Genomic DNA, 57481 nt, shown 5'->3' on the forward strand with positions numbered 1-57481 from the left:
CGGACAACGCTCGCACCCTCTGTATTACCGCGGCTGCTGGCACAGAGTTAGCCGGTGCTTCCTCACTCGGTACCGTCAGTCTCCTCGAAAGGAGGTTTCGTCCCGAGCAACAGGAGTTTACACCCCGAAGGGCGTCATCCTCCACGCGGCGTCGCTGCGTCAGTCTTTCGACCATTGCGCAATATTCCCCACTGCTGCCTCCCGTAGGAGTCTGGGCCGTTTCTCAGTCCCAATGTGGCTGGCCATCCTCTCAGACCAGCTACCCGTCATCGCCTTGGTGGGCCATTACCCCGCCAACTAGCTGATAGGCCGCGAGCCCCTCTAGAGACGCGAAAGCTTTCCTCACCAGGCCAGGAAGCCCGATGAGCGTATGCGGTATTACCCGGCCGTTGGGCCGGCTATCCCCCATCTCAAGGTAGGTCGCTCACGTGTTACGCACCCGTTCGCCGGTGACCCTTGCGGGCCCCCTAGACTTGCATGTGTTAAGCACGCCGCCAGCGTTCGTCCTGAGCCAGGATCAAACTCTCCAAAAGTTTGAAAAGGCTCTGTGTTCGATCCACCAGACCGAAGCCCGGTCGATCCGAATCACTTGTTGTACAGTCAGACTTGTTCTCTCCCCGAGACCGTCTAAGTCCCGGATCGACGAGTCCGCCTCGCACATCCATGAACGCTCGAATTTCGATTTTCAATCAGCTTGTGCCCCGCGTCTGCGGGAGCCTTCAATTATATCCGGGTCAGCTGCCCCCGTCAACCCCTCCGTCGCCTCGCCTCCAGAACCACAAGACGTCCGACGGAGAACGCCAATCCTACTCGCTTGCTCCGACACACGCAAGGCCGCGCCCCACGCCCCCCGGCCCCTCCCCCACCTCGCCCCACGCCTGCCTAACGACCCCCTCCCAACGCAAACGAGGGCAGCCAACCGGGCCGCCCTCGCTCACGTCATGCTCCCTGTAGGAATCGAACCTACAACCTAGCGATTAAGAGTCGCTTGCTCTGCCAGTTGAGCTAAGGGAGCGCTGTTGCACTCGGTTTGCCATGGTGCGCCAGGAGGGAATCGAACCCCCGACCCACAGCTTAGAAGGCTGTTGCTCTATCCAACTGAGCTACTGGCGCTTCAACCCAGGGCCACCCTCGCTGCCCAAGGACCATCATTGCGAGTCGGGGCGGCCGGATTCGAACCGGCGACCTCCTGCTCCCAAAGCAGGCGCGATACCGGGCTACGCTACGCCCCGCGAGGGAGACGGAAACGTAGTTTCGCCCCGTCGGATGTCAACGTCCGTGGCCAAGGCGCGTGAGCAGCGCGCGAATCGCCCGACCCCGATGGCTCACGGTCGCCTTTGCCTCACGCGATACCTCGGCAAACGTCCCCTGCACCTCGTCCGACCAGAAGTACGGATCGTAACCGAAGCCTCCACTTCCGCGTGGCGCTTCGAGGACGCGTCCCGGCGCTTCCCCGCGCGCGCAGGCCTCAGCCGCCCCATCGAGCCACGCCGCCACGCACACGTAGCGCGCCGAGCGATCGGACTTCCCGCGAAGCGCTTGCTGGAGCCTGGCGTTGTTCGCCGCATCGAGCGCGTCGCCCTCGAGACCCTCGCGCCAACCCCATCGCCGGGAGTGCACGCCAGGCTGGCCGCTCAGCGCCGTCACCTCGATGCCCGAGTCATCAGCGACCACGGCACGACCACCTGCACGCGCAAAGAAGTAGCGCGCCTTGGCAAGTGCATTGGCCTCGAAGGTCTCAAAGACCTCGATCGCGTCCTCTTCCGGAGCAACCGCCACACCGACGTCATGCAGGCCCAACGTGCGGATCCCGAACTCCTCGAACAGGGGACCGAGTTCGCGCACCTTGCCCACGCTGCGCGTCGCGAGCACCACCTCCTTCATGCGCCCAGGACCGCGGCCTGGCGTGCGAGCAGCTCGTGCACGCCGACGCCGGCGAGGTCCAGGAGCCGATCGAGTTCCGCGCGATCAAAGGACCCATGCTCTCCGGTTCCCTGCACTTCGATGTAACGCCCTTCACTCGTCATCACGACGTTCATGTCGACGTCCGCGGCAACGTCCTCCTCGTACTCCAGATCGAGGCGCGGCTCTCCACCCACGACGCCAACGCTCACGGCGGCCACGCGCCGCCGCACGGGAGACGAGGCGAGCTTGCCCTGGCGCACCATCCAGTCGAACGCGTCCACCACGGCGACGCAGGCGCCGGTGATTGCCGCCGTGCGCGTGCCGCCGTCAGCCTCCAGCGCGTCGCAATCGATGCGGATGGTGTGCTCCCCAAACGCGAAGTCATCGAGCATCGCCCGAATGCTGCGCCCGATGAGTCGCTGGATCTCCTGCGTTCGCCCTCCCACCTGGGATCGCTCCCGCGACGTTCGGGTGCGCGTCGAGCGCGGCAGCATGGAATACTCCGCCGTCAGCCAGCCCTGCCCGCTTCCCTTGCGCCAACCGGGCACCCCGGTCTCGACCGACGCGGCGCAGAGAATTCGCGTGTTGCCGAAACTCACGAGGCACGAACCCTCGGCATTGCGGACCGCGCCGCGTTCGAGAATCACGGGGCGGAGCGCGTCGGAGCGCCTATGCTGTCTTGGACTGGCCTGGGTCACGGAGCCTGGCAATGGTGGAAGTGGTCGAGTGTCCCGGCGTCAGTGGCACGATGACCACTTCCCCGCCACGCGCGCGCACCTCGGCGGCACCGACGACGGTGTCGGGAGTGTAATCACCACCCTTGACGATGACATCGGGCTGCAGGGCGAGAATCAGCTCGCGTGGCGTGTCTTCGTCGAACAGGGACACGGCATCGACCATCTCGAGGGCAGCGAGGACGATGGCGCGCTCGGCCTCGCTGCGGACTGGCCGATCGGGGCCCTTGAGCCGGCGGACCGAAGCATCGGCATTGAGTCCGACCACCAAGGCATCGCCGCACGCGCGCGCGTGCCGCAACACGTCGAGGTGGCCCGGGTGCAGGAGGTCAAAGACGCCGTTGGTAAAGGCGATCCGTCCGGGCTGCGCGGCGCGCCATGCGACCAGCGCATCCCGGGTGAAGAGCTTGCGGGCGGGATCAAAGAGCGTGTGCGTCACAGGCCTTCGCTCACCGATGGCGCGAAGCGGAGGGTTCGCACGAACATCGGGAACTCGACGGTCTCGTGATACTCGGCGGAGATGGTGATGCGGTTGGCGCTGCGACGCACACGCACCTGACTGGCATCCTCCGGAAGGTCCAACGAGTCTGCGAGCGCTCGCAGGTGCTTGCGAATGTCGTCGTCGGAGTTCTGCCGGGCGAAGCGCGCTTCCTGCGCCATGGCGTCGCGGAACCGGTAGAAGCGGACGTAGACCTCCGCGACATTGGCGCCGAAGTAGGCCACCGCAGCGCCGATGAGCAGGGTGACGAGGCACCCGAGCTTGCTGGCGCCACCGCGCGGCGCTACCACTGCGACTGCGCTCCTTCGATGATGTCACCGACGAGTCGCTGGATGGCCTGTTTGCGGCCCGCCGCCTCCTCACGCTCGGCATATTCCGCCTCGGTGCTCACCCCCGTCTTTTCGAAGAGCGCCTTGCCGGTGGTCTGGTCGACGATGGCGACATCAACGACCAACTGCAGCTTGCGCCTCGCCGAAGTGGCGCGGGACGGGTCCGAGGAGAACGTCACGGGGACATCCACTTCGTAGCGCACGATCTTTCCGCGGACGATCGCCGAGGCGCGAGATTCCGGGGCCGCACGGAGGCCCAGGCGCGACGCGAGGCCCTTGCGCAGCTCGTCAGTGAACTCCTGCGACAGCTCAGCGCTCGGCGTGTCGTTGTCGAAGGGCAGGACAGCCACGCTCCGCACATGCGAAGGAAAGCCGCCGCCGCTCGACATGGAGTAGAGGCAACCCGTCAGCAGGAGCGCGAGGAGACTACGGGCGCCAGATGTCCTGCGCATACGGAGGGTCCTGGAATCGGCGCAGAGCCGAGAGGGTGAGACTGCGACGACCGGAAAAGTGGCGGTAGACGATGCTTGTCGCATCGCGGCGCACCTGCTCGCGCAGTCGGCCGCCTTCGATGCGGCCGAGGCTGACGAGCGCCGTGTCGCCAAAGGACGCACGAAACACGATTCCCTGTCCGATCTCCACCCGAAGGGTATCGCCATCCATCCTCGCGACGGTGTCGGATCCGGTCACGCGAAGCACCCCGAGCGCCGCCCACAGCAGCGGCACGGGAGGAAGATAGCGTCGTCCGTCGTCTCCCGCCGTACGGAGTGAGTCCGCGATGAGGATCGCGCCCCCGGATCCGACGCCCCCATCCACGAAGAAGTCGAGACGGACGCTGTCGGGTGGCGCCAGTCGCGCCACCCCTTCGCCCCTGGCACCGAAGATCGGATCATCGTAGACCCATCGGAACACCAGCCTTGCGTGGCCCGCGGGGAGCGCGGTGCGCGGCAAGGGGCCGCTGAACGGCACACCCGCCATGGGTCGCACGCGAGGGGCGACACACGCCATGAGCAGCGTGGCGACTGCGGGCCACACCAGCCTAACGAATCGAATCGAGACCCATGGCAAGGCGTTCACGCAGGGCGGGCGGGATAGCGGTGAGGCGGTTGCCGGGGTCGATGGCCACCAGATCGGTGCGCGCCGAGACGAGCCTGGCTCCGGTGGCCGCGTTACGGATCAGGTACTCGAAGCTAACGCCCCGGGAGCGCACGTCCGTGAGCCGGGTCTCGATATCCAGAAGGTCGTCGTAGCGCGCCGGTGCGTGAAACCGCAGCGACGCGTCCGCCACGGCGAGGAGCACGCCCTGCCGCTCCATCTCAGCGTAGGGTAGCCCGAGGGTCCGAATCAGCTCGGTTCGCCCGATCTCACAGTAGGCGAGGTACTCGGCGTGATACACGACGCCCATCTGATCGGTTTCACCGTAGCGTACACGGACCTGGGTCACGTGCATGGCTCAGTCGCACGCCAGGCCGAGCGCCCTGGCGCGATCACGCGCCCCGGGCGTGAGCAGCGCCCCGCGCGGAATGGCCTCGCCGCGCGAGGCGAGCGCGAGCACATCGCGCTCAGTCACCAGCGGTCGTCGCGGCCTGGCGCCCGTTGCGCGATTCAGCACGACCGCCGAGTCGCCCTGCCTCACGCCCACAGCACGCGCCTCATCCACGTCGAGGTGCAGCTCGGTGGCGTGCGAGCTTCCGCAGCGCACGAGCACCCCTTCCAGCACAGCGGCTCGCGCGCCGCTCCCGCACCGAACGGAGATGACATCGCCATCGGCCAGGTGCCACCGGCGACCGTCGTCGAGCGAAAGGTGAAGGTGCCGTGCCGGGACGATCACGCCACCGTGCAGCGCGATGGTCGTCAGGGCGCCCTCGAGCGTGACGCCGCCGACGGAGGCGTCGAGGCGGCCCGAGTTGGCAACCGGCGCCGCGACACCAATTCGCGCCGCATCGCCCGGCGAGAGTTCCACCTGGGTCGCAGCGCGCGCGGGCCCGACCACACGAACGCCGTCGATGCGACCCGTGGGACCGATCACGTTCACGCGCTGATCGGCGGCGAACTCGCCGGGTTGAGAAAGCGGCCGATGCACGGTGAGGGAGCCGAACAAACGCTCGGCATCGCCGGCCGAAAGGTGGACGTGCCGGTTGGAGACGCCGATGGGCACCTTGATGGAGCCACCTCGCTGGCGCGAGGTCGTGATGTGTGCGCGCGAACCTTGTGGGACTCGCACCGGACCCTTGCCGGCTGCGGCGGCGCGAATGGAGGCGGCCGCAGAGCCGGGATCATCGCGGTGCGTGGACGGGCGCGCCGACTGGCCCGGCGCGACGTCATCGAGGGTGAGCGCGGCCGCCGACCAGACCGGTGCTTCCCTCGGACCTCGAGGCGGCGCCGGTCGCACGGGGATCGGGAGCCATGGGCCGCTTGCTGGCGATGGCGACGACGTGACGCGCTCGATCTCGGCGGCGATCAGTGCGGCGAGGCGATCGAGTTCGTCCGATGTCATTGACGAGCGGCGCGAAATGTGGCGAGGAAGTCGTCGACGATTCGACCAACATCCAGCGAGTCCGCGGTCGGGCGTGCGGGTGGCGCATCGGGCCCCGTGGCGCGCGTCGAGATCGCGCTGCCACGCAGAGGATCGCGATAGGGCCGGATCTCCTCGCCCATGCGCTTGATGTTCATGAGGTGGAGCGGCGTGATGTTGTCGGAGGTGATGCTGCCACCCCACGATCCTGGGCCGAGCGTCATGGCCGGGGCGAAGCCGGTCGTGTAGCCGACCGCGCCGATCGCGGTGTTGGTGTTGACCACGATGCGAAACGCGGGCTTCTCTTCGAAGAACCGTTCGATGACCGCGCGGTCGCGGGAGTGGATCCCCAGCGTATGTCCGACGCCACCGTGGTGCAGGAGTTCGATGGCGCGTTCGCAGCAGGCCTCCCACCCATGTTCGACATAGTAGCCGAGGACCGGGCAGAGCTTCTCGCGACTGAGCGGATCGGAGCGCCCAACGGTAGACAGCTCAACGATCATAAGGCGCGCCGATGCCGGGATCGCGAATCCGGCGGCGGCGGCGATGGCCTGCGGTTGAACTCCGACGACATCCGGGTTGATGCCCTTCCCCGATGGCGGAATCATGTATCGCTCGAGCAGCGCCTTCTCGCCTGACGAGCAGAACCAGGCGCCTTCTCTCACGAACAGATCGCGCACCGCCGCGGCGACCGGCGCATCGACGATCACCGAGTTCTCCGACGAGCAGAGGACGCCCGCATCGAACGTTTTGCCATCGACGACATCGGATACCGCCTTGGCGAGGTTGGCGGTGCGTTCGATGATCGCGGGGACGTTGCCCGGCCCGACGCCGTAGGCAGGTTTGCCCGCGGTGTACACGGCACGGACCATGTCGGAGCCACCGGTAGCGAGCAACACGGCGGTATCGCGGTGACGCATGAGCGCATTGGTGCTCTCGAGCGTCGGTCGCGTGAGCACGTTCACGAGCCCCGGGGGCGCTCCCGCCTCGACCGCGGCCGCCTCGAGGAGGCGTCCCGCCTCGACCGTGCAGCGCACGGCACGCGGATGCGGCGACATCACGATGGCGTTGCGCGCCTTGAGCGAGATGAGGGCCTTGTAGATCGCCGTGGACGTCGGGTTGGTGGTCGGGATGATGGCACCGACGACCCCCATGGGCACGGCCAGTTCGCGCACCTTTCGCGCGCGATCCTCGCGCAGGACTCCAACGGTCTGCAGCGGGAGGATGTATTCGAGGAGCACGTCGGACGCGAAGCGGTTCTTGACGATCTTGTGTTCGTAGACGCCCATCCGGGTCTCGTCGACGGCGGCCCGCGCCAGCGCTTCGGCCGCGCGGCTGGCGGCATGGCCCATCGCCGCGACGATCGCGTCGACCTGCACCTGCGAGGCCCGGGCGAAGCGGCGCTGCGCGGCGGCCGCACGCGCGACGAGATCCCGCGCCTCCTGGATGCTGAGCAGGTCGGCGTCCACGGACCCGAGGGCTCAGCCCTTGAGCGACCGGAAGGCGCTCAGCAGTTCGTCGCGCCCGGCGCGGGCGACGTCGCGGCCCTTGAGAGGGAAGTTCACGGTGCGTCGCGCGAGGGAACGCAGCTCGACGACCTTCAGTGATTCGAGGCGGGCGAAATCGATCCGGTCGCGCGACACGAGTGCGTCGGGAACCTCGTCGTCTTCAGCAACGGAGGCGATGTCGTCGTGGGGCCGAGGAATGACGTGGACCGCCACGAGCTGACCGACGCGCTGTGCGGCGGCCGCACCGGCGTCGCACGCCGCTTTGACGGCCGCGACGTCCCCGAGGAACTTGACCGTCACGAGGCCTGCGTCCGCGCGCTCAGTCCCCAGCAGCCGGACGTTCGCCGCCTTGGCGCCGGCGTCAGCGGCCTCGATCGCCCCGATGAGCCCGCGTGTTTCGATCAACCCGAGCGCGTCCTGGGACCAGCCTCGATCAGGCGCTGTCACCGAGGGCGCCCTGCGGCAGGATCAGTTCGAGTTCGGCGTGCGGCCGCGGGATGACGTGCACCGAAACGAGTTCACCGACGCGTTCTGCGGCGGCGGCGCCCGCGTCCGTGGCCGCCTTGACGGCACCGACGTCACCGCGCACGAACACGGTCACGTAGCCACCGCCGACCTTTTCCTTGCCGATGAGCCGCACGTTGGCCGCCTTCACCATCGCGTCCGCGGCCTCGATGGCCCCGACCAGTCCTTTCGTCTCGATCAGGCCGAGCGCGCTCTGAGCCATAGTTGTGCGTCGCAGGTTGCAGGGAACCTCGGCATCGCGCCGAGTGATGACGCCGCGCACGGGTAGGCGGAGTCGTGGCGAAGATGTGTGCTCCACCGGCCTTTGTAAAGCCTGCGGGAGCGCGTATACTCGGCCCGTGCTCCCGGCCCCGTGCTACATCGTCTCCGATGCGCACCTTGGCGTTGCTCCGCGTGCTTCGGAGCACGGCCTCGTGTCATTTCTCCGGCACGCCCGACAGGACGCGAGGTCGCTGGTGATCAACGGCGACCTGTTCGACTTCTGGTTCGAGTGGCGCAGCGTCATCCCGCGGATCGGATATCGGGTGCTGGCCGAAGTGGCTGCGTTCGCCGACGCAGGCATCCCCGTCCTGTGGGTGGCCGGAAACCATGACTGCTGGGGTGGCCAGTTCCTGCGCGACGATGCCGGGATCGACTACCGGTTTGGCCCATGGCGCGGGACGATCGGGGGCTGGCAGGTGCGGATCGACCATGGCGACGGTCTCCGTGGTGCCGAGGACCGCCGGTACCGATTCGTCCGACCGCTGCTCCGCAATCGGGCGGCGATCTGGGCGTACCGGCATCTCCTTCACCCGGACTGGGCCAGCCGGATCGCGTTAGGCACTTCGGCGACGAGCCGCACCTACAGCGCCGCGGACAACGGGGAGGGTCTCAAGCGGGTGGCGTTCCGCGACCTTGCCGCCGACCGCGCACTGGACCTGATCGTGTTCGGGCACTCGCATGTGCCGGCGCTGGTCGCGTCGCCGACGGGTGGACTCTACGGCAATGCCGGCACCTGGCTCGGCGACAGCACCTACCTACGGCTTGCCGACGAGCACGTCACGCTGCTGCGCTGGAAGGGGTCACACGGGGAGCCGATCGCGCATCATTCCCGCCCGGCACCAGCCGAAGCCTGAGGCCGGGCTGGGTGCCGCCTATCGAAAGGTGACGCGGGCGCCGACCCCGGTGGCACCGGACGGCAGCCGCCGGAACTCGAGCTGGCCCGGCAGGTCCCAGAGGTGGGCGGAAACAAACGCGTCGGCGCCGGAGAACAGGTGTGTGAACGCGAGCATGGCCACCCAATCCTCATAGTGCAGCCGGCGCGCCTTGAGACGACTGCGCAGCTCGTTCCGGTCGTCGGTCGCGTAGCGATTGGGCACGAGCGATTTCACCTTGGGCCGTCCCTCGGCATCGAAGACCGGAAGGCCGGTGTTGGCGTCGATCTCGTACACGTCGACGATCCGTTCGCGCACCCGGCGCTTGGCGATGGCGAGGTCGTAGCGCGACTTGACCAGCATCGTGATCGCGCTCATCTCGAACGCGACGTACACGGCACCGGCCGTCGGGCGCTGCAGTCGCGACTGGCCGAGTCCCGGAACGGCGAGTGAATAGAGAAACGCGCGCCTGGGCGAGATGGGTGGAGCCAGGCTGTCACGCACCGACGGCCGCGGGGCGACCCGATCCGGTCGCACCGGTACGACCCGAGCCGTGTCGCGAACCTGCGCGCCGGTGGGCCGCGCGACACCGACCAGCCACAACGCAACCGCGAGGTGCTGCGCGGCTCTGGCGAAGCTCGGAAAGGGCGTCACAGGCAGTGTCGCGTGTCGAGTCCCGGAGGTCGGTGGCGGGAGCGTGCGGGAATCGAACCCACCCGACCCGGCGATGCCGGGTCACGGCCGTTTTGAAGACGACGGAAGCCACCAGGCCCCATCCGCTCCCATACCCTGTTGGCATCCACGGCACGTGAGCCCAAAGCCTCGGCCATCGCCTCGGCGTCGTCCCGCCTTCGCGGGCGACGGACTCTCTTACTCCAGGACCAGCAGGTGTTCCCCGCGCTCGGTCACCTCACCAATCACGACCGACCCCGGGACGCGCGAAAGATAGTCGGCCACGCGTTCGCGGGGACAGGCAACGAGCAGACCACCCGACGTCTGCGGATCGATGGTGAGCGCGCGCTGTTCGACCGATGCCGCCCCCCAGTCCACGAGCGGCTCAAGATACGAGAGGTTGCGCTCGGCTCCCCCGGTGCGCACGCCGGCGCGGAGCGCTTCGCGAGTGCCGGGCAGCGTCGGGAGGCTCGTCAGGCGGATGCGCAAGGTGACACGACTGGCCCTGGCGATGTGCGACCCATGCCCGAGGAGTCCAAAACCAGTGACGTCAGTGGCGCAACGCAGCGCGAGGTCGACCGCCGCCGCTGCCGCAATGTCGTTCAGGCGTACCATGCTGTCGAGCATGGCCTGCTCGTCGCCCAGGCGCGCAGTGTCACGCTTGACGGCCGTGGCCACGATCCCCGTGCCCAGCGGCTTCGTGAGGATGAGCACGTCTCCAGCGGTCGCGCCAGCATTGGTGAGCATCCGGTCGGGGTGCACGCGTCCGGTCACCGAGAGACCGAACTTGAGCTCCTCGTCGTTGATGGTGTGACCTCCGATGAGCACCGCACCGGCTTCGTGCACCTTGTCCTGCCCACCGCGGACAATGTCGGTGAGCACCTCCAGCGGCAGCGCGCCGGTGGGGAATCCGACGATGGACAACGCCGTCATGGGAACGCCGCCCATGGCGTAGACGTCGGAGAGTGCGTTGGCCGCCGCGACCTGACCAAAGACGTACGGGTCATCGACGATGGGCGCAAAGAAATCCACCGTCTGGACGAGTGCGAGCTCGCTCGTCAGGCGGTAGACGCCGGCGTCGTCGAACGACTCACGCCCCACGAGAATGGCAGGATCATCGCGCACGGGCAGCGGCGCGAGCGCTTTCGTCAGGTCTCCCGGACCCATCTTGGCGGCTCAACCCGCACAGCGCGCAAACTGTGTGAGCCGGAAGATCCTGGCGCGTTCGTCGGTCATGGTGCGTGGTGTCGAACCGGCCGATGCAGGTATCGGCCGTGCACCGAACCTTAGCGGGGCCGGCGAGGTTGCGTCTACCGGGGTGCGTCGATCAGGGAACGCGGGCCACCGCTTCGATCTCGACCAGCACGCCGCGCGGCAGCGCGGACACCTGCACGGTGGACCGGGCGGGTCGCGCATCACCGAGCGCACGGGCGTAGACCTCGTTCACGCGCGGGAAGTCCGCCAGATCGTGAAGAAACACCGTGGTCTTCACGACATCGCGCCAGCCGCAGCCCGCCTGGGCGAGCACCGCTTCGAGATTGGCGAGCACGCGCTCGGTCTGCGCCACGACGTCGCCGCTGACGACGCTCATCGTGACCGGGTCGAGGGCGATCTGGCCGGCAGTGAACAGGAAGCCACCTGCAACGATGCCCTGGGAGTAGGGACCGATCGCAGCGGGCGCGTTTTCGGTGTGAATGTGACTGAGCACGGTCAGGCGGATGACGGGTGGATGCTGCTGAGGTATGATCGCTGCCGGCTCCTAGGACAACCCCGAGATGGTCCCATCCGCGGTCACGTGCATCCGCTGCGCCGCCGGATCCTTTGGCAGTCCGGGCATCGTCATGATATCGCCGCATTGCGCCACCACGAATCCGGCGCCTGCGGACGGGTAGACCTCGTTGACCGTGATGGTGAATCCGGTCGGCCGTCCAAGCCTGGTGGCGTCGTCCGTGAGCGAGTACTGGGTCTTCGCCATGCACACGGGTGTGTCATGGAGCCCGATGGACTCGAGGTAGTCGATGGTTCGCTCGGCTTTCGGCGAGAAGTCGACGCCATCGGCACCGTAGACCTTGCGCGCGATGGTCGTGACTTTCTCCCGGATCGGCCGGCCCGCGTCGTAGATCGGCGCGAACCTGGAGCCGCCCTCGGCGAGCATCGCGATCACTTCGTGGGCGAGTTCCAGCCCGCCTTCCCCGCCCTTCGCGAACACTTCATTCATGGCAACGCGTACGCCGGCCTTCTTCGCGGCGTCGATCACCATCTTCAATTCCGCATCGGTATCGGAGGCAAATCGGTTCACGGCCACGACGATTGGCGTGCCAAACTGCTTCACGTTGTCAATGTGGTGCTGAAGGTTCGGCAAACCACGTTCCAGGGCGCCGAGGTCTTCGCGCGCGAGGTCCTTTTTGCTGGCGCCACCGTTCATCTTGAGCGCGCGCACCGTGGCGACGAGTACCGAGGCTTCGGGGACGAGTCCCCCGGCGCGGCACTTGATGTCGAAGAACTTCTCGGCGCCCAGGTCGGAGCCAAAGCCCGCTTCGGTCACCACGATGTCGGCCAGCGCGAGACCCGCGCGCGTTGCGAGGATCGAGTTGCAGCCGTGGGCGATATTGCCGAACGGGCCCGCGTGCACGAAGGCCGGGCCTCCTTCGAGCGTCTGCACCAGGTTGGGGCGGATCGCGTCCTTGAGCAGCATCGCCATCGCGCCGGCCACGCCGATGTCGCCCGCTCGGACGGGGGTGCGTGCGGCGCCGTACGTGGAGCCGACGATGATGCGAGCGAGTCGCGCCTCGAGGTCGGCAAACGAAGTGGAGAGCGCGACGATCGCCATGACCTCCGACGCCGGGATGATGACCCAGCGCTCCTCGCGCACCACGCCTTCGGCGGGCCCTCCGAGGCCGATCACGGCGCGGCGAAGGGCGCGATCGTTCATGTCGATCGTGCGCGGCCACGTGATGCGCCGCGGATCGATGTTGAGGACATTCCCCTGTTGCAGGTGGTTGTCCGTCATCGCGGCCAGCAGCGCGTGTGCCGTCGAGATGGCGTGGAAATCACCGGTGAAATGGAGGTTGATGTCCTCCATCGGCAGCACCTGCGAATATCCGCCTCCGGCCGCACCGCCCTTCATGCCAAAGACAGGGCCGAGGCTGGGCTCCCGGATGCAAAGGGCCGTCCGCTTGCCGATACGTCGCAGCGCCTGGGCGAGGCCGACGGACGTGGTCGTCTTGCCTTCACCCGCCGCGGTGGGATTGATCGCGGTGACGAGGACGAGGCGCCCGCGCGCGGGACGCTGCGTGACCTCGAGCGGGATCTTCGCCTTGTACTTGCCGTACAGGTCGAGATCATCGGGCGTGAGGTCCAGTTCGGCGGCGACGTCAGCGATGGGACGGAGCTTTGCCTGCTGGGCGATCTCGATGTCGGTTGGAAAGGTCATGGCGTGGACGGCGGGTCAGTTGAGGCAGGGGTCGGCGGCGCGGATTGTAGCGATCAGGACATGGCGACCGCCAGACCGAAACAGGCGATCGCATTGCGCGAGACGGAGCGGCCGAGGGCGTCGGTGGTAACACCACGGGCGCGGGCCAGGTGCGCGAGCGTGTTGGGAATCAGCGACGGTTCGTTGCGGGTGCCGCGCACGGGCTCCGGTGCGAGGTACGGGGCGTCCGTTTCAACGAGGATGCGGTCCTCGGGTACGAGGCGAACCAGATCATCGTCGCGCCATCGCTTGAAGGTCACGACGCCGCTGAAGGAGACGTACCAGCCGGCCTCGACGGCGGTGTGCGCCAGTTCGACCGGCCCCGTGAAGCAATGCAGGATGCCGCGCACGCCGGCCTGGCCGGCCTCGCGCACCATCGCGACGGTCTCCGGCACGGCGTTGCGCGTGTGGACCACGATCGGTCGATTGACCTCGCGAGCGAGGGCCAACTGCTCCGCAAAGGCCCGGCGCTGCTGCGAAGGCGTCGAGTTGTCGTAGGTGCCATCGAGTCCACACTCACCGACCGCCACCGCGCCGCGATCGACGTGCGCCCGGATGAGTTCCACATCCCTCGCCGCGTCCCATGCGGCGGCATCGAACGGATGCACGCCCGCGGTCCACACGACGAATCCGGGGTACGCTCGGGCAATGGCTTCGGCGCGATCGGCCTGAGGGATGGATTCTCCGATGCACACGAGAGCGAGCGCGCCGGCCTCGCGCGCCCGGATGACTACCGCGTCGCGATCATGGTCGAACTTTGGATCCGCGAGGTGCGAATGGCTGTCGATGAACGACGGCACGGGACGAAACACGGACCGCCGCGCGAGGCGGCGGTCCGGCTGGCTCAGCGGGTCGTTGCGCGCCGCGGAGCCGCACCCGAGGGTGCGGGCCGGGCCGGGCGTTCCTTTGCCGACTCCGCGAGCGCGGCCTGTCGCGAGACCTGCGCCTTGTCGCTGACCGCGCGCGGGAACTTGCGCTCGATCCAGAGGAGCACCGGCGACGCCACGTAGATCGACGAGAAGGTGGCGACGAAGATGCCAAAGGTCATGACGACGGCAAACGGCCGAAGGACTTCACCCGCAAACAGCAGCAACGCGAGCGTTGCCGCCATCGTGGTCGTGTGTGTCAGCACCGACCGCGGCAAAGTCTCGTTGATGGACTCGTTGAGCGTGTCGTACAACGGCTGCTTGCGTCCTTTGCGCAGGTTCTCGCGCACACGATCGAAGATGATGATCGTATCGTTGCCCGAGTAACCGAGGAGCGTCAGGATCGCGCCGACGACGACCAGCGAGACTTCGATGTGGAACAGCTTGATGAACGCGAGCGTGATGAGCACGTCGTGCGCCGTGGAGATCACGGCGGCGAGCCCGAATCGCCACTCGAATCGGAAGGCGAGATACACGAGGGTGACAAACGACGCGAGGACCATGGCGATCGCGGCGCCCGTGCGGAGTTCGGCACCAACCCTGGGGCCGACGACCTCCGTGCGTTCCGCCGTGTAGCTGCCAGCCCCGTACTTCGCGTCGAGCGCGGCCCGGATGGCCGTGGCCACGGCGCTCGTGGATGCGGAATCCGAGACCGCCGCGCCCTCCGCGCGGTTCTGGGCGCGGATCGTGTATTCGGTGGCGTCGCCAAACCGCTGGATCTCGGCGCCGTCCACGCCGCCGGCATCGAGGGCGGCGCGCAATTCGCCATCATCCACAGGTTTCGTAAACCGCACCTGCATCAGCGTCCCGCTGGTGAACTCGATGCTGTAGTTCACGCCACCGCGGAACACGTAACTGCCCACGCCGAGCATGATGAAGACGACCGTGGCGACGGCTGCGTGTCGCCACCACTTGATGAAGTCGTAGCTGGTGTTGTGGAAGATGCGGATCATCAGATGCTCAGGGTCTGGGCGTTCCTGGTACGCGACAGCCAGACCAGGTAGAAGGTGCGGGTGACAAACACCGCGCAGAAGAGCGAGGCCGCGATGCCGGCAATGAGGGTCACGGCAAAGCCACGCACGGGGCCCGTACCGTACTGGTACAGCACCGCGGCGGTGAGGATCGTGGCGACGGAGGTGTCGAGAATCGCCGACCACGCGTGCTTGAAGCCCTCGTCGATCGAGGTCCGCACGGTCTTCCCGCGATCGAGTTCCTCACGAATGCGCTCGAAGATCAGCACGTTCGCGTCGACCGCGATACCCACCGACAGCACGAGACCGGCAAGCCCCGGGAGCGTGAGTACCGCGTTGAACCCGGCGAGGACGGCCATCGTGAACAGCACGTAGAGCACCAGCGCGGCAACGGCGAGCGTGCCCGAGAAGCGGTAGTAGCCGATCATGATGACGATCACCGCGAGGACCGCGATCACCATCGCGGTGGTACCCTTGGAGATGGAATCCTGTCCGAGGGACGCGCCGATGGAACGCACTTCGGAGACCTTGAGCGGCACCGGGAGCGAACCCGCGCGCAACACGAGCGCAAGATCCTGCGCTTCCTGGAGGCTCCGGCCCTGGCCCATCGTGATCTGGCCGCGCGCGCCGATCGCCTGGATGATGACGGGCGGGCGGCCCATCACCTTGTCGTCGAGCACGATCGCCATGTAGTCCTGCACATGCTTGCCCGTCTCCGACCGGAAGCGCCGCCCGCCTTCGTTGTTGAAGCGGAACTCGACGATGGTGCCTTCGATCGGCGACTGGTTCGGCTTGGCGTCTTCGAGATACTCGCCGGTGATGATCGGGCGGGCATCGACGACATAGAGCGTCCGGTACGGTGCACCGCCGACGGAGAGCGTATCACTCCCCCACAGCAGCTCGCGGCCAGGTGGCAGCGCCGCCTGGATCTCCGGCATCGCGAGATACGTCTCGAGCGCGGGTGCGTTGGACTGCGCCACGTAGTACTCGCCGTTGATGCTTCCGCGCTCCAGCAACCGGGAGAACGGTCCGGCGCTCGCATTCAGTCCGGGGACGGCTGCGGTGTCGCGCCTGGTCGTGTCTCCGGGCGCCGCGGAATCCTTCTTCGTGAACAGATCGAGGCCCTTCTGTACCGGCTGGTCGCCCGTGGTGCTCGTGGTCGCGACCGCAGCGCTCCCCTTGTCTCGCACGATCTGGTCGAGTCGCGAAAGCGCCTTGTCGAGCGAGCCCGTCTCGTCGGTGATCTGGAACTGCAGGAAGGCCTGCGCCTTCACGACGTCTTCAGCGCGCTTGGGATCGTCGATGCCCGGAAGCTCCACGATGATGCGGTCCGTGCCCACCTTCTGGACGACGGGTTCCGAGACACCAAACTGGTCGATGCGGCTCCGCACGACCTTGAGGGCCCGATCGAGCGCATCGCTCTTGTCGGCGACGGCCTGCTTGCTGTCGTCGACTTCGAGGGACAGGTGCATGCCACCCTGCAGGTCGAGCCCACGCTTGAGCGGCACACGGCGGACGGTGTCGTAGACGAAGGCGCCATCGCGCTTCACGCGCTCGACCACAGTCCGCGGGAACAGGGCCCAGACGGACGCGATCACGAGCGCCGCGATCAAACCCAGTCGGTACTTCAGGTTGGACATGCGGTGAAACTCGACCTGAGGGGTGGTTGGGGAAGCTTTGAAGGTTAGGGGTGCGTGTCAGGGGAGTCAACCAACGCGCACGGTCCGTCGGGTCGATCTGCAACCCGTTCGGGTGACAGCATTTCCCACGGTGCAGCGCCCGTCACCACCGCCCGCCCTCACGATTCCCGGGACCTGCAGCCCCTGCCCCTTTCTCCCCGGCTGCGCCCTCGGGCGTTTACGTCCGGCCCGCGAGAGCGCGGCGGGCGTTCACCTCGTCCTGGCGCAGCTGCGCCACGAGCGCGTCCACGCCGTCGAACCGGGCCGTGTCTCGAAGGTGCGCCACGAAATCGACCCGGACGCGGAGGCCATAGAAGTCGGCCGACACATCGAAGAGATGGACCTCCAGGGACGTGGCCGCGTCGCCAAACGTGGGGCGCGGCCCCAGGTTCATCATGCCGCCAAAGGTGCCCCGCGCGGATTGCACCCGAACCGCGTATACCCCCTGCGGCGGTATGAGCTTGCGCGAGGACTCGATCGGCACATTGATCGTGGGAAACCCGAGCAAGCGCCCGCGCGCCTCGCCGTGGCTGACGCGACCACCGATCGCGTAAGGACGCCCGAGGCCTTCCTCGGCGCGAAGCAGGTCGCCCCCGGCGACCGCACGTCGAATGAAGGTCGACGAGACCGGCTGTCCGCTCAGCGCGGTGACGGGCGCCAGGACCTCGACCGAGAAGCCTCGCGACCTGCCGAGCGCTCTGAGCACGTCCGGGTTTCCGGAGCGATTCTTTCCGAACGCGTGGTCGTGCCCCATGAGCAAGTGCGCCACGCGGAACCGGCCAACCAGCACCTGGTCGACGAACTGCGCCGCGTCGAGAGCGGCCAGGGACCGCGTGAAGGGAAGCAGCGCGACGTAGTCGACTCCGCTCTCCGCGATCACCTCCAGCTTCTCGTCACCCACGGTGAGCAGGTGCGGCGCGACGCTCGGATTCACGACTTCGAGCGGATGAGGATCGAACGTCACCAGTACCGAACGCGTGTGTCGCTCCGCGGCCCGCTGCACGAGCTGGCCGAGCACGAGCTGATGTCCACGGTGAACGCCGTCGAAGGATCCGACGGTGATCACGGTGTCGCGGACGTCAGGCGGAAGCCCGCTCGCGTCGAGGAGGTCACGCATGGGAAAGCACCACCTCGGGCTGCCAGCGGTCTGCCTCGCGCCGCGCGATGGCGAGCAGCTGTCCCTCGGCGTCCACGAGGACGGCTCGAGGTCCGTCCGTCCGCGCGAGCACGGTCATGCCGTGACCCACCCGTGCGACATCGTCTGATTCCAGCTGTTCACGGATGGTGTCGCCAAGCGCGTCGCCAAGCGGCCGAGGACGTGCGTCACCGGCCTTGAGGGCCTCCCACGGGACGGCGTCCTCCACATGGAAGGCTCCGCAGCGTTCCCGACGCAGCGACTCCAGGTACGCGGCGCTACCAACGGCGCGACCGAGGTCACGCGCCAGGGCGCGAATGTAGGTGCCACCGCCACAGGTGATCCGCGCGACCAGTGTGTCCGCCTGCACGTGCAGCGGTTCCCACCGGTCGACGCGAACGTCGACCGGTGGCAAGGTGGGTGCATCACCCCGGCGGGCGAGGGCGTAGGCGCGGCGGCCATCGATCTTCTTGGCTGAATACGCCGGCGGCACCTGGGCGATGATTCCCTCGAAACGAGGGAGCGTCTCCAGGACGTCCTGCGTCGACGGGAGGGCCGCCTGACGCGTCACGTCGCCGGTGCGATCGTCGGTGTCGCGCTCCTCGCCGAACCGGATGGTCGCGAGGTAGACCTTGGGCTCGCCATTCACGAAGCGCAGGAGTCGCGTACCGCGGCCAGTCAGGATGATGAGGAGACCGGTCGCAAACGGGTCGAGCGTGCCGGCGTGGCCAGCCTTGCGAGTCCCGATGGCCCGTGTGACTGCGCGGACCGCATCGAACGAAGTGATCCCGACCGGCTTGTCGACGAGGACGAGCGCGTCAGTCGAGATCGTCGGCATCACGCGTGTCCACGTTGCCCTCGCGGATCTGCGCCAGCAGCGATTCAATGCGCGCGGCGTGGGCGACGGAATGGTCGAGGCGGAACTCGATCTCCGGAGCGGCGTGGATACGCAGCGAGCGCCCGAGTTTGCTGCGCAGGTGTCCGGCGAGCGAGGTCAGTCCCTCGACGGTCGATGCGCGCTGGGTGTCGTCGCCCATGATGCTGACGAAGACCTTGGCGTGCCGGAGGTCGCGCGTGACTTCGACCGCCGTCACGGTGACGATCCCGGTGATGCGCGGATCCTTGACGCCCTCAGCGAGAAAGCGGGCGACCTGCTCGCGGATGGCCTCCGCGACGCGGTCCGGGCGTCGGCGGTCAACGGGCATGTGACGCGAGGCGATGGGTGGATGCGTGGAGTGACGCGGCCCGTAGCGACCGGCGCCGCGGCGTCAGTTGGCCGCGGCCTCCGGCTGCAGGGTACGCGCGACTTCTTCCTTGCGGTAGCACTCGATCACGTCGCCGACCTTGATGTCGTTGAAGTTCTCGATGCCGATGCCGCACTCGTACCCTTCCTTCACTTCCTTCACATCGTCCTTGAAGCGACGGAGCGAGGCGATCCCGCCCTCGAAGATCTCGGAGCCATCGCGCACGAGACGCACGCGGCCGGCGCGATTGATGACGCCGCTCCGGACGGAGCACCCGGCGATGGTGCCGATGCGGGAGACCTTGAAGACCTCGCGTACCTCGGCTTCGCCGAGCACCACCTCGCGCTCTTCGGGTCGCAGCATGCCTTCGAGGGCGGCGCGGACGTCGGCGACGGCCTCGTAGATGATGCGATAGAGCTTGATCTCGACGCCTTCCTTTTCCGCGGCGGCACGAGCGTTGTTGTCTGGCCGCACGTGGAAGCCGATGATGACCGCCCTCGAGGCGCGCGCCAGGAGAATGTCGCCCTCGGTGATGGCGCCGACGCCGCGATGGACCACCTCGACCTGCACTTCGTTGTTGGACAACTGCTGCAGCGCGTCGGCGAGCGCTTCGGCCGGTCCACCCTGGTCGGCCTTGATCACGATGCGCAGGTTCCGCTTCTGGCCCGCGGACGCCTGCGACATGAAGTCCTGGAGCGAGACGGCGCTCTTGCTGGTGCGACGGCTCTTGGCCTCGCGATCGAGGCGCTCGCGTCGCTGCGCAATCTCGCGCGCCTGCGTGGCGTCCTCGACGACGAGGAACTGATCGCCGGCCATCGGGACGCCTGCGAGGCCGAGCACCTGCACCGGAATGGCCGGCCCGGCCTGCTTGACCTGCTTGCCGCGTTCGTCGAGCAGCGCACGCACACGGCCCGAGAACAGGCCGCAGATGAAATTGTCGCCCACACGCAGCGTACCGCCCTGCACCAGCACGGTCGCGACCGGTCCCTTCCCTGCGTCGAGCTGCGCTTCGACGACGGAGCCGGTGGCGGCCTTGTCGGGGTTCGACTTGAGATCGAGGACCTCGGCCTGCAGGAGGATCTGGTCGAGCAACTCGGCGACACCGGTGCCCTTCTTTGCGGAGATGGGCGTGGAAAGCGTCTGGCCACCGAACTGCTCGAGCACGACCCCGTGTTGCAGGAGGTCTTGCGACACCCGCATCGGGTTGGCTTCGGGCAGGTCGACCTTGTTGATGGCGACGATGAGCGGCACGCCCGCGTTCTTTGCGTGCGAGATGGCCTCGATCGTTTGCGGCATCACGGAGTCGTTCGCCGCAACGACCAGCACGACGATGTCCGTGACCTGGGCACCACGCGCACGCATCGCGGTGAAGGCCTGGTGGCCCGGCGTGTCGAGGAACGTGATCGCGCGATCGCCCGGCAGCGACACGTGGTACGCGCCGATGTGCTGCGTGATGCCGCCGGCTTCGCCCGCCACCACGTTTGCCTTGCGGATGTAGTCGAGCAGCGACGTCTTGCCGTGGTCGACGTGACCCATGATGGTGACGACCGGCGGACGCGCCCTGAGATCCTCGGCCTTGTCCTTTTCCACCGCGCCGATGTCGGCCTTGTACTCCTCCTCGCGCGCCGCTTCGAAGCCGAACTCCGTCGCGATCAGTTCGATCTGGTCAAAATCCAGGCGCTGATTGATCGTGACCATCAGGCCGAGGTTCTTGAACGCAAAGCCAACGATCTGCGTCGCGGGCACCTTCAGAATGTCCGCGAGCTCGGCGACCGTGATGAACTCGTTGACGCGGACGGTCTTTCTCTCGCGTTCCACTTCTTCGCGGCGCTGGGCTTCGAGATCGGCCCGCGACTCATCCGGCCGACGCGTGCCGCGCTTGGCGACACCGCCGCGCATGTTCTGCATGACGCGCGTGATGTTTGCCGACACTTCTTCCTGGTCGACGCGGTCGCGTTTGCCCTTCTTCTTGCCCCGGGTGCCAGCGCTCGATGAGTCCGCGGGCTTGCGATCATCCCGCGCCGGAATGCTGACGCCACCACTCGGCGTCCCTGACGCAACGGGCCGAGGCGGCGGGTACGCCCCACCGGCCGCACCTGGCCGCTGCGCGCGCGGCGGAGCCGGCACGATCGGGCGCGGGCGCTGGCGGTTGAGCGCCGGAGGGGAAGCGCTCGCGACGGGGACGGAACGCGGCGGCACACTGGCCACGGGTACCGGAGTCGGCGCGGGAACAGGCGCGCGCTCGGGGGGCGCGTCTGCCTGGACCGGCTCAGCGTGAGGCTCCGGCGTTGCTACGGGTGCCGTGACGACTTCGGCCGGCGGCGGTGCGACGGCCTCCACGGTGACGCGCTCAGGCGCTTCCTCCGTCGGGGCGTCAAACGGTGCGGGCACGTCATCATCGGCGACGACGACTTCCGCTTCTGCCGGCGGGAGGTCGGCGGCCTTTCGGCGCCTCACACTCCCGCGCGCCGCGGCGGGCGCTTCGGCAGCCGCAGCCGGCTCGACAGCAGGCGTACCGCGCCGGCGACCGGTGCGCGTGGGCGGCGCGCTCGCCGGCTTCTCCTGGCGCGCGCGCTTTTCCCGCTCCCATCGCGCGCGAACCCGCGCGACCTGGTCGTCGGTCAGCAGACTCAAATGACTGCGAACCGGCACATCCATCGCCTTGAGGAGTTGCATCACATCCTCGGCGGAGATGCCGAACTCACCAGCCATGTCGTGTACGCGCAGCTTGCTCAAACGAAGCCTCCTAACGAGTCCTTCGCGGACCCGGTGTCCGTCCTGCCCGTGCGGTAGGGTCCACCAACCTGCGGACCCCGGCCGCCAGCGATGCGTCGGTGATCCCGACGACCGCGGTCGACGCCTTGCCCACCGCCCCACCCAGCGCGTCTGCGGTCGACCCTTCGACCGTCCGAACCCGCCGCGCCTGCAGGAGCGGCAGCACCTTCTCCCGGCTGTGTCGCGATGCGTCTGGTGCAACGATCGCGAGGATCACCTTGTTGCGCCGCACCGCGTCCCGCACGCGATCGACGCCCACCACCACGTTCCGCGCCCTCGCCCCGAGTCCCAGGAGGCCGAGCACCTGACGCTCGACCGCGGGGTCGAGCGCAATCGGTGCGCGCTCAGCCCTCTCCACCACCCTCGTCGCCATCCTCCGTAGTCAGCTCCGAGAGCATGACCATGATGCGATCGGCCTCTTCCGGCGCAATGCCCGGGAGCTTGAGGAAGTCCTCGCGCTCCAGGTCGATGATGTCGTTGAGCGTGCGATAGCCAGCGTCCTCGAGTACCGCCACAGTGGCGGGCGAGAGCCCCTGGATTTCGGAAAGCTTCACGTCGGCACCGCCATCCTGTTCCTCGGGCAGCGGAGCGAAGTTCGGCCCGTCGGCCCGCTCCATCCACTCGCGGCTGGAGTACAGGTCGATCTTCCAGCCCGTGAGCTCCGAGGCAAGCCGCACGTTCTGGCCATTGCGGCCGATCGCCAGCGACAACTGGTCCTCGTCGACGACGGCCTGGATCGTCCGGTTCTCCGGATCCGAAAAGACGCGGGCCACGCGGGCCGGCGCCAGCGCCAGGCGGGCGAACCGCTCCGGATCGTTGGACCAGGGCACGATGTCGATGCGCTCGCCATTCAGCTCGTTGACCACCGCCTGCACACGGGCGCCCTTGAGTCCCACGCAGGCGCCCACGGGATCGATCGATTCGTCGCGCGACCACACAGCGATCTTGGTGCGACTGCCAACCTCCCGGGCCGAGGCACGAATCTCGACGATGCCCTGCTGGATCTCGGGCACCTCGAGCTTGAACAGGGCCTGCACAAAGACCGGATCCCCACGGGTGAGGATCAGGCGCGGGCCCTTGGGCGTCTCCTCGACGCGCTTGAGCACGGCCCGGATCGGATCGCCCTGGTGGAAATGCTCGCGGTGGTTCTGCTCGCGGTAGGGCATGATCGCCTCCGCCTCGCGGAACTTGCTGAGCATGAGCACGAGCTTCCCGCGCTCGATCTGCTGGACCTCGCCGGACAGCAACTCGCCCACGCGCGAGGAGAACTCGTCGCGAATGCGCGTGCGTTCACCCTCGCGCACGCGCTGGATGATGCGCTGCTTGGCCGCCTGCACCGCGCTGCGCCCGAACTCCGAGTAGTCGACGGGAATCTCCATCACGTCGCCCGGCTGGAACTCGGGATCCTCGTATTGCGCCTCCTCCACGGAGACCTCGGCGCCCGGGTCCACGACCTCGGCCACCACGGTCTTGAGGAGCACGATCCGGATCTCGCCGCGGACTTCGTCGATCTCGATCTCGGCCTTGACGTTGGGGCCGTGCTTCTTTGCCAGGGCGGCATGAATGCCGTCCTGGAGGAGTCCGTGCAGTTCCGTGCGGTCGAGCTGCTTGAGGTGCGACAGCTCGCGAATGGCACTCAGGATTTCAGCGGTACCGGTCATGCCAGCATCCTCATGTATTCCACACGAACACGAGCCGCGCCTCCTTGATGTCGGAGAGCGCCACCCGGTGTTCTGTCCCTTTGAGATCGCGAACCACCGCGACCTCGGAGCCTTCTGAACTCTCGATCCCCACCACTTCGACGTCGATCCGTCCGCCCAGCGCAGGACTCAGCACCCGCGCCCGTCGACCTGCGAACCGCCGCCAGTCCGCCGCGTGGCGCAACGGACGCTCCACGCCCGGCGATGACACTTCGAGCACATACGACTCACCCACGAGCCTCGAGCTCTCGAGCCGGGGTTCGAGGGCACGCGACACGTGGGCGCAATCGTCCACCGTGACCTTGGTTCCGTCCCGGCGGTCGATCCGGACGTCGAGCACCGGCCGCCGTGACGTGCCCCCGCGCCTCAGCTCCACGAGATCGAATCCCATCGCGTCAAGCTCTTGTTGGACAAGATCTTCAAGCGCCGGGTTCATATCCCTTCGAGCCCCCCTTAGAACAAAAAAATGCGGGGGAACCTCCCCCACATTTCAACACCCGGTGGCATTCCGGGCGACGCAGCAATGTAGATCACGCGAGACATCCGTGCAAGCCGACGAATCCGCCGCCCCGGACGCGACTGCGCCTCCTAGCGCGTGCGAAGCACGCCGAGCTGGCGCCCGAGGTCACCGCACCGATGCGAGTAGAACCGATCGTTGTCGCACCGGGTGCAGCTCGTGCTCACGCTCACCGCCCTGACGCCCGCGGCGCGCGCGCAGTCGGCAATCAATGCGCGGAGGTCGACGGGCGTTGGCTGCTCAGCTCGGCGACCGGTGAGCCTACTATATACCTCAGGCCCCACCTCGTAGCAGCGCCCGCAGATGCCCGGGCCCGCGTGCACGCGCAGGTCCGCCGCGCGGTACCCCACCGCGTCCAGCGCTGTGATGGCGACCTGAGTTATGCCGGCCGCGGTTCCCTTCCATCCGGAGTGGACGATCGCGCCGACCCCGGCCGGGTGGCCGATGAACACCGGGATGCAGTCCGCCAGCGTGACGGCCATGGCGGTCGAACCGGACCACGCCATGTGGCCGTCGGCCTCGCTCGCGCGCAGGATCCCGGACCACTCGCCGGTGTGGCTCAGCACCTTGACGCCGTGCACCTGGTGCGCCGAAATCAGGCGCTCCGCGCCGAGCGCCTGGGCAAGCGCGATCCAGCGATCCCACACGACCGCGCTTGGCTCGTCGCCGTGCAGCGCGAAACTGCCCGCCTGGCGCTGGGTGGTAAAGGCGACGAGCCCGAGCGCCTCGAAGTCCGGGACGGTCTCGGCGACGGGCAGTGGCGGTCGCGTCACTCAGCGCGCGGGCACTCGCGTGATGCGGGCGCCTAACGCGTTCAGGCGCTCATCCACGCGTTCGTAGCCGCGCTCGATCTGCCCGGCGTTGTTGATGGTGCTGTTTCCGTCGGCGCACAACGCGGCCAGCAGCATGGCCATGCCCGCGCGAATGTCCGGCGACTCCACTTTGGCACCCCGCAGCCTCGACGGCCCGGAGACGATCACGCGGTGCGGATCGCACAGCACGATCCGCGCGCCCATCGAGATGAGCTTGTCGACGAAGAACATCCGCGACTCGAACATCTTCTCGAACATGAGGATCAGGCCCTCGCACTGCGTGGCGGTGACGATGGCGATCGACATGACATCGGCCGGGAACGCGGGCCAGGGCTGGTCCTCGAGCTTGGGGACGTGGCCCCCCAGATCTTCGCGGATGCGGCGACTCTGCTCGGCCGGGACGACCAAGTCCTCGCCATCGATCCGACAGGTGATGCCGAGCCGCTCGAACCCCATGAGAATACTGCGCAGGTGTTCCACGCCCGCCCGCGTGATCCTCAGTTCGGAGCGTGTGACGGCCGCCAGCCCGATGAACGAGCCGACCTCGATGTGGTCAGGCCCGATGCGGTGGGTCGCGGCGCCAAGCGCGGCACCGCCGTGGATGGTGAGCGTGTTGGTGCCGATGCCGTCGATCCGGGCGCCCAGGGCGACGAGGAAGTTGGCGAGATCCTGCACATGCGGTTCACTCGCCGCATTGCGCAGCAGGGTGGTCCCCTCGGCGGCCACGGCCGCCATCAGGGCGTTTTCGGTGGCCGTCACGCTGGGCTCATCGAGAAAGACGTCCGCACCTCGCAGTTTGGGCGCGCGAAACTCGTATCGGTCACCGGCGGAAACCGTGGCGCCGAGCTGTTCGAAGGCAAGGAAGTGCGTGTCGACGCGACGGCGGCCGATCACGTCGCCGCCAGGCGGTGGCAGCACGGCGTGTCCTCGGCGGGCGAGCAGCGGGCCGGCAAGAAGGATCGACGCGCGGATCTTTGCGCAGATCTCCGGATCGAGGTCATCGGAGGTGAGTCGCCGTGCCGCGACGTGCAGCTCGTTGTGGCCCGTCCAGTCGGCCTCGGCGCCGACGCTCCGCACCAGGTCGACGAGCGTTTCGGTGTCGCGAATGCGCGGCACGTTGCGCAGGATCACCGGATGTTCGGTAAGCAGGCACGCCGCAATGATGGGGAGCGCGGCGTTCTTGTTGCCCGCCGGCTCGATGGAGCCCGAGAGCGTGTGGCCGCCTTCGACGATGTATTGAACGGGTGCCATGCGATGCGTGGGAGGTTCGCGAATAATGCCCGGAGGCAGGGGCCGATCTCAAGCGTCTTCCCCGCGTCTCTGCGACCGGCGGCTTCCGGGATATAGATTGCTCGCGTCGTCCGGGAACCTTCCCCACCTCACCTTCGATGCTCCACTCTTTCGACCTGCCCTTCGCCCTCCAGGTGGCCCCCACGGTCCAGCACGTGATCATTGAGCGCACGTGGCTCGACCAGGTGGCTACTGTGGGCCAGAGCCTCGTGTCCCTGCTGGTGCTGTTCATGCTCGTGGCGGCGACGTTCACGCTGTTCGCATTGCGTCGCGCCCTCGACGAGTTGTCGCGACTGGTCAAGTCGACCTCGGCGGACATCACCGGTGCGGTCCACGATGCGCGCGTGGTGGTGGAAGAGATCCGCAACCTGTCGGGCCGCGTGCGCGGCACCGCGGACGTGGTGCGCGCCGGCGTGCGGCGGGCGCGCGGTTTCGTCGAGAAGAAGGTGCGCGAAGACGCGGACGACCCGGACCAGCCGCGCGAGAGAGTGGAGCGTCGCGAACGCGAAGACAGACCGCCACGCGTGTACGAGGAGCAGTCGATGGCGGAGATGAATCGCGACGAGCGCGCGCTCCGCAAGCGACGGCGGCGCCGCCGTGGTGGCGAACGGGGCGAACGGGGCGAGCGGGGTGAGCGCTCGCGCCCGCCTGGCGAGGGCGGGGGCAGCGAGCGTGGCGGTGGAGATGGCGGATCAGGCGAGGGTGGCGAGTAGCGCGTGCGGCTGCTCCTTGCCGCGGTAGCGCTGATCTGCCTGACGCCAGACATCGCCTGGGCGTGGACGCCGGGCACACACGTGTACCTCGGTGACGCGGTTCTCCGCTCGCTCCACCTCCTGCCGGGATCCGTGGCCGAGCTGCTGAACGCGTTTCCGTTCGACTTCCTCTACGGATCGATCGCGGCCGACACCAGCATCGCCAAGAAGTACGCTGCCGCCGGGCGGCACTGTCATTCCTGGAGCGTGGGGATGGAGATTCTCGATCGGGCGCGCGACGAGGCGATGCGCGCCTTCGCGTTCGGATATCTCGCCCACCTGGCGGCCGACGCCATTGCCCACAACTACTTCGTTCCACGACAGCTCGCGGTGACCTCGGCGACCGCCGCCCTGGGGCACAGCTACTGGGAGATCCGCTTCGAGACGCATCTCGGTGACAGCTCCGCGCACCGGGCAAGGGAGCTGATCCTGCTCGATCACTCGCGGGCCGATGGGCACCTCGATCGCATCCTGAGCCCGACGATCTTTTCCACGCCAACCAACCGCCGGATCTTTCGGGGCATGGTGCGCGTGACGGACATGGAGTCGTGGCAACGCGCGTTCCGGCTCGCCAAGGTCCATTCGCGCTTCGACCTGCCGGGGGCGCAGGTGGGGACCTACCTCGACCGTGCCTTCGACTTCATCGTGGACCTGTACCAGCGCATGGACGCCTCCGACCCATGGCAGCTGGACCCGTCCGGAGAAGACCAGCTCCGGCTCGCAAAACGCGTCCGGCGCGAGACGCTGCGGGTTGGGGGCGAAGACGCGCTGCTGGCCGAGGCCGACCGACGGTTCGGCCTGCCGCAGACGCGACTGGCCTTTGCCGGCCACCTGACGCCCCCGCTCTTCCTCGGCGCTGCGGGCCGTTAGGCAGTCTCAGCGCGCCGCACGCTCGCTGACAAGCGCGCTCACGCGACGCGGGTCCGCGCGGCCTCCCGAGGCCTTCATGACGGCACCCACGAGCGGGCCGAGGAGCTTCTTCTCCCCTGCGACAAGGCGACGGACCTCGTCGGGGTGGGCAGCGATCACCGCGTCGACCCACGAAACGAGGGCGCCGTCGTCGCTCACCTGGACGAGTCCCTCGCGCTCGGCCACCATGCGCGAGGAAGCGCCGGGCTCGCGCAGCAGTACGTCAAAGACCTTCCGCGCCGCAGTCCGGCTGAGCGTGCCCGTCTTCACGAGTTCCAGCAGCGAGGCCAGCTCCCCCGGCGGTATCGGGAAGTCGGCGATGAACGCCCGGGACGTGTTGAGCCACGCCAGCACCTCGCCCATGACCCATGTCGCCACAGCCTTGCCGTCGCCGAGCTGCCCCGCGGCGGCCTCGTAGTAGTCGGCCAGCGCCCGGCTCGCCGTCAGCACACCAGCATCGTATTCACTGATGCCAAACGCGCGCTGCAGCCGCTCACGTCGCGCCAGTGGCAGCTCCGGGAGGTCCGACCGTCGCGCCTCGATCCATGCGGCCTCGAGAACCAGCGGGGGCAGGTCCGGCTCCGGAAAGTACCGGTAGTCGTGGCTCTCCTCCTTGGACCTCTGCGGCCGCACCTCGTTGCGCGCCGCGTCCCACAGGAGCGTCTCCGACACCACGCGCTCCCCACGTTCGAGCGTCGCCACCTGGCGCTCGAACTCCACCTCGATCGCCCGCTCGACGGCGGAGAACGAGTTCATGTTCTTGATCTCGGCCTTCATGCCAAGCGTCGCGGCGCCGCGCGGGCGCACACTCACGTTGGCGTCGACCCGAAGGCTTCCCTCCTCCATGTTGGCATCGCTCACCTCGGTGTACTCGAGGATGGCCTTGAGGCGCAGGAGGTATTCGCGTGCGTCAGAGGCGCTGCGAAGGTCGGGGTCGCTTACGATCTCGACGAGGGGAGTGCCGGCGCGATTGAGGTCGATGGCGGAGGCTCCGGGGAAGCGGTCATGGATCGACTTGCCCGCGTCCTCCTCCATGTGAACGCGCGTGATGCCCACCGCCCCACCACCGGGCAGGGGAATGGCGCCACCGGTGGCCAGCGGACGATCGAACTGCGAGATCTGGTAGCCCTTGGGCAGGTCGGGATAGAAGTAATTCTTGCGCGCGAAGAGGGAGACTGGATGCACCGTGCAACCCAGGGCGAGCGACGTCCGCGTCGCCAGTTCCACCGCGCGCTCATTGAGCACCGGCAGCGCTCCCGGGAGCCCGAGGCACACCGGGCACGTGTTGCGATTCGGTGCGTCCCCAAACGACGTGGAGCAACCGCAGAAGATCTTGGTCTGCGTCTTGAGCTGCACGTGCACCTCGAGCCCGACGACGAGCTCCCATCGATCATGCGCGCTCATGCTGCCTCGAGGCGCGCGCGCTCGATGGTGTACCCGGCGGCGAGCATACGCACCTCGTCGAACGGTGCGGCCATCAGCTGCACTCCGATCGGCAAGCCGTCGACGTGCCCCGCCGGCACCGACATGGCCGGCAGGCCGGCGAGGTTCGCGGTGACCGTGAAGATGTCGCTCAGGTACATCTCGTAGGGGTCGCTCATCGCGCCGAGGGCAAACGCCGGCGATGGCGTGGTGGGTGTGAGCAGGACGTGGACCCCTTCGGCAAACACACGCGCGAAGTCGTCAGCGATGAGACGGCGCACCTGCATGGCCTTTCCATAGTACGCGTCGTAGTAGCCGGCAGAGAGCGCGTAGGTGCCGAGCAGGATCCGACGCGTGACTTCGGGCCCGAAGCCGACGGATCGTGTGCCCTCGTACATGCCGCGCAGCCCGCCCGGGCCTTCCACCCGCGCGCCGTACCGCACCCCATCGAACCGCGACAGGTTGGACGATGCCTCGGCGGGGGCGAGCACGTAGTACGCGGGGATGGCGAGGTCCGTGTGCGGGAGCGACACCTCGCGCACCTGCGCACCTTGTTCGCGGAGGTGGTCGAGTGCAACCTCGCATGCTTCGGCGATGCGCGGGTCCAGCGACGCGGGGAAGTACTCGCGTGGCCGTCCAACGACAACGCCAAGGAGCGGCGCGTCCCCGGCCGCACGCAACGACGGTACCGGATGCACGGCGGACGTCGCATCGCGCAGGTCGTGGCCAGCGATCACCTGCAGCCCAAGCGCCGCGTCATCGACCGAGGCGCCGAACACGCCCACCTGATCGAGCGACGAGGCGAATGCCACGAGTCCGTACCGAGAGACGCGTCCGTACGTCGGTTTCACCCCGACCACGCCGCAGAACGCCGCGGGCTGACGTACCGAGCCTCCCGTTTCCGAGCCAAGCGCAATGCGACACAAACCGGCGGCGACAGCCGCGGCGCTCCCGCCTGACGAGCCTCCGGGTACCCGCGTGGGGTCGACAGGGTTGCGCGTGGGTCCGAATGCGCTGTGTTCGGTGGACGAACCCATCGCGAACTCGTCGAGGTTTGTCTTGCCGAGAATCACGGCGCCCTGCGCTCGGAGGCGTCGCACGGCCGTGGCCTCGAACGGACTGACGTAACCCTCGAGCACCCGCGATGCGCAGGTCGTGGGCAGGTGCTCGGTCACCAGGTTGTCCTTGATCGCGACCGGCACGCCGGCCAACGCGCCAGCGACGCCACGCGCGGCATCAGCATCCACCGCCTCAGCCTGCGCCCGCGTCCACGCGCGATCGCAGCCGAGCAGGATGTTGAGTCCGTCGCGGTCGTTCGCGCCGATCATGTCGGCAAGGGCAAACGCTTCATTGGCGGCGACGAGTGCGCTCACCTCGCCGGCCGCGACGCGCTCGCGCTGCGACGCCGCCGATCCCTGTGCCCGATCCGGTGTCACGCGTCCGTGCCCTCATGCGCGGCGAGGCGCGGCACGAGGAAGAACCCGTCGCGCGAGGACGGCGCAAATGCGTCCAGCGGGCAGCGCAATGGATCGGCCGAAGGCTCGTCACTGCGCAGCAGGCGGCTCGCCCCCGGAGGGCCGGCCATGGGCGCGATGCCGGTGGTGTCCACGGCGCGCAGCACCTCCATGTGCGCCAGGATCCCATTGAGCTCCTGCGCGAGGGCCGCGGTGCGCGACGGGTCGAGCCCAAGTCGCGCCAGCGCCGCCACGTGGCGCACGTCACGTTCGTCGACCGACATTCAGTCCATTCCTCGCGTGAGGCTGGCGTGTGCGACGACGAGGCGCTTGCGCCCGACCTCCTCGTCATCGAAATCGATGGTGACCTTGGCATCGCGGCCGTGGCCGGACACTTCGGCGATCGCGCCACCGCCGAACTTTGCATGCTGCACACGCTCGCCAACGACATAGCGCGGCGCGTCCTGCGACTCGTCCTCGATCGTGGGGACGCTGGCCACGCGGACCGGTGACCCCTGCCGTCTCGGTGTGGGAGCGGCTGGCGCGAAGTCGTCATCGAACCAGGGTCGCGCCGCGCGTCCCCAGGAGGCCTCGCCGTCACCAGCGGGCGCCGACGAGCGCAAGCGCGGTGTGGAGCGTGCCACCAGGAGCGCCGGTGGAATCTCCCGGAGAAAACTGGACGGCATTGATGGCATGAACTCGCCGTTTCGCCGGCGCCCACGGGCGTGCGTGATGAACAGCGTATCCTCGGCGCGGGTGATGCCCACATAGAACAAGCGTCGCTCTTCCTCGAGAGCCGAGAGCTGCTCGCGCGAGCGAGCGAGCGGGAAGAGTCCTTCTTCGACGCCGGTCACGTAGACGACGGGGAACTCCAGTCCCTTCGCGTTATGCATCGTCATGAGGGTCACGGCATCGGCACCGGCGGCCAGGCCATCGAGGCCGGTGACGAGCGACGCGCGCTGAAGGAAGAGGTCGAGTGGCGTGAGTCCGACTTCCCCTCCCTCATCCACCACGGTCTCCGCGGCGCCCGCCACCAGTTCGCGGACGTTCTCAACGCGTTCGACGCCCTCCGGGCCTTCGGCACGCAGGTGATCCAGGTATCCGACGCTTTCGATGACCTCTCGCAGGACCGCATCGACGGACGCATCCTTTGCCAATTCGCGCACGCGAAGGATGAGGCGGGCAAAGGCCTCGAGTGCGTTGCGCGCGGCCGGGCGAAACGGCGTGACGGCGAACGGATCGAGCGCCATTTCCAGCAGCGGACGTTTGGCGTCGAAAGCCGCGGTGGCCAGGGCTTCGATGGTCGTATCGCCAACCCCCCGTCGGGGCACGGTGACCGCGCGACGAAACGCCTCATCGTCGGCGGGATTCGCGATGAGCTTGAGGTACGCCATCAGGTCGCGGATCTCGCGCCGATCGTAGAAGCGCACGGCGCCAACGAGCCGGTACGGCATGCCCTGACGCCGCAGCGACTCTTCCATCGCGCGGCTCTGCGCATTGGTGCGGTAGAGGATCGCAAAGTCGCGGAGCGGCCGACTTCGTGAGGCGTAGCGACGCGCCTGAATGTCGCCCATCACGAAGTCGGCCTCGTCGCGCTCGTCGAGGCACGCCACCGTGACGACCGCGTCGCCGGCGGCCCGCGTGGTGCGCAGCGTCTTGCCGCGTCGTTCGGTGTTCGCCAGGATGGCGCAATTCGCCACGGCGAGAATCTGCGGCGTCGAGCGGTAGTTCTCCTCGAGGCGCACGACGTGGGCGCCGGGGAAGTCGTGCTCGAAGTCCAGGATGTTCCGCACGTCGGCACCGCGCCATCCGTAGATCGACTGATCGTCGTCACCGACCACCACCAGATTGCCTCGCGGTCCGGCCACCTGCACGGCGAACTGATACTGCGCCGAGTTTGTGTCCTGGTATTCGTCGATGAGGATGTAGCGGAAGCGCTCACGAATCGCGTGGAGCACGTGGTCGTGCCGCGTCAGCAGTTCGACCGGCAAGGTCAGCAGGTGGTCGAATGTGACGGCGTTGGCCTGGCGCATCGCCGGTTCCAACTCGCGGTAGACGGCGGCGACATCCCTGGAGAACGGGTCCGCGGCTGACGTGGCAAACGCCTCCGGCGAGACGAGCCGGTTCATCGCATCGGACATCGCGTGGGCGATGGCCTGCGGGGGGCGCTCCTTTGGCGCGATGCGCAGACGCTCCATGATGCGCTTGATCGCTCCAAGCGTATCGTCTTCGTCGTAGATCGTGAAGCTGGACGTGCGCCCCACGAGACTGGCGTAGTTGCGCACGAGCCGTGCGCCCACCGAGTGAAAGGTGCCGCACCACATGCCGACCGGATCGCGACCGAGGAGGCGCCCGATCCTGCCCTTCATCTCGTTGGCCGCCTTGTTGGTGAACGTGACCGCGAGAACGGACCCCGGATGCACGCCCCGCTGGCGGATGAGATGCGCGATCCGCGTGGTGAGCACTCGTGTCTTGCCCGAGCCGGCGCCGGCGAGCACGAGGAGCGCGCCGTCACCGTACAGCACCGCCTCGCGCTGCGCCGGATTCAATCCATCGAGGTACGACGTCTCGCGGGGTGGGGCAACCGTCATCCGGGAAAGGTAATCTGGAACGTCGCGCCGCGATCCGTGGGCAGCAGCACGATGGTGCCGCGATGCGACTCCTGCACGATGCGACGCGTGAGTGCGAGTCCGAGCCCCCACCCGTTCTGCTTCGTGGAGAACCCGGCGTCGAAGATGCGACGTCGGAGTTCACGCGGCACGCCCGGCCCATCGTCGGCCACGACCAGCCGCACGGCCTCGGGCGTGCGCTCGACGGTGACCTGCACGCGCCCGCCTCGCCCGGCAAGCGCGTCGATCGCGTTCTTGAGCAGCGACTCGAGCGCCCACTCGAGCAACACGCTGTCGCCCTGGATCGTCGCGCCGCCGGCGTCCAGCTTGGTCTCGATCGAGACGGAGTGCGCAAGCGACGGGACCCGCGCGCGAAAGTAGTTGGCGACCTGCTCGGCGATGTGCGCCAGGTCCACCGTCTCCGAGCGCGGCGGCCGCCCGATGCGTTCGAAGCGATGGGCCACGCGCTCGAGGCGCACGAGGTCGCCCTCCATGTGCTCCAGCGCGCGCCCGGTCATCGCATCACCGTCGCGCTCGCGGAGCAGCTCGATCCAGCCGGCGAGCGAGGAGAGCGGCGTCCCGAGCTGGTGCGCCGACTCACGCGCCATGCCCGCCCAGACCCGCTCGCGATCGGCGTGGGCGCGCGTGCGGAATGCGTACACGGCGGCGAGCAGAATCAGCGCGAGAAACGCGGCCTGCAGGATCGGCACCACGCGCAGTTCCTTCACGAGCGGCGTGACGCCGAAATGCAGCAGGCCGACGCCGGGCAGGATGATGGGTTCGTTCTCCAGGTCGAGTGCCGCGGCAAACTCGATCAGGCGTGCGTCGTTGGGCTCGCGGTCGAATGGCGTGTTGACACTGGCCGTTGGCCGGCCGCGCACGTCGGTGATGACCACGGGCACGCCGGCCTCGCGGATGTGCTCCAGGATGTCGAAGAGCGCCGGCGTCGGATCGGCAGCCGTGTCCGAGATGGCCCGGTACACGCGCGCATAGATGCGCCCCTCACGCTCGGCCTCCCGGCGCAGGCTGGACACGACGCGCTGCGTGTAGAGCACGTACGATCCCAGCACGAGCGCCACCACGACGGCGATCACCACCGTGGCGCGCTGACGCATGGCTACTTCAGCACGTCCGTCCCGAGGTACGGGCGCAGCACCTCCGGGACCGTCACGCTGCCATCCGGCTGCTGGTACACCTCCAGGAGGCACGCGATGACGCGTGGAAAGGCGAGGCCGGAGCCATTCAGCGTGTGAATGAAGCGCGGCTTTTCGCCCGGCGCGGGACGGAAGCGGATGTTTGCGCGCCGGGCCTGATAGTCCGTGAAGGTGCTGCACGACGACACCTCGAGCCACTTGCCGACGCCGGGCGCCCACGCCTCGAGGTCCCAGGTCTTGGCGCTGCTCTGCCCCGTGTCTCCGGCGGCGAGGAGTACGCGCCGATACGCGAGGCCGAGCCGCTCGAGCAGCGTTTCCGCGTGTCGCGTGAGCTGCTCGTGTTCGTGCGGTGACTGTTCCGGCGTCGTGTAGCGCACGATCTCGACCTTGTCGAACTCGTGCAGCCGGAGGAGCCCGCGCGTGTCCTTCCCCGCCGATCCAGCCTCGCGACGAAAGCACGGCGTGTACGCCACGAACCCGCGCGGCAGCTGCGCCGCGTCGAGCATCTCGTCGCGATACAGGTTCGTCACCGGCACTTCGGCGGTCGGCACGAGGTACATCCCTTCCTCGCGGAGCGCGTACATGTCCTCCTCGAACTTCGGGAGTTGCCCGGTGCCGATCATCGTCTGCCGGTTCACGACCACGGGCACCCACACCTCTTCGTAGCCGTGCTCGCGGGTGTGCACATCGATGAAGAAGTTCATCAGCGCGCGCACCAGGCGGGCGCCCTGCCCGCGGAGCACGACGAAACCGGAGCCCGAGATCTTGGCGCCGCGCTCGAGGTCGAGGATGCCGAGGGCGGACGCGAGATCCCAATGCGGCTTGCAGCCCGCGGCGTCACGGGGAGTCCCCCACGACTTCTCCGTGCGGTTCGCCGTCTCGTCCCCGGCGGGCACTTCGTCGAGCGTAACGTTGGGCAGCTCGAGCAGTATCTCGTGCAGCTCCGTCTCCGACGCGGCCAGCTCGGACTCGAGTCGCGCGATCTCTTCGCCCAGCGCACGACCGGCGCCAATGAGCGCCTCGGCGTCTTCCTTGTTCTTCTTGCGGCGGGCGACTTCCTGGCTGTTCTGATTGCGTGACGCCTTGCGCTCTTCCACCGCCTGGATCATGGCGCGACGTTCGACGTCCAGCTCGACCCCACGATCGATCAGCGACGCGAGGGAATCGAGCTTGCCACGGCGCTGCATCGCGCTCCGCAACAGGTCGACCTGGTCGCGGAGCACGCGGAAGTCATGCATGGGTTCAGTCCTTGGGGACGCCTGGTTGGAAGGAGCGAAAACCGCAGTTCGGGTTCCGGGTCGCCCGGAAGAAGATCTGACGCGTCGTGGCGTTGACGGAGTCGACGACGACCTTCGCGTAGAGGAGCGAGGCCAGCGAGAACTGGCACGCGTCGCTGTTGGTCTGTATCACCACCGGTTGGCCCACACCCACCACGACCACGGAGTCCTGCTTGTAGCCATTGTTCGGCGCCTTGGTCACTGCATCGAAGGCGCCCGACGGCGACTGCAACCCCACCGCCTGCGTCGGAACGACCGACCCGAAGGTTGACCGGACAGCGCTGATCAGCCGGGCGGGAATGAGCCGAACCTTGTTATCCGGCGTCAGGTCAAAGGCCACGTCGAACGCGAGGTCTGGCGCCACGCGGATGACGGCCCCCGTGGCAGCGTTGAAGCCCGAGGGAAAGGCTGCCGTCGTGCCGGTCATGGCAAAGGCGACCGAGGTGTCCGTGGCGACGGCCACCGTTGCCTTGAGTCCGAATGGATCGTCGCAACCCGAGGCTCCGCCCACGGCGGCGGCCGTGAGCACGATGGCGAGGGCGCGACGCCGTTTGTGCTGTGCTGACAACGAGTTCCTGTGCGTCATGGGCGTGCGTGGAAGGTTACCGACCGCGTGTTTCCAGTTCAAGCGAGCCTCCAGAATCTCCCCTCCCTTCGACACCTCGAGACCGTTATGCTTGGTCCCACCATGGCCAATGGCCGGTTGCCCACCATTCGAGAACTCGTCGCCACGCTGGCCCAGCGCGATGGCGTGGATGCAGTCGTACTCCTCGGCCGCGACGGGATGGTGATCGACGGCCGGGCACACGGCGGCGCCGACCTGGATCCGCTCGCCGCGCACGTACCACCCCTGGTGGCCACAGCGGCGGACCTCAGTGCCACGAGCGGTCGCGGCGGACTGGTGACCGCCGTGCTCGAGTATGAGCGCGGATACGCGGTGGTGACCACGCTCGCGGCCGACACGATGCTGCTGGTGCTGGTGCATCCGATGGCCAACCTCGGTGCGCTCATCGCCGACCTGCGGCGGCACCGCGGAAACATCGCGTCCATCATCTGATCGTGGCGGCGTGGCCGCCCCCGGTGACGCGCGCGTCCCCGGTCACGAAGGAAGCCTCATGAGTCGTTGGGTCGTCGTTCTCGCTGGCGGGGTCGGTTCGCGTTTCTGGCCCCTGAGCACACCGGCGCGCCCCAAACAGCTGTTGCCGCTCGTCACCGCGACGCCGTTGCTGCGCGAGACCCTCGATCGACTCCGCGAGGTCGCCGACGCGGCGCACACACTGATCCTCACCAACGCGTCGCTCGTGCCCGCGATCCGGGAACTCGCCAGCGAGATTCCCACCGACAACATCATCGCCGAGCCGCGACCGGCCGGTACCGCGGGCGCGCTGACGTGGGCAGCGAACCACATCGCCCGTCGCGATCCGGACGGAACGATGATCAGCGTGCATGCCGACTGGTCGGTCGGCGATCCCGCGAGCTTTTGTCGCGCGCTTCAGCGCGCCGCCGACCTGGCCGAGCAGCAGGGAGCGCTCATCACCGTAGGTATCGTCCCGTCGCGGCCCGAGACCGGCTTCGGCTACATCGCACCGGGCGCTGTGGTCGAAGGCGACGCTCGTCGCGTCGATCGCTTCGTCGAGAAACCGGACGCGGCTACGGCCGAGCTCATGGTCGCGAAGGGCTACCTGTGGAACTCGGGCATTTTCGTCTGGCGGGTCGGCGACTTTCTGGATGAAGTCAGGGCGCTCACGCCGGAAGTCGCCCCCGCGCTCGCGGCGCATCCGAACGACATCGGCACGTTCTTTGGCGCCGTGCAGTCCATCGCGGTGGACGTGGGGGTGCTCGAGCGCAGCAGACGCGTGCTGGTGATTCCCGGTGAGTTCGGGTGGGACGACGTGGGCACGTGGGCCGCCCTGCGGCGCGTCCGCGCGCTCGATGCGCACGGCAATGCGGCGGTAGGGCCCGCATTCGCTGTCGACGCCGCCGGCAACGTGGTGCACGCCGAAGGCGGTGATGTCGTACTGTTCGGGGTGAGCAACCTGATCGTTGTTTCACGACCCGGACTGACACTGGTCACCACCATGGAAGACGCGGCCAATCTGAAGACCCTGATCGAGCGCCTGCCGGCTGAGGTTCGGGAGCGAGCGTGACGGACCTGGTCCTGTGGGACGACGCGCAGGCGCGCCGCTTCGAACCGTTCAGCCTGACGCGCCCCGTTGCCGCGATTCGGGCCGGCGCGCTCATGATGCACGAGCGCTGGGCGCGGGCCCTCGGCGCTCACGTGACCGGGACCGTGACGTCCGCGCACCTGCAGGACTTCGGCGAGTTTGACGCGCCGCCCTGCCTGACGAGTGGAACCCTCGCGGCGGGTACCATCCTCGCCAATTCGCGGTTTGCTCCGGCGGTGTCAGCCTACCCCGCCGGAGATGCGTGGCAGTGCGAGGGTCGCCTCGTCGCAGTCCGTCTCTCCGCGCCGATCGACGTGTCTGCGTTGCATGCGGGTGACCTGCGGCTCGAATCCCTGGCCTCTGCCGGATCGACCACCGACGTCGCCGGGTGGTGGCTCGAACGTCCGTGGGATCTCATCCGCCATCTCCCGGTCATGCTGGCGAGCGACATCGCAGCGTTGGCCCCGACGATCGAACCGGCGCCCGCCAGCACGCTGACCCTGCTTGGCGACCATCTGGTCACCCTCGAGGCCGGGTGCCGGGTCGAGCCGATGGTGGTGTTGGACGCGAGCGCGGGGCCCATTCTCATTCATCGCGGCGCAACCATCTCGGCCTTCACCAGACTGGTGGGCCCGTGCGTGATCGGGCGCGATTCGCAGGTGCTCGGCGGTCGCGTGGCGACGTCGTCGATCGGTGAAACCTGTCGCGTCCATGGCGAAGTGAGCTCGACCATCTTCATCGGGCACGCCAACAAGGGCCATGACGGTTTTGTCGGCCACAGCGTGCTTGGCCGCTGGACCAACCTCGGCGCAGCGACGGTGACGAGCAACCTGAAGAACACGTACGGCATGGTCCACGCGTGGGCGCCCGACGGCGAGCAGAACACGGGGCTGCAGTTCCTCGGGACGCTGCTCGGTGATCACGCCAGGACCGGTATTGGCACCCGCCTGACGACCGGGAGTGTGGTCGGCGCCGGCGCCAACGTCGTGAACGACGGCATGCCCCCGCGGGTGATCGCACCCTTCGCGTTTGGCGGCGGCACGTATCGCCTGGAGAAGTTCCTCGAGGTCGCGGCGCGCGTGATGTCGCGTCGACAGGTTACCCTCGGTGATCGTGAGCGTTTGCATCTTGCCCGCGCGCACGGCGCTCGCTGGAGCGTCGGGTGAACGTCACCATCCTCGGAACCGGGAGCCGAGGCAACGCGATCGTGGTCGAGTGTGATGGCGACCGCGTCCTCGTGGACGCCGGGTTCCCGGCGCGCACCCTGGCCCAACGCCTGCGGGCGACGGGCCACCCGCCCGAATCGATCTCGGCGCTGATCCTCACGCACGCGCACGGCGATCACGCGTGTGGCGCGCGCGTCGCGGCCCGACGCTATGGCTGGACCGTGTACGCGACGCCCGGGACCATCCACGAGCTGCCGGAACTCGCGGTGACGAAGCCTGTCCCGATCTCTCCGCGCGAGACGCTGCTGCTGGATACGATGGTCGTGTCGAGCGTTCGCATTCCGCACGACTGTCTCGAGCCCGTGGCGGTGGCGATCGAGAGCCGCCGCACGGGCGCACGGTGCGGAATCGCGTATGACCTGGGGCACGCCCCGGCCTCGGTGGAGCGCGCGCTCTCGCAGGTCGATGCACTGGTCCTGGAGAGCAACCACGACGAGGACATGCTGCGCAACGGCCCGTATCCGAGGTCGGTGCAGCGACGCATCAGCGGGGGACGCGGCCATCTGAGCAACCGGGCCGCGGCGCGGATGGCGCGCAACCTCGCGCACCACGGGCTGCGCCACGTGGTGCTGGCCCACGTGAGTGCGCAGAACAACACCGCCGCAGCGGCTCACGGGGCCGTGTCGGCCGCGCTCCATCGCACGCCGTTCCGTGGCGACCTCACGGTGGCCGGTCAGGATGCGGCCACGTCCTTCACCGTGGAGCGGGCACGACGCGCGGAACAGATGAACCTCTTCGGGCGGTAAGCCGAGCGCAGCAGACGGCACCCGGGCTTCGGCGTTAGGCATCCCGGCGGTGCGAGAGCGCAAGAAATCTCGATGCGACGGCAAGGAAATTGTTGGTTGTCGTTCGATACCGACGACCCTAGCATTGGTCCCCGTCGCTCCTGCGCCATCCTTCCACCCGCCCGCATGTCTCCGACTCCCCACGTGACGCTGGACGAACGCAGCGCCAACTGGACGCCACGCTTTCGCGATTCATGGCGCTCGGACGTCGGGGCGTCGGTCGTCGTGCTTCTCGTCGCCCTTCCCCTCTGCCTCGGCATCGCGCTGGCGTCCGGGGCCCCGCTCTTCGCTGGCATCGTGACCGGCGTGGTCGGGGGCCTGGTCGTCGGCTTCGCCTCGGGTTCACACCTGATGGTCAGTGGGCCGGCCGCGGGCCTCACCGCCATCGTGCTGGGGGCGATCAGCACGCTCGGTTCGTTCCAGGCCTTTCTCACCGCGGTGGTCATCGCCGGCGTCCTGCAGATCGCGCTTGGCCTGCTGCGCGCCGGGGTCATCGGCTACTACTTCCCGAATGCCGTGATCCGCGGAATGCTCTGCGGCATCGGCGTCATCATCATCCTCAAGCAGCTGCCACACGCCGTCGGCTACGACGCAGACTTCGAGGGCGACCAGGCGTTCCAGCAGGCCAACAACGAGAACACGTTCTCCGCAATCGGCCATGCGCTCAGTCGCATCGAGACCGGGGCCCTGCTGCTGAGCCTCCTCGCCCTGGGCATCCTGATCGTGTGGGATCGCCCCTTCATGAAGCGGTTCGCCCTCGTCCCGGGTGCGCTGGTCGCGGTGATCCTTGGCGTGGTCATCAACGCGGTCTTCATCGCCAACGGCTCGGACATGGCGCTGGGCGCCGAGCGCCTGGTGACGCTCCCGGTGATCTCGTCGATGGCCGACCTGCGCGCCGCGCTGAGCGCGCCGGACTGGTCGATTCTTGGCTCGGCGGCCGTGTGGACGGCCGGCGGCACCATCGCGGTGATCGCTTCACTGGAAACGCTGCTCAGCCTCGAGGCGACGGACCGCATGGACCCGCTCAAGCGCGAAGCGCCGGCGAACCGGGAACTCGTGGCTCAGGGTATCGGCAACACCATCTGCGGCCTCGTAGGTGGGATCCCGATGACCGGAGTCATCGTGCGCAGTTCGGCTAACGTGTACGCCGGCGCGAAGACGCGCGCCTCGGCGATCCTCCACGGTGGGCTGTTGGTCATCGCGGTCCTCGCGATTCCCATGGTCCTGAATCGGATCCCGCTGGCCGTGCTTGCAGCGATCCTCGTGCACACGGGCGTCAAGCTGGCGCACCCTCGACAGCTCAGGTACTTCCTCTCGAAGGGATTTCATCAGTGGCTGCCGTTCCTTGCCACGACCATTGGCATCCTGCTCACCGACCTGCTGGTCGGCATCTCCATCGGCCTTGCCACGAGCCTGGTGTTCATCCTGCTCGAGCACCTGCAATCGCCGAGTTTTGCCGTGGTCGCCGAAGAGGGAACGGTCACGCGACTGCGCCTGAATGAGCACCTGACGTTCCTGTCGAAGGCGAATCTCTCGACCCGCCTGCAGCAGGTTCCGCCAGGGAGCACGCTCGAGATCGACGGAAGCGGCGTGAAGCGACTGGACCACGACGCCGCCGAAGTGCTCCGCGAGTTCCACGCGTCGGCAAAGGAACGACGCATCGACGTCCGGCTCATCGGGCTGGACGGAGCCCTCAGCACCGGTGGCCTGGCGCACTAGAGTCGCACCACCCCGCGCAGGTTCCCGCCGCGCCGAGCGATGCCACGCTCGAACCGGCGCGAGGTATTCTGCCGGATCAGGGACCGCCCGGTACTCCGGTCAGGCTCGCCGCGCCCAACCTGCCGCCGAGCGAACGCTGGACCGTGTCTCGCGCTCCTCGCTCGGCTTCTCGTGGTGGTACTTCTGCCCATCCCCTCGTCGGAGCGTCGAGCGCACTCTTCAGCCCCCGGGCTTCCGAGCAGCGAGCGGGTTTTCCCAGCCCCGACGCCCGAGCAGGAACGGCACGCGGGCGTCATAGGTGTGATGGGCGCGTACGAACGCCTCTCCTGAGGCACGAATGGCCGCGCGACGCTCGATGTCTGGCAGGAGGCGACCCATGCGCGCAATGCAGTCGTCGATGTCGTCGTACCAGACGCAGTGCTCCTCGTCGAGCAAAAACGCATCCAACCCGGGTGTGCGTGGACCGAGGTAGAGGCCGCCGGCGAGCATCACCATCCACATCCGGTCCGACGCATACGTCGTGGTTCCTGCGGCGATCTTTGGCAGGATGCCAAGGGAGAACGCCGCGCTGGTGCACGCGCGGGAGAACGCGTCGCCCGCCACTTCTCCCCCATTCCACGCCAGCTGGTCGCGCCACGGTTCCCACCCCGGACCGTACACGCGCACACCGTGGACCTTGGCAAGGCGCATGAGGAACTCCGCGCGGGAAGTGTCATACCCCGCGCCAATGAACGATGCGTCCGTGCGCCACGCCGGATCCGCCGGCACCGGAGTGATCTCGAGTGCGCCTGCCGAGGGAAGAAAGGCCGCAGGAAGCCCGTGTGCGCGCCATTCCTCGACGAAGCCTGTCACGAAAAACACCTCGGACAAGCGACCGACAGCGGCATAGTGCGCGATCTCCGGACGGTGCAGCTCGGTGTGGTACGGCGCGTCGTGGAACCACATTGCGTTCGGGACCCCGGCAATGATCGCCGCCACCGTCTCCAGCGCGAGCCGATGGCACTTGGAGAGGAAGACGAAATCCGGGCGGAACCGCTTGGCGGCCCGCAGGGCGCGGCGCTGCGTGAGCCGGTGACCGACCATCCGCGCAGATCGCCGGTCATCGAAGACCTCCACCTGATGACCGGCACGAACGAGTGCGTGCTGGACGGCCACTTCCATGCGCCACGGATGGCGGGATCCCAGAATCAGGACGCGCAAACCCCCTCCTGTCGGAGCGCATCGTCGCTCCGGTACGGGTCGCGCGAACGCTAGCACGGCCGGGCACCGACCGGCAGGACCACACCCGGTGCTCAACCACCTCGGGCGCGTGCGCTCGTCCGCAGGTAGGGACTCGGGGAGACGCCAGCCGGGGCGCCCTGCTCGGCGATCCGGCGACCGAGGCGTACGCGTCCACCCGCACATGCAGGCCGATGCGATCGAATCCCTGGTTGGTCGTCGGGGCGCCGCCGCGTGCTGCGCCCCCAGGTTCTGTGCACCGTGCCGTCGACCGGTGAGAAAGAGCGGCACCTCTCTCCGTTGATATCGGTGATGCGCGCCACACTCGCTGCCCAGTCCCTGTCGACCCCCCGGCCCATGTCAGTGCGGCGGGCCGCCGTTCGCGTTCGTGGGAGGGCGCAAGCCGGCTCCCCGGTCGCGGTTGTGGGGCCTAACTTTGTGGGCATGTCCCTGCCCGGCGGGCGCCCCGCCACCGCTCCAACAGACAGTCCGGCTCGCGCCCTCTCCGAACGCATCGAGGCCCTCGTCGTTCGGTGGGGTGGTGTCATTCAGCGCGCCGCTCGCCAGTACGGCCTCTCGGCCCACGACCTGGACGAGGTGACGCAGGATGTGCGCGTGCGCCTGTGGAACCTGATCGAGCGCGACGGCATGGGCGCGGATGTCAACGCGACCTACGCCTGGCGGGCCGCCTCGTCGGCGGCGATCGATCTCGTCAGGCGGGATCGACTCTCGAGATCCGCGGCGACCGTCGCGATCGACGAAACCGTGCTGCCGCACGCGCCTGACGACAGCGACCTGCTCGAGCGCCTCGACATCGCCATCGCTTCGCTGCCACGGTCGCGCCGGGTAGCCGTGCGCCTGCACCTGGACGGCGCCTCGCTGGCCGAGGTGGCGGTAACACTCGGTTGGACCAGCGCCCAGGCGCGCAATCAGGTGTACCGCGGCCTCGCGGACCTCAAGCGCATCCTCACCTCCGACGGGAGCCCGTGATGAAGTGGGATGATGTCACCTTGGCAGATCTGTACACCCGGCGGCGTGCGCAGCGCCGCGCCAGCGCCGGCGCGGCGACGGTCCCCGTCGACACGGTTCATGCGCTGGCCACCGGCAGTTATGTCGGTTCGGACCGCGAAGCGCTGGTGGACGCGGTCCTCGCCGACGAAGGAATGCGCGCGGAGTTTCTGTTCTTTCGCGACACGTCGCGTGGGCGACCCGCGCGGGGGCACTCCGTGTTTCGGCTCGGGGTGCCCCTCGCGCTCGCCGCGTCGGTCGTGGTGGCGATCGCCCTGAGCACCCGCACGGGCGGCGAGGACGCCGGACCACTCCGGGGCGGAGACACCGCCATCGTGGCCCTCACACCTGGCGTCAGCGCACCGGCCGGACCGATCACGTTTGCGTGGCGTCCCGTTGCGGGTGCCGTTGGTTACGAGCTCGAAGTCACGCGCGACGACGGGACGTCCGTCGTCAGTGAGCGCGTGGCCGATACGACCGTCACCGCGATGATTCCGGCGAGCGCGGGCTCGTTGCAGTGGTGGATTACCGTGCGATACGACGACGGTCGACGGCAGCGGAGCGAAGTCCATCGGCTGACGCCGCGGACGCCCTGACGAGCGGTCGCAGGGTCCCGTCGCCAACGAGACTCACGGACGCCCACACCGTCGGCGAATCCCCGCGCCGCATCGACGACCGCTTGGCCCGCGCCAGGGCCTCGCTCGTGGTCATGCCGGCGGCGAGTCCTCGGTACAGATCCTCCATGAGGGCGATCAACGAGCGGTCGCGGATGTCCCAGTGCGTCACGACGACGGCGCCGACGCCGGCCTCCAGCAACGGCGCCACGAGTCCCTGAACGCCTTCACCGGTGGCCACGAGTCCGCCGACGGTTCGACAGCCGCTGAGCACGACGAGTCCCACGCCGAGGGACATCGAGGCCAGATCGTCGGCGCCGATCCGCCCGTCGTCGTCCGACGTGGCGCCCAGAAACACCGCGTTGTCGATCAGCCCCCAGTCCTGCACTCGCGCATGGGTCGCGAGATGCAGCACCCCGACGCCGTCGAAGCGGTCCTCGCGAAAGGCGGGCGCCCGTGCGTCGAGGCGAAGTCGTGCTTCACCGCGGCCGCCGCCGGCGCGGACGACGGCGCGCGCCTCGTCGGCCGATCCCGGAAGGCGAGCAAGGTGATAGCGCGAATCGAAGATCGGGTCGCCATAGGCCACGATACGCCCTCCGGCCACCGGGCGCGACGGCGCGACGGCCAGTCGTGCGGACGGCGAGCGGCTGATCGCCACGTGATCGAGGAGCCTCGACCCATCGGCCAGCATGAGGGCGTCAAACGGCAGGTGGTGGAGCGGCCCGTCGGGCACGAGCCGGAGTTCGCGCACGCCGGCGGGCAAGGCGCGCATCACGGAATCGAGCAGGCGCTTGCCGAGTGACCGCGCGAGTGCGGTGGCGGGACTGCCGCCTTCGAGCAATGCGACGAAGCGCTCGACATCGGAGGTCATCGAGTCGATGGGCGGCAGCACGACGGCACGCAGCTGCGTCGCCGAGATCACGAAGGCGGTCGTTGGCTCGCCACCACGCCCGGTCACGTATGACACGACCACGGTCCGCGGTTCCAGCGCGGCCTGCACGTCGCGTGCATCGATCATCCGGTCGTCCAGGGGTCCGCGATCCGGTTTCGTGCGGGCCATGGCGTCGCGTCGCGCGCGCTGCGTCCACAGCCAGCGCGCGCGCTCCGATTCGGCGATTCTGAAGGCGGCCTCGAGCCGGCCAACACGAACGAACTCGGCGACCGTGGTCGCGATGCCGAGGTCCGTGTCGGTGTCGTAGCGCTGGCCGGTGAGGAGTCGAAGGACGTCGCCCCGGGAGGCGGCGCGGCCCCGCATGCGGTCCAGTGATGCGCTGCCGCGCGTAAACACCGATTCCGCGGCCTCGAAACGTCCAGAGCGGGCAAAGGCCTCGGCGATGCGGAGGTCAGCATCGAGGTTCAGGTGGGACGCCTGCGGCCCGACGCCGCGCTTGAACTGCAGGAAGCGCTCGATGGCGGCATCGTAGCGCCCGCGACGTGACTCGATCAGCCCGCGCCAGTAATGCTGGGAACTCACGACGATCCCCTGCACGCCGGTCGACGTGGCCAGCGCCACCGACGAATCGACCAGGCGCTCTGCTCGCGACAGGTTGCCGAGTTCGATGTGGCCCGCCGCCTGCCGCAGAAGGTTAGGGCTCAGCGCGTTGGTCCCACCCATCTGCGCGATCTGGCGCGCCACGGCTTCGTAGGTTGCCAGCGCGGCCGGCACGTCGCCCGCGAGCATGAGGGCATCCGCGAGGATGCCTCGCGAAGCCAGTTCTCCCTGGCGATCACCCAGGCGGCCGAACGCCGCCTGAGCGTCGAGCGCGGCACGACGGGCAGCGACCGCGTCCCCCACACGGAGCGCCACCTGCGCGAGGTTGAGACCCGCCCAGGCCACCACGAGCGGCGCCTGGGCCTGCCGGCCGTTGGCGATGGCCTGCTCCGCCAGGCGGCGGCCCGATCCGAACTCCTGGGCGTATTGAATGAGCGTGTAGGCCATCCATTGCTGCGCGGAACCCAGGCCCTCGAGGTCCTTCGAGGCACGCAGCAGGGCGATGGCCTCGCCGATCGGGCCACTGCTGCGCGTGATGGATCCCTGCGCCTCGTCCAGCGTGCCGCGGACCAGCAGGCAGCGCGCGAGCACGAGCGTGTCGCCGAGGGATCGCGCGAGCGCGGTTCCCTCGGTGACGAGTGTGTCAGCCGTCCGCAGGGCTTCCCCGCGCAGGAACGAGGCTTCGGTGCACTTGAAGAGCGCGGCCTGTGAGGAGCCGGCCGACACGCGTGCGACGGCGTCGCGCATCAGACGACGCACCGAATCGCGATGGCCGGAACGGGCGGCGAACGTGGCCATGATCGCCAGCACTTCGCCTTCGGTCACGGAATCGCCGATCTGGATCGCGCCCCGTCGCGTGGCCTCGAGCGCCGCCCCCGCCTCGACAGGCCGCCAGCGCGTAACGAGAGATGCGGCCCGCGCAAGCGACGCCTGCACGCCGATGGCGTCGAGCGTCGCACCACGCGGGAGCAGCGAGGCCAGGAGCGCGTCGGACTCCGGGTAGCGATACGTGCGCCGTGCGAGCGTGGCAACGCCCAACGTCGCGAGTCTTGCGACGACGGGGTCGGCCGACCGCATCTCGCGCCGCCAGGCGCGTTCACGAATCGCGCTCGAGTCATGACGCACCGCGTCGACGGCCGCCTGTACCCGAGCTCGCGCCAACACGGTGAGCGGCTGCGCCGCGAGCCGCCGTGACCCGGCGGCGAGGCCCACGACCACCAGGAGCCACACCATAACTCGCATGCGCACAATGGAGCACGCGCGCCGAATCGGGTCAACCGTTCAATGGCGTGCCGTTGCCGCGGCGGACCATCGAAGGGGCGGCGTGCCCCAATGCGAGAGCGGGGCCCGGGCACATGCCCGGACCCCGCTCAGCCTTCGAAAACCGGTAACGAGCGCCGGGTCTAGTACATCCCGCCCATGCCGCCCGGCGCCGCAGGCGCCGCCGGCTTGTCTTCCTTCTTCTCGACGATCAGCGCTTCGGTCGTGAGGAGGAGGCCCGCGATCGACGCCGCGTTCTGCAGCGCGTAGCGGGTGACCTTGGTGGGATCGATGACGCCCGACTGCACGAGGTTCTCGTACGTGTCGGTGAGGGCGTTGTAGCCGAACGCGTCATCCTTCGAGCTGCGAACCTTCTCGACGACGATCGAGCCTTCGCCACCGGCGTTGGCGACGATCATGCGAATCGGCTCCTCGATGGCGCGCTTGATGATGTCCACGCCGATCTGCTCGTCGTGCTCTTCGAGCTTGAGGCCCTTGAGCGCACGCTGCGCACGAATGAGGGCAACGCCACCACCCGGGACGATGCCTTCTTCGACGGCCGCACGGGTCGCGTGCAGCGCATCCTCGACGCGCGCCTTCTTTTCCTTCATCTCGGCTTCGGTCGCGGCGCCGACGTTGATCACGGCAACACCACCGGCGAGCTTGGCCAGACGCTCCTGGAGCTTCTCGCGATCGTAGTCGGACGTGCTCTTGTCGATCGCCGAGCGGATCTCCTTCACGCGACCCTGGATCTTCTCGCTCTCGCCGTTGCCGTCGATGATCGTCGTGTTGTCCTTGTCGATCACGATGCGCTTGGCGCGGCCAAGGTCGGTGACGACGGTGTTCTCGAGCTTGAAGCCCACTTCGTCGGACACGACCTGACCATTGGTGAGCACCGCGATGTCCTGCAGCATCGCCTTGCGCCGATCACCAAAGCCCGGCGCCTTGACGGCGGCGACCTTGAGCGTGCCGCGGAGCTTGTTCACGACGAGCGTGGCCAGCGCCTCACCCTCGACGTCCTCGGCGATGATGAGGAGCGGGCGGCCCTGCTGGGCGACCTTCTCGAGGACCGGAAGCAGGTCCTTCATCGCGGAGATCTTCTTGTCGTGGATCAGGATGACGGCGTCTTCGAGAACGGCCTCCATCTTGTCCGGGTCGGTCACGAAGTACGGCGAGATGTAGCCGCGGTCGAACTGCATGCCGTCGACCGTCTCGAGCGTCGTCTCGATGCCGCGGGCTTCTTCGACCGTGATCACGCCATCCTTGCCGACCTTCTCCATCGCGTCGGCGATGAGGTCACCGATCTCCTTGTCGTTGTTCGCGGAGATGGACGCGACCTGGGCGATCTCCTTCTTGCCGGCGGTCGGGACCGAGATCTTCTTGAGTTCCTCGACGACCGCGTTGGTGGCCTTCTCGATACCGCGCTTGAGCGACATCGGGTTGGAGCCGGCCGTCACGTTCTTGAGGCCCTCACGATAGATCGCCTGGGCGAGCACCGTGGCGGTGGTGGTGCCGTCACCCGCGACGTCGGACGTCTTGGTGGCGACTTCCTTCACCATCTGGGCGCCCATGTTCTCGATCGGGTTCGCCAGCTCGACTTCCTTGGCGACGGTCACGCCGTCCTTGGTGATGGTCGGGGCGCCGAACTTCTTGTCGATGACGACGTTCCGGCCCTTGGGGCCGAGCGTGACCTTGACCGCATCGGCCAGCTGGTCGACGCCGCGCTTGAGGGCCGCGCGCGCGTCCGTGTTGAAGTGCAGATCCTTGGCAGCCATTGGATGTTATCCCTGATTGGTCAGTTGATCACCGCGAGCACGTCGCTCTCGCGGAGGATGAGGTACTGTTCGCCTTCGACCGCGACTTCGGTGCCGGAGTACTTCCCGTACAGCACCTTGTCCCCGACCTTGCAATCGAGCGGCACACGCTTGCCGTCTTCGAAGCGGCCCGGCCCGACGGCCACGATCTCACCCTGCTGCGGCTTCTCCTTGGCGGTGTCCGGGATGTACAAGCCACCCCGCATCGTCTCGGTCTCCTCCAGTGCCCTCACCACCACGCGGTCAGCGAGCGGCGCAATCTTCGTCGCTGCGGCGTTCTTCGTCGCCATAGACGTCGTTCCTCCTGCCTGTGCGAAAGGTTGTGCTGAATGGTCCTCCATTGGCACTCAATCACCATGAGTGCTAACAAACCCAAAGCTAGCCGACGATCGCCACGGAGTCAATCGAACCATGACACGCGCTAACCCATTCGCACACCAGCGGTTAGCCGGTTGGACCTGCGCCGTCATCCCGACCTCTGCGATCAACCCGGCCGGTGGGGATTCAGCCCCCTGACCCCGACAGCAGCTCGAACGCGAGCGACAGTCCCTGAAGCGTCAGGAACGGCTCGACCCGATCCACCGTGCGACAGATCGGGGCGATCATCGGCGCGAGCCCGCCCGTCGCGACCACCAGCGGCTCCCGGCCCGTTGGCCACTCGGCCCTGATCCGGTCGACGATCCCATCCAGCGCGGCGGCGGCGCCGAACACCACCCCCGAGCGGATGCAGTCTTCGGTGCGGCGCCCGATGACCCGCTCGGGGGACAGGAGTTCCGTGGCCGGCAGCTTCGACGTGCGGCGAAACAGCGTTTCCGCCGACGTCCGGATCCCCGGCGCGATCACGCCGCCAAGAAACACCCCATCGCGCGTGATGCAGTCGTACGTGGTGGCCGTGCCGAGATCGACCACGATCGTGTCGGCCGCAAACAAACGCGACGCAGCAAGCGTGTTGATCAGGCGATCGGCGCCGACGGTCATGGGCTCGAGCACGTCGAGCGTGATCGGGAGCGGCGACCGTGCATCCACCATGAGTGGCTTCCGCCCGAACAGGTCCGTGCATCCGGCGATCAGTGACTCGTTCATGCCAGGCACCACGGACCCGATCGCCACGCCGTGCACATCCGGCACCGCAACCCCTCGGGCCGCCAGCAGACCTCGCAGGACGAGGCCAACTTCGTCCGGCGTCCGCGCGGTATCCGTCACGATGCGCCAGTGTGCGCGCAGGTTCGACGCGTCGAACAGTCCCAGGGTGCTCTCGGTATTCCCCACGTCAAACACGAGCAGCATGTACTCACTCCTCCATGAAAACGAGGGATCCGGTCGCGCACGACACGAGGCCATCGACCGTCTCCACGAGCAACGCGCCGCCCGCCGACACACCGTGCGCGATTCCGCGCGCCGGCTCGACGATGCGGCGACCCCGCGCGCGGTCCCGGCGCGCGAACGCCGCCACCTCATCCGGAGCCAGGCCGCCCGTGCGCGCGACGGCCTCGCGCACCGCAGTCACCAGGGCGGGGAGAATCTCCAGACGCGACACCCCGGGCGCGAGCCCCGCGCTACCCGCGAGCGTCGGACGCACCACGTTGATGCCCAGTCCGATGGCCACCCACTCCGGTCGCTGGTTTCGCCACCGCGCCTCGACCAGAATGCCTCCGAGCTTGCCGTCGCCCACGAACACGTCGTTCGGCCATTTGAGTCGCACGGGACCGTCCGTCCACTGCTCGAGCGCAGGGGCCACGGCAAGCCCGAGGCGGAGCGACAGCACGGCGATGGCGGCGTCGTCGATCGGGCGCTCGATCAGCGTCATCGTGAGACTCCCGCCAGCGGCCGACTGCCAGCTCTTCCCTCCCCGCCCCCGTCCCTCGGTCTGGCGATCGGTCAGCACCAGCGTCCCGGGCGGGGCGCCGGCTTCGCCCTCCGCATGTGCGATGTCCATGGTGCTGGGGACGGCCTCGAGCAGGACGACGCGCGGGACGCCACATCGCCGCGCCAGTCCGTCCGCCGTTTCGCCGTCGTAGCGTCCCGCGGTCACGCGCCTAACGCCTCGCGTACCACAGCGCGAGGATGCCGAGCCCGGCGATCACGCGGTAGAGGGCGAAGATGCCGTAGCTGCGCCGACTCACGTACCGCAACAGGATCGCGATGGCGGCCCCGGAACTCAACGCCGCCGCGACGATCCCCGCGACCAATGGCGCCGAGAGCCCGCCGGTTCGCAGGGCGTCTGGCACCTTGACCACGACCGCTGCGGCCGTGATCGGAAAGCTGAGCAGGAACGAGAAGCGGGCCGCCGATGCGCGATCGAACCCGAGCGCGCGTCCCGCGGTTATCGTGGCCCCGCTCCGCGATACTCCCGGGATCAGCGCAAAGGCCTGGGCCACGCCGATCATCGCGGCGTCCAGCCAGCGCATCTGCCCGAGCGAGCGATCACGGGGACCGGCGCGGTCGGCCTGCCACAGCAGGATGCCCATCACGATCAGCGTCGTGGCGATGAGTCGAGGCGCACGAAGCGTGCTCTCGGCGGCATCCGCCAGCACCACGCCGGTGATCGCGGCCGGAATTGTCCCGAGCGCGATGAAGATCACGCGCCGTGCCTCTTCGCCTTCCACACGACGCGTGCGGAGCACGCCCCACCCGGAACGCGCCAACGCGATCCAGTCGTGGCGAAAGAACCAGAGGAGCGCGAGCAGCGTGCCAAGGTGGAGCGCGACGTCGAAGGCGAGACCAGGATCCTCCCAGCCGAGCACCCACGGGGCCAGCGCCAGGTGGGCGCTGGAACTGATCGGCAGAAACTCTGCGAGGCCCTGAACCAGGCCGAGGACGATGGCTTCGAAGACCGTCATGCCCCACCGGTGATGGAGCGACGCGGCTCGCGCGCCAGGGCGCGCGCGTAGAGATCCTCGTATTGCGTGACGATCGCGTCCCGGGAAAAGCGCTCGCGGGCATCCCGTGCGGCGAGGGCCGACGCGGCGCCCCACGTGGCGTCGTCCTGGAGAAAGGCGAGTCCGCCGGCCGCCATGTCCTCGATGTCGCCAACATCGCGCAACGCACCCGTCTCGCCGTCGCGCACGACCTCGGGCAGGCCGCCGGTGCGACACCCGACCACGGGAACGCCGGTGGCGAGCGCCTCCAGCGCACTCAGTCCAAAGGACTCCTTCTCCGACGGCAGCAGGAAGAGATCGGCGCTGGCGAGCAGCGGGGCGACGGAATCGATCTTCCCGAGGAACTGCACGTGCTCCGCGACGCCCTGGATGCGCGCTTCGTCCTCGGCCTCGGTGCGCTCCGGACCGTCACCGACCATGACGAGCACGGAGGGCACCGTGCGATTGATCGCCGAAAAGACACGCACGACGTCCCGCACGCGCTTCACCGGCCGGAAGTTGGAGATGTGCATCAGGATCCGTCGCCCGGCGAGACGATCGCGAAGGAGCGGCGTGTAGCGCGCTCGATCGTAGATGCGTGGATCCACGAAGTTGTGGATCACCTCCACCTCGCACCCGGCGCACCCGAAGGCGTGGAACGTTTCGTCGCGGAGATAGCGGGACACCGCGGTGATGCGATCCGACTTCTCGATCGAGAACTTGGTGATCGCGTGGAACGAGCGGTCCTGCCCGACGATCGTGATGTCCGTGCCGTGGAGCGTGGTGATCACCGTAACGTCGTGGCCGTTCTCGCGCAGCATCTCGCGCGCAATCCAGGCACTGGTGGCGTGCGGGATCGCGTAGTGCACGTGCAGCAGGTCGAGTTCGTGGGACCGCACCACCTCGTGCATGCGTACGGCGAGCGCGAGGTCATAGGGCGGGTACTCAAACAGCGGATAGCGGCCCACGTCCACCTCGTGGAAGTACACGCCGGGCAGGAACGACGGCAGCCGGAACGGCTGCTGATAGGTGATGAAATGGACCTCGTGGCCGCGCTGGGCGAGCGCGATGCCGAGCTCCGTGGCCATGGCGCCGGAGCCTCCGTACGTCGGGTAGCAGGTGATGCCGATTCTCACGTGGACTCCTGCGCACGCCACCATCGGCGCACGTGTTCGGACGCATCGTCGTGTTCGAGGTCGACCGCCGTCACCGCGTCCGGCGGCAGCTGGTGCCGGAACCAGGTGCGCTGCCGCTTCGCGTACTGCCGCGTACGAACGACGATCTCGTGGCGCGCCGCGGCAAGGGTCGTCTCGCCCCGGACGACCTGACGAACCGCATCATAGCCGGTTGCGTTCCACGCGGGGGCCCCTTCGGGCACCGACGAGACGAGATGCCGAACCTCCTCGATCCACCCGGCGTCGAACATCGCCGCGGTGCGCGCAACCAACCGTGCGCCGAGCGCCACACCACGCTCCACTACCAGGTAGGCGGGCGCAAAGCGGGCCTGACCAGGCGACTCACGGTGCCACGCGGAAATGGGGCGGCCGGTCAGGCGCGCGATCTCGATCGCGCGCAACAGCTGCGTGCGGCCGAGGTGTGCGCGCTCCGGATCCAGGGCGGCCACTTCACGGCGGAGGTCTTCGGTGGATCGGAGGGCGAGTTCGCCTTCGAGCTGGGCGCGCGCCGCGGGCTCGAGCGCCGGCTCCCGGAACAGGGGCTCGAAGAGCGCCCGCAGGTAGAGTCCCGTGCCCCCAACCACGAGCGGCGTGCGGCCCGCGCGCCGGGCCGCGTCGATGGCTTCCGTGGCCGCGGCGACCCATCGCGCCGCGCTGATCCGCTCGTCGGCATCGGCCATGTCGATGCACGCATGCGGCACGGCCGCGCGCTCGGCGGCGCTCGGCTTGGCGGTACCAATGTCGAAGCCACGGTAGACCTGGCGCGAATCGGCGCTCACGACCGTGACGGGCCCTTGCGCTGCCAGGGTCATCGCGACGGCGGACTTTCCCGCGCCGGTCGGGCCGGTGATCACCGCCAGCCTAACGACGGCCAAACCGGCGCTCCAGTTCGTCCCATGACAGCCGCACGATCGTCGAGCGCCCGTGGACATCGTGCGCCGGGAGCGCCACGCCCGCGAGCGCCCTGAAGAGGGCCTGCATCTCGGCCTGGGACAGCGCGTCCCCGGCCTTGATCGCCGCCTTGCACGCGACCGTGGCCGCCAGCTGCTCGTGTCGCGCATGCGTCGCGGCCTCGCGTCCACCACTCAGCGCGGCCAGCGATTCGCGAAGGCATCGGATCGCATCAAACCGCGGATGCGGCACCGGGACGGCGTGAACGATCAGCGTGTGACCGCCAAAACTCTCGACCTCATACCCGACCCGCCGCAGCAGCTCCGCATTCTCCTCGAACACGTCGGCGTCTTCGGGGGCGAGGTGCACCGTCTCCGGAAACAGCAGGCGCTGCGACGGCGCCAAACCGTCCCGGATCGCGCCGAGAAAGCGCTCGTACAGCACACGCTCGTGCGCGGAGTGCTGGTCGACGAGGATCACGCCCTCTTCGTGTTCGTAGAGCATCCACGTGCGGCGGAGCTGCACCAGGTCGGGAACGTCGAGGCGATCATTCGTGGCCGCATGGTCCGAGGCGTTGGCGGGCGACGCCGCGACGTCGTGCTCCCGCTCAACCGCAAACAGGCCATCGGCATCCCCGGTGCGCGACGGCATGGGCAGTGATGAAGGGGGCGGCAACATGGCACCCTGGCCGGGCGCCCATGGCCGCCCAACCCATGGCGCGGCGTCCGACGTGCCCAGCGCCCGCTGCACGACGTGTTCGATGGCCCGTTCGATCGCCCATCGGTTGTGAAAGCGCACCTCCGCCTTCGCCGGGTGCACGTTGACGTCGACCTCCTGCGCCGGCACGGTGAGTTCGAGGATGAACGACGGTCGCAGGCCGGCCGGCAAGGTGGAGCGATAGGCGCCCTCGACCGCACGCGCCACGCCGGTGTCGCGTACCGGCCGGCCGTTGACGATGACGAACGCCCGCCTGGACGCCATGCCCGCGTCGGCCGGTCGTTCCACGAGGCCCCGCACGTGCACCGTCCCCGACACGCCGTCCACGTCGACGAACCGCTCTACGTACGGCGCCCCCCAGATCGAACCGACGCGCGCACGCAGACTCGGGGCCGGCGCCAGCGTGAGCGCGTCACGACCGTCAGACCGCACGCGAAAGCGCACGTCGCGTCGCACGAGCGCCATGGTCACGATGGTATCGGCGATCGCGCGCCACTCCGAGCGCGCACTGCGCAAGAACTTCTGCCGGGCCGGTGTGTTGAAGAAGAGCTGCGAGACGCTCACCGTCGTGCCACGCCTCCGAGCCGCCTGCGTGACCGCGTCGATCACTCCGCCTGACGAGCGCACGGTCGTTCCTTCGCCATCCGCCGTGGCCGTGGACAGCTCGAGACGGGACACCGAGGCGATCGCTGGCAGGGCCTCGCCGCGAAAGCCGTACGACGCCACGCCAACCAGGTCGCTCGCTTGCACGATTTTCGAGGTCGCATGACGCGACAACGCCAGCACGGCATCGCCGTCATCCATCCCGATGCCGTCATCACTGACGCGGATCAGCGCGCGCCCGCCATCCTCGACATCGATATCGACGTCGGTGGCCCCGGCGTCCAGCGCATTCTCCACAAGTTCCTTCACCGCCGAGGCTGGACGCTCGACGACTTCACCCGCCGCGATCTGGTCGGCGACGGTGCTGGCGAGAACGGCGATGCGGGGCACGAAGGGCGGCGCAGGTCCGGAGTGGTCTCCCGCCGGCGTGGCGCGCAGCGGACGCGCCGGAATCTAGGGCGTCGACGGTACTTCCAGCGATTCCACGCGCCGCGCGTCGAGCCACCCGATGCGATCGTCGCCAAACCGCACGCGCGTCCATGCCCCCTGCGTGGCCACGACGCGACCGGTTTCGCCGGGATCGAGCGATGCCCCGCGTCGCGCGGACATGGCCGGCGCGTCGCGGAGCACGTCCGGACTGACCACGACGACCTGCCGTCTCCCGCGCTGCACGTCGGCCGCCCAGACCGTCGCCAGTCCCAGCAGGATCCCGCTCGTGATGAGCCCATGCGCGAACGACCAGGCCCGCGTTCGTCGTGACCGGGCCAGCAGCAGCCAGCCCGCCACCCAGCACAGCGCGCCTAACGCCGCGGTGGCATTCACCGGGACGGGCGGCACGTCGCCGTCGAGGCCGCCGCGGAACGACGGGGTGCCGCCGAGTCGCTTCCGCACGTCTTCGGCCAGCGGTTGCAGCCGAAGCGCGCGCTGCCACCCGATCGCGGCGCCGGCCGTGTCGCCCAGCTCCCACGATGCGGTGCCCAGGTTGGCCCACACGTCAGGGGCACGCGGCCGCTGGAGCGCGAGCGCGTGGAAGCCCTGTCGCGCCAACGACACGTCGCCCTCGTCATAGGCCGACACCGCGACCTGGAACGCGTCGCGTGCTCCCGCGCCCTGCGCGCTCAGGGCAACCCCGACGCCGGCTCCGACGATGAGCAGGCCGATGGCCGGCCAGTGATGGGCAGGGGTCGAAGGCCGATCGACGGGCACGGCCTCTTCGTCGATCCGATCGAGCAGCGATGTCGCGCGCGCGGCGAGGTCGGCGTCGACCGCAGGCGGGCGTCCCGCCCATGACGCCTCGTCGAGCATCGAGAGCAAGCGCCGCGCATCCCTGGCGGTGGCCACGCTGACGCCGGCGCGCCGCAGGATCCGTTCGACGCGGCTCACGTCACCACCGGGTGCTCGCAGCGTTGGTATGCGCGCGGAGAGTGCATCATGCACAACCCGTCGGACGTGACGGACATCGACGCTCCCCGCACGCGCCAGCGCATCGAGCGCGTGGCGGGGCGTGGGCCGCGGCGTCTCGTGGACCCGTCGGCGACGCCAGCGAGCGACGGCCGCCGGAATCGGTGCGAACGCCACGCCCACCCAAAAAAGCGGATGCGCTGGCCACGGGAGGGCGACGTCGCCTCGATCCACGCGTCGCAGGCCCAGTCGCGATTCGCCGCCTCCGCTGCCGCCCGCGTCCGGCGCCGCCAGTGTCCCCGTCCGCACCACGATGCCTAACGGCGGCGTGATCGCCACCTCGTACCGTTCGGTGTAGGGGTTGAAGTAAGGATAACGGATCCCCGGGATCGACTGCGCGCCCGCCACGCGCGGCGTCAGTACCCATTCGAACTCCTTGTCACCGGCGATGAGCGTGGCGGACGAGTCGACGCGGACCCGCTCGGTCCCGGCGACGACGTGGCCCCAGGGCAACACGAGCGCCGGTCGCGGAAAGAGCCCCACATTGCCGATGCCGGACACCGTGAGCGTGAGCAGCACGGGATCGCCGACGCGCGTGTATGGCGTGTCCACACGCG

The 57481-nt window shown here is 68.3% G+C and carries 54 protein-coding genes, 4 tRNA genes and 1 rRNA gene (1 of these 59 cut by a window edge); 10 read left to right on the forward strand and 49 right to left on the reverse strand.

What is annotated here, in order from left to right; genetic code table 11:
* The 14 genes from IT361_15565 to eutM form a co-directional block, all read right to left on the reverse strand.
* Positions 1-533: ribosomal RNA gene (locus tag IT361_15565) — 16S ribosomal RNA — on the reverse strand; the annotation flags it as partial.
* 409 nt (positions 534-942) lie between these two features.
* Positions 943-1015 (reverse strand) — tRNA-Lys (locus IT361_15570).
* 21 nt (positions 1016-1036) lie between these two features.
* Positions 1037-1113 (reverse strand) — tRNA-Arg (locus tag IT361_15575).
* A 45-nt stretch (positions 1114-1158) separates the two neighbouring features.
* Positions 1159-1232: transfer RNA gene (locus tag IT361_15580), tRNA-Pro, on the reverse strand.
* Between the two features lie 37 nt (positions 1233-1269).
* On the reverse strand, positions 1270-1884 hold the full coding sequence (locus IT361_15585; GenBank protein MCC6319096.1) for a non-canonical purine NTP pyrophosphatase: 615 nt from the start codon (positions 1882-1884) through the stop codon (positions 1270-1272).
* Positions 1881-2603 (reverse strand): ribonuclease PH, encoded by a 723-nt coding sequence (gene rph, locus IT361_15590; GenBank protein ID MCC6319097.1) that lies wholly within the window; start codon positions 2601-2603, stop codon positions 1881-1883. The genes IT361_15585 and rph overlap by 4 nt, the downstream gene beginning before the upstream one ends.
* A complete protein-coding gene (rfaE2, locus tag IT361_15595) occupies positions 2575-3510 on the reverse strand; it encodes a D-glycero-beta-D-manno-heptose 1-phosphate adenylyltransferase (GenBank protein MCC6319098.1) in 936 nt (311 codons plus the stop codon). The genes rph and rfaE2 overlap by 29 nt, the downstream gene beginning before the upstream one ends.
* A complete protein-coding gene (locus IT361_15600) occupies positions 3422-3919 on the reverse strand; it encodes a hypothetical protein (GenBank protein ID MCC6319099.1) in 498 nt (165 codons plus the stop codon). The genes rfaE2 and IT361_15600 overlap by 89 nt, the downstream gene beginning before the upstream one ends.
* Positions 3894-4544 (reverse strand): hypothetical protein, encoded by a 651-nt coding sequence (locus IT361_15605; protein MCC6319100.1) that lies wholly within the window; start codon positions 4542-4544, stop codon positions 3894-3896. Before IT361_15605 ends, IT361_15600 begins: the two co-directional genes overlap by 26 nt.
* Positions 4507-4917 (reverse strand): acyl-CoA thioesterase, encoded by a 411-nt coding sequence (locus IT361_15610; protein ID MCC6319101.1) that lies wholly within the window; start codon positions 4915-4917, stop codon positions 4507-4509. The genes IT361_15605 and IT361_15610 overlap by 38 nt, the downstream gene beginning before the upstream one ends.
* 3 nt (positions 4918-4920) lie before the next feature.
* Positions 4921-5964 carry a hypothetical protein gene (locus tag IT361_15615; protein MCC6319102.1) on the reverse strand — a complete coding sequence of 348 codons (1044 nt, stop codon included), beginning with the start codon at positions 5962-5964 and terminating at the stop codon, positions 4921-4923.
* Positions 5961-7451 (reverse strand): aldehyde dehydrogenase family protein, encoded by a 1491-nt coding sequence (locus IT361_15620; protein ID MCC6319103.1) that lies wholly within the window; start codon positions 7449-7451, stop codon positions 5961-5963. Before IT361_15620 ends, IT361_15615 begins: the two co-directional genes overlap by 4 nt.
* A gap of 12 nt (positions 7452-7463) precedes the next feature.
* The gene (locus IT361_15625; protein MCC6319104.1) at positions 7464-7937 is read right to left on the reverse strand and encodes a BMC domain-containing protein; all 474 of its coding nucleotides are present in this window, start codon (positions 7935-7937) and stop codon (positions 7464-7466) included.
* Entirely contained in the window at positions 7924-8217 is a 294-nt protein-coding gene (gene eutM / locus IT361_15630; GenBank protein ID MCC6319105.1) for an ethanolamine utilization microcompartment protein EutM, read from the reverse strand. Before eutM ends, IT361_15625 begins: the two co-directional genes overlap by 14 nt.
* Before the next feature lie 136 nt (positions 8218-8353).
* Between eutM and IT361_15635 the strand changes: the two genes are divergently transcribed.
* A complete protein-coding gene (locus IT361_15635; GenBank protein ID MCC6319106.1) occupies positions 8354-9130 on the forward strand; it encodes a UDP-2,3-diacylglucosamine diphosphatase in 777 nt (258 codons plus the stop codon).
* 18 nt (positions 9131-9148) lie between these two features.
* On the opposite strand, the gene IT361_15640 is transcribed toward IT361_15635, so the two are convergent.
* The 17 genes from IT361_15640 to murA all read right to left on the reverse strand — a co-directional run bounded on the left by IT361_15640 (position 9149) and on the right by murA (position 26302).
* On the reverse strand, positions 9149-9802 hold the full coding sequence (locus tag IT361_15640) for a hypothetical protein (protein MCC6319107.1): 654 nt from the start codon (positions 9800-9802) through the stop codon (positions 9149-9151).
* A 33-nt stretch (positions 9803-9835) separates the two neighbouring features.
* Positions 9836-9932, reverse strand: a tRNA-Sec gene (locus IT361_15645).
* A gap of 86 nt (positions 9933-10018) precedes the next feature.
* Positions 10019-10987, reverse strand: a complete 969-nt coding sequence (gene selD / locus IT361_15650) for a selenide, water dikinase SelD (GenBank protein MCC6319108.1) — start codon at positions 10985-10987, stop codon at positions 10019-10021.
* Between the two features lie 160 nt (positions 10988-11147).
* Positions 11148-11528 carry a RidA family protein gene (locus tag IT361_15655; protein MCC6319109.1) on the reverse strand — a complete coding sequence of 127 codons (381 nt, stop codon included), beginning with the start codon at positions 11526-11528 and terminating at the stop codon, positions 11148-11150.
* Positions 11529-11579: 51 nt separating this feature from the next.
* Positions 11580-13253, reverse strand: a complete 1674-nt coding sequence (locus IT361_15660) for a formate--tetrahydrofolate ligase (GenBank protein ID MCC6319110.1) — start codon at positions 13251-13253, stop codon at positions 11580-11582.
* 53 nt (positions 13254-13306) lie between these two features.
* Positions 13307-14104, reverse strand: a complete 798-nt coding sequence (locus tag IT361_15665) for a TatD family hydrolase (protein ID MCC6319111.1) — start codon at positions 14102-14104, stop codon at positions 13307-13309.
* Between the two features lie 32 nt (positions 14105-14136).
* Positions 14137-15171: a protein translocase subunit SecF gene (secF, locus tag IT361_15670; protein ID MCC6319112.1), complete on the reverse strand. Its 1035-nt coding sequence runs from the start codon at positions 15169-15171 to the stop codon at positions 14137-14139.
* Positions 15171-16829, reverse strand: coding sequence for a protein translocase subunit SecD (gene secD / locus IT361_15675; protein ID MCC6319113.1), 1659 nt, complete (start codon positions 16827-16829; stop codon positions 15171-15173). The genes secF and secD overlap by 1 nt, the downstream gene beginning before the upstream one ends.
* 217 nt (positions 16830-17046) lie before the next feature.
* Positions 17047-17985: a bifunctional riboflavin kinase/FAD synthetase gene (locus IT361_15680; protein MCC6319114.1), complete on the reverse strand. Its 939-nt coding sequence runs from the start codon at positions 17983-17985 to the stop codon at positions 17047-17049.
* Positions 17978-18841: a tRNA pseudouridine(55) synthase TruB gene (gene truB / locus IT361_15685; protein ID MCC6319115.1), complete on the reverse strand. Its 864-nt coding sequence runs from the start codon at positions 18839-18841 to the stop codon at positions 17978-17980. Before truB ends, IT361_15680 begins: the two co-directional genes overlap by 8 nt.
* Entirely contained in the window at positions 18822-19208 is a 387-nt protein-coding gene (rbfA, locus tag IT361_15690) for a 30S ribosome-binding factor RbfA (protein MCC6319116.1), read from the reverse strand. Before rbfA ends, truB begins: the two co-directional genes overlap by 20 nt.
* 63 nt (positions 19209-19271) lie before the next feature.
* Positions 19272-21959, reverse strand: coding sequence for a translation initiation factor IF-2 (gene infB / locus IT361_15695; protein ID MCC6319117.1), 2688 nt, complete (start codon positions 21957-21959; stop codon positions 19272-19274).
* A 34-nt stretch (positions 21960-21993) separates the two neighbouring features.
* Entirely contained in the window at positions 21994-22395 is a 402-nt protein-coding gene (locus IT361_15700; protein ID MCC6319118.1) for a ribosomal L7Ae/L30e/S12e/Gadd45 family protein, read from the reverse strand.
* Complete coding sequence (nusA, locus tag IT361_15705; GenBank protein MCC6319119.1) at positions 22367-23683, reverse strand: transcription termination factor NusA; 1317 nt, start codon at positions 23681-23683, stop codon at positions 22367-22369. The genes IT361_15700 and nusA overlap by 29 nt, the downstream gene beginning before the upstream one ends.
* A 10-nt stretch (positions 23684-23693) precedes the next feature.
* Positions 23694-24113 carry a ribosome maturation factor RimP gene (locus tag IT361_15710; GenBank protein ID MCC6319120.1) on the reverse strand — a complete coding sequence of 140 codons (420 nt, stop codon included), beginning with the start codon at positions 24111-24113 and terminating at the stop codon, positions 23694-23696.
* A gap of 197 nt (positions 24114-24310) precedes the next feature.
* Positions 24311-25012: a polyphenol oxidase family protein gene (locus IT361_15715; GenBank protein ID MCC6319121.1), complete on the reverse strand. Its 702-nt coding sequence runs from the start codon at positions 25010-25012 to the stop codon at positions 24311-24313.
* On the reverse strand, positions 25013-26302 hold the full coding sequence (murA, locus tag IT361_15720) for a UDP-N-acetylglucosamine 1-carboxyvinyltransferase (protein ID MCC6319122.1): 1290 nt from the start codon (positions 26300-26302) through the stop codon (positions 25013-25015).
* Between the two features lie 137 nt (positions 26303-26439).
* On the opposite strand from murA, the gene IT361_15725 reads away from it, so the two are divergent.
* Both IT361_15725 and IT361_15730 read left to right on the forward strand, forming a co-directional pair.
* Positions 26440-27054: a hypothetical protein gene (locus IT361_15725; GenBank protein ID MCC6319123.1), complete on the forward strand. Its 615-nt coding sequence runs from the start codon at positions 26440-26442 to the stop codon at positions 27052-27054.
* A 3-nt stretch (positions 27055-27057) separates the two neighbouring features.
* Positions 27058-27963, forward strand: coding sequence for a zinc dependent phospholipase C family protein (locus tag IT361_15730; GenBank protein MCC6319124.1), 906 nt, complete (start codon positions 27058-27060; stop codon positions 27961-27963).
* A gap of 6 nt (positions 27964-27969) precedes the next feature.
* On the opposite strand, the gene gatB is transcribed toward IT361_15730, so the two are convergent.
* The 7 genes from gatB to IT361_15765 form a co-directional block, all read right to left on the reverse strand.
* Complete coding sequence (gatB, locus tag IT361_15735; protein ID MCC6319125.1) at positions 27970-29406, reverse strand: Asp-tRNA(Asn)/Glu-tRNA(Gln) amidotransferase subunit GatB; 1437 nt, start codon at positions 29404-29406, stop codon at positions 27970-27972.
* Complete coding sequence (gene gatA / locus IT361_15740) at positions 29403-30752, reverse strand: Asp-tRNA(Asn)/Glu-tRNA(Gln) amidotransferase subunit GatA (protein MCC6319126.1); 1350 nt, start codon at positions 30750-30752, stop codon at positions 29403-29405. Before gatA ends, gatB begins: the two co-directional genes overlap by 4 nt.
* Positions 30753-30856: 104 nt before the next feature.
* Positions 30857-31162: an Asp-tRNA(Asn)/Glu-tRNA(Gln) amidotransferase subunit GatC gene (gene gatC / locus IT361_15745; GenBank protein MCC6319127.1), complete on the reverse strand. Its 306-nt coding sequence runs from the start codon at positions 31160-31162 to the stop codon at positions 30857-30859.
* Positions 31163-33469 (reverse strand): UvrD-helicase domain-containing protein, encoded by a 2307-nt coding sequence (locus tag IT361_15750; protein MCC6319128.1) that lies wholly within the window; start codon positions 33467-33469, stop codon positions 31163-31165. It abuts the gene before it with no gap.
* The gene (locus IT361_15755; protein ID MCC6319129.1) at positions 33466-34602 is read right to left on the reverse strand and encodes a HAMP domain-containing histidine kinase; all 1137 of its coding nucleotides are present in this window, start codon (positions 34600-34602) and stop codon (positions 33466-33468) included. The genes IT361_15750 and IT361_15755 overlap by 4 nt, the downstream gene beginning before the upstream one ends.
* Before the next feature lie 2 nt (positions 34603-34604).
* Positions 34605-35879, reverse strand: a complete 1275-nt coding sequence (serS, locus tag IT361_15760) for a serine--tRNA ligase (protein ID MCC6319130.1) — start codon at positions 35877-35879, stop codon at positions 34605-34607.
* A gap of 4 nt (positions 35880-35883) precedes the next feature.
* Positions 35884-36504 carry a hypothetical protein gene (locus tag IT361_15765; GenBank protein MCC6319131.1) on the reverse strand — a complete coding sequence of 207 codons (621 nt, stop codon included), beginning with the start codon at positions 36502-36504 and terminating at the stop codon, positions 35884-35886.
* Between the two features lie 87 nt (positions 36505-36591).
* Here IT361_15765 and IT361_15770 point away from each other — a divergent pair, with 87 nt between their 5' ends.
* The 5 genes from IT361_15770 (at position 36592) to IT361_15790 (ending at position 41813) form a co-directional block, all read left to right on the forward strand.
* Complete coding sequence (locus tag IT361_15770; protein MCC6319132.1) at positions 36592-36975, forward strand: roadblock/LC7 domain-containing protein; 384 nt, start codon at positions 36592-36594, stop codon at positions 36973-36975.
* A gap of 58 nt (positions 36976-37033) precedes the next feature.
* Complete coding sequence (locus IT361_15775; GenBank protein MCC6319133.1) at positions 37034-38065, forward strand: mannose-1-phosphate guanylyltransferase; 1032 nt, start codon at positions 37034-37036, stop codon at positions 38063-38065.
* Positions 38062-39249, forward strand: a complete 1188-nt coding sequence (locus tag IT361_15780; protein ID MCC6319134.1) for a hypothetical protein — start codon at positions 38062-38064, stop codon at positions 39247-39249. Before IT361_15775 ends, IT361_15780 begins: the two co-directional genes overlap by 4 nt.
* Complete coding sequence (locus IT361_15785) at positions 39246-40055, forward strand: MBL fold metallo-hydrolase (protein ID MCC6319135.1); 810 nt, start codon at positions 39246-39248, stop codon at positions 40053-40055. The genes IT361_15780 and IT361_15785 overlap by 4 nt, the downstream gene beginning before the upstream one ends.
* 165 nt (positions 40056-40220) lie before the next feature.
* Positions 40221-41813, forward strand: a complete 1593-nt coding sequence (locus IT361_15790; protein MCC6319136.1) for a SulP family inorganic anion transporter — start codon at positions 40221-40223, stop codon at positions 41811-41813.
* A 219-nt stretch (positions 41814-42032) separates the two neighbouring features.
* On the opposite strand, the gene IT361_15795 is transcribed toward IT361_15790, so the two are convergent.
* Entirely contained in the window at positions 42033-43013 is a 981-nt protein-coding gene (locus tag IT361_15795; protein ID MCC6319137.1) for a glycosyltransferase, read from the reverse strand.
* Positions 43014-43475: 462 nt separating this feature from the next.
* Between IT361_15795 and IT361_15800 the strand changes: the two genes are divergently transcribed.
* Together IT361_15800 and IT361_15805 are read left to right on the forward strand one after the other, a co-directional pair.
* Entirely contained in the window at positions 43476-44021 is a 546-nt protein-coding gene (locus tag IT361_15800) for a sigma-70 family RNA polymerase sigma factor (protein ID MCC6319138.1), read from the forward strand.
* Complete coding sequence (locus IT361_15805) at positions 44021-44635, forward strand: hypothetical protein (protein ID MCC6319139.1); 615 nt, start codon at positions 44021-44023, stop codon at positions 44633-44635. Before IT361_15800 ends, IT361_15805 begins: the two co-directional genes overlap by 1 nt.
* Here IT361_15805 and IT361_15810 read toward each other — a convergent pair.
* From IT361_15810 to IT361_15855, 10 genes are all read right to left on the reverse strand, one after another.
* The gene (locus IT361_15810; GenBank protein MCC6319140.1) at positions 44565-47387 is read right to left on the reverse strand and encodes a CHAT domain-containing protein; all 2823 of its coding nucleotides are present in this window, start codon (positions 47385-47387) and stop codon (positions 44565-44567) included. The genes IT361_15805 and IT361_15810 overlap by 71 nt on opposite strands.
* A 161-nt stretch (positions 47388-47548) precedes the next feature.
* The gene (gene groL, locus IT361_15815) at positions 47549-49180 is read right to left on the reverse strand and encodes a chaperonin GroEL (protein ID MCC6319141.1); all 1632 of its coding nucleotides are present in this window, start codon (positions 49178-49180) and stop codon (positions 47549-47551) included.
* A gap of 20 nt (positions 49181-49200) precedes the next feature.
* Positions 49201-49509: a co-chaperone GroES gene (groES, locus tag IT361_15820; GenBank protein ID MCC6319142.1), complete on the reverse strand. Its 309-nt coding sequence runs from the start codon at positions 49507-49509 to the stop codon at positions 49201-49203.
* 214 nt (positions 49510-49723) lie between these two features.
* Positions 49724-50506, reverse strand: coding sequence for a type III pantothenate kinase (locus IT361_15825; GenBank protein ID MCC6319143.1), 783 nt, complete (start codon positions 50504-50506; stop codon positions 49724-49726).
* Between the two features lie 4 nt (positions 50507-50510).
* Entirely contained in the window at positions 50511-51251 is a 741-nt protein-coding gene (locus tag IT361_15830) for a biotin--[acetyl-CoA-carboxylase] ligase (GenBank protein MCC6319144.1), read from the reverse strand.
* 4 nt (positions 51252-51255) lie between these two features.
* Positions 51256-52059 (reverse strand): undecaprenyl-diphosphatase UppP, encoded by an 804-nt coding sequence (uppP, locus tag IT361_15835; GenBank protein MCC6319145.1) that lies wholly within the window; start codon positions 52057-52059, stop codon positions 51256-51258.
* Complete coding sequence (gene bshA / locus IT361_15840) at positions 52056-53213, reverse strand: N-acetyl-alpha-D-glucosaminyl L-malate synthase BshA (GenBank protein MCC6319146.1); 1158 nt, start codon at positions 53211-53213, stop codon at positions 52056-52058. Before bshA ends, uppP begins: the two co-directional genes overlap by 4 nt.
* A complete protein-coding gene (gene miaA, locus IT361_15845; protein MCC6319147.1) occupies positions 53210-54127 on the reverse strand; it encodes a tRNA (adenosine(37)-N6)-dimethylallyltransferase MiaA in 918 nt (305 codons plus the stop codon). The genes bshA and miaA overlap by 4 nt, the downstream gene beginning before the upstream one ends.
* On the reverse strand, positions 54114-55853 hold the full coding sequence (mutL, locus tag IT361_15850; GenBank protein MCC6319148.1) for a DNA mismatch repair endonuclease MutL: 1740 nt from the start codon (positions 55851-55853) through the stop codon (positions 54114-54116). The genes miaA and mutL overlap by 14 nt, the downstream gene beginning before the upstream one ends.
* Positions 55854-55916: 63 nt before the next feature.
* Positions 55917-57481, reverse strand: partial view of a BatD family protein gene (locus tag IT361_15855; GenBank protein MCC6319149.1) — the 3' portion only. It continues 556 nt past the right edge of the window; 1565 of the gene's 2121 nt are visible here — the last part of the coding sequence; its start codon lies off the right edge, out of view; the stop codon is at positions 55917-55919.

It is taken from the genome of Gemmatimonadaceae bacterium (assembly GCA_020846935.1).
In the GTDB taxonomy this organism is placed as follows: domain Bacteria; phylum Gemmatimonadota; class Gemmatimonadetes; order Gemmatimonadales; family Gemmatimonadaceae; genus RBC101.

Bases quoted from the DNA above. Each gene is read 5' to 3' on its own strand.
- IT361_15680 (MCC6319114.1), bottom strand. From the start codon at position 17,985: ATGCGTGACCTCCTCGACGCGAGCGGGCTTCCGCCTGACGTCCGCGAC.
- IT361_15825 (MCC6319143.1), bottom strand. From the start codon at position 50,506: ATGCTGCTCGTGTTTGACGTGGGGAATACCGAGAGCACCCTGGGACTG.
- IT361_15710 (MCC6319120.1), bottom strand. From the start codon at position 24,113: ATGGGATTCGATCTCGTGGAGCTGAGGCGCGGGGGCACGTCACGGCGG.
- IT361_15805 (MCC6319139.1), top strand. From the start codon at position 44,021: ATGAAGTGGGATGATGTCACCTTGGCAGATCTGTACACCCGGCGGCGT.
- groES (MCC6319142.1), bottom strand. From the start codon at position 49,509: ATGGCGACGAAGAACGCCGCAGCGACGAAGATTGCGCCGCTCGCTGAC.
- gatC (MCC6319127.1), bottom strand. From the start codon at position 31,162: ATGTCGGTCGACGAACGTGACGTGCGCCACGTGGCGGCGCTGGCGCGA.
- groL (MCC6319141.1), bottom strand. From the start codon at position 49,180: ATGGCTGCCAAGGATCTGCACTTCAACACGGACGCGCGCGCGGCCCTC.
- IT361_15660 (MCC6319110.1), bottom strand. From the start codon at position 13,253: ATGACCTTTCCAACCGACATCGAGATCGCCCAGCAGGCAAAGCTCCGT.
- rfaE2 (MCC6319098.1), bottom strand. From the start codon at position 3,510: ATGCCGAGCGTGAGGAGGCGGCGGGCCGCAAACAGGCCATCCAGCGAC.
- serS (MCC6319130.1), bottom strand. From the start codon at position 35,879: ATGCATGACTTCCGCGTGCTCCGCGACCAGGTCGACCTGTTGCGGAGC.
- rbfA (MCC6319116.1), bottom strand. From the start codon at position 19,208: ATGCCCGTTGACCGCCGACGCCCGGACCGCGTCGCGGAGGCCATCCGC.
- IT361_15585 (MCC6319096.1), bottom strand. From the start codon at position 1,884: ATGAAGGAGGTGGTGCTCGCGACGCGCAGCGTGGGCAAGGTGCGCGAA.
- IT361_15610 (MCC6319101.1), bottom strand. From the start codon at position 4,917: ATGCACGTGACCCAGGTCCGTGTACGCTACGGTGAAACCGATCAGATG.
- IT361_15800 (MCC6319138.1), top strand. From the start codon at position 43,476: ATGTCCCTGCCCGGCGGGCGCCCCGCCACCGCTCCAACAGACAGTCCG.
- secF (MCC6319112.1), bottom strand. From the start codon at position 15,171: ATGATCCGCATCTTCCACAACACCAGCTACGACTTCATCAAGTGGTGG.
- IT361_15750 (MCC6319128.1), bottom strand. From the start codon at position 33,469: ATGACGGTTGCCCCACCCCGCGAGACGTCGTACCTCGATGGATTGAAT.
- IT361_15615 (MCC6319102.1), bottom strand. From the start codon at position 5,964: ATGACATCGGACGAACTCGATCGCCTCGCCGCACTGATCGCCGCCGAG.
- IT361_15810 (MCC6319140.1), bottom strand. From the start codon at position 47,387: ATGCGAGTTATGGTGTGGCTCCTGGTGGTCGTGGGCCTCGCCGCCGGG.
- IT361_15700 (MCC6319118.1), bottom strand. From the start codon at position 22,395: ATGGCGACGAGGGTGGTGGAGAGGGCTGAGCGCGCACCGATTGCGCTC.
- IT361_15755 (MCC6319129.1), bottom strand. From the start codon at position 34,602: ATGCGTCAGCGCGCCACGGTGGTGATCGCCGTCGTGGTGGCGCTCGTG.
- truB (MCC6319115.1), bottom strand. From the start codon at position 18,841: ATGCCGACGATCTCGACTGACGCGCTCGTCCTCGTCGACAAGCCGGTC.
- IT361_15770 (MCC6319132.1), top strand. From the start codon at position 36,592: ATGCTTGGTCCCACCATGGCCAATGGCCGGTTGCCCACCATTCGAGAA.
- IT361_15790 (MCC6319136.1), top strand. From the start codon at position 40,221: ATGTCTCCGACTCCCCACGTGACGCTGGACGAACGCAGCGCCAACTGG.
- eutM (MCC6319105.1), bottom strand. From the start codon at position 8,217: ATGGCTCAGAGCGCGCTCGGCCTGATCGAGACGAAAGGACTGGTCGGG.
- nusA (MCC6319119.1), bottom strand. From the start codon at position 23,683: ATGACCGGTACCGCTGAAATCCTGAGTGCCATTCGCGAGCTGTCGCAC.
- selD (MCC6319108.1), bottom strand. From the start codon at position 10,987: ATGGGTCCGGGAGACCTGACGAAAGCGCTCGCGCCGCTGCCCGTGCGC.
- secD (MCC6319113.1), bottom strand. From the start codon at position 16,829: ATGTCCAACCTGAAGTACCGACTGGGTTTGATCGCGGCGCTCGTGATC.
- murA (MCC6319122.1), bottom strand. From the start codon at position 26,302: ATGGCACCCGTTCAATACATCGTCGAAGGCGGCCACACGCTCTCGGGC.
- IT361_15765 (MCC6319131.1), bottom strand. From the start codon at position 36,504: ATGACGCACAGGAACTCGTTGTCAGCACAGCACAAACGGCGTCGCGCC.
- uppP (MCC6319145.1), bottom strand. From the start codon at position 52,059: ATGACGGTCTTCGAAGCCATCGTCCTCGGCCTGGTTCAGGGCCTCGCA.
- IT361_15725 (MCC6319123.1), top strand. From the start codon at position 26,440: ATGCTCCACTCTTTCGACCTGCCCTTCGCCCTCCAGGTGGCCCCCACG.
- IT361_15775 (MCC6319133.1), top strand. From the start codon at position 37,034: ATGAGTCGTTGGGTCGTCGTTCTCGCTGGCGGGGTCGGTTCGCGTTTC.
- gatB (MCC6319125.1), bottom strand. From the start codon at position 29,406: ATGAGCGCGCATGATCGATGGGAGCTCGTCGTCGGGCTCGAGGTGCAC.
- infB (MCC6319117.1), bottom strand. From the start codon at position 21,959: ATGGCTGGTGAGTTCGGCATCTCCGCCGAGGATGTGATGCAACTCCTC.
- IT361_15600 (MCC6319099.1), bottom strand. From the start codon at position 3,919: ATGCGCAGGACATCTGGCGCCCGTAGTCTCCTCGCGCTCCTGCTGACG.
- gatA (MCC6319126.1), bottom strand. From the start codon at position 30,752: ATGATCGGCGCGAACGACCGCGACGGACTCAACATCCTGCTCGGCTGC.